This is a genomic window from Frigidibacter sp. (assembly GCF_030695035.1).
Classification (GTDB): Bacteria; Pseudomonadota; Alphaproteobacteria; order Rhodobacterales; family Rhodobacteraceae; genus Frigidibacter.
Genome location: NZ_JAUYTT010000025.1, coordinates 110,493 through 158,857, shown reverse-complemented (window position 1 = coordinate 158,857; position 48,365 = coordinate 110,493). Strand labels below are relative to the sequence as shown.

51 protein-coding genes (1 of these 51 only partly in view) are annotated in these 48,365 nt (G+C 67.6%); 23 read left to right on the top strand and 28 right to left on the bottom strand.

The window, feature by feature from the left end; all coding sequences use genetic code 11:
- Positions 1 to 182 precede the first annotated feature (182 nt).
- Both Q8S30_RS20730 and araD read right to left on the bottom strand, forming a co-directional pair.
- Positions 183 to 893 (bottom strand): ribonuclease activity regulator RraA, encoded by a 711-nt coding sequence (locus tag Q8S30_RS20730; protein WP_305667920.1) that lies wholly within the window; start codon positions 891 to 893, stop codon positions 183 to 185.
- A gap of 21 nt (positions 894 to 914) precedes the next feature.
- The gene (gene araD, locus Q8S30_RS20725; protein WP_305667919.1) at positions 915 to 2,651 is read right to left on the bottom strand and encodes an L-arabinonate dehydratase; all 1,737 of its coding nucleotides are present in this window, start codon (positions 2,649 to 2,651) and stop codon (positions 915 to 917) included.
- Positions 2,652 to 2,802: 151 nt separating this feature from the next.
- Here araD and Q8S30_RS20720 point away from each other — a divergent pair, with 151 nt between their 5' ends.
- The gene (locus Q8S30_RS20720) at positions 2,803 to 3,516 is read left to right on the top strand and encodes a GntR family transcriptional regulator (protein WP_305667918.1); all 714 of its coding nucleotides are present in this window, start codon (positions 2,803 to 2,805) and stop codon (positions 3,514 to 3,516) included.
- Positions 3,517 to 3,550: 34 nt separating this feature from the next.
- Here the strand turns inward: Q8S30_RS20720 and Q8S30_RS20715 are convergent, their stop codons facing one another.
- From Q8S30_RS20715 to Q8S30_RS20655, 13 genes are all read right to left on the bottom strand, one after another.
- Positions 3,551 to 4,492: a 2-hydroxyacid dehydrogenase gene (locus Q8S30_RS20715; protein WP_305667917.1), complete on the bottom strand. Its 942-nt coding sequence runs from the start codon at positions 4,490 to 4,492 to the stop codon at positions 3,551 to 3,553.
- Positions 4,489 to 6,120 carry an ABC transporter ATP-binding protein gene (locus Q8S30_RS20710; RefSeq protein ID WP_305667916.1) on the bottom strand — a complete coding sequence of 544 codons (1,632 nt, stop codon included), beginning with the start codon at positions 6,118 to 6,120 and terminating at the stop codon, positions 4,489 to 4,491. The genes Q8S30_RS20715 and Q8S30_RS20710 overlap by 4 nt, the downstream gene beginning before the upstream one ends.
- Positions 6,113 to 7,036, bottom strand: a complete 924-nt coding sequence (locus Q8S30_RS20705; protein ID WP_305667915.1) for an ABC transporter permease — start codon at positions 7,034 to 7,036, stop codon at positions 6,113 to 6,115. Before Q8S30_RS20705 ends, Q8S30_RS20710 begins: the two co-directional genes overlap by 8 nt.
- A gap of 9 nt (positions 7,037 to 7,045) precedes the next feature.
- Positions 7,046 to 7,960 carry an ABC transporter permease gene (locus Q8S30_RS20700; protein ID WP_305667914.1) on the bottom strand — a complete coding sequence of 305 codons (915 nt, stop codon included), beginning with the start codon at positions 7,958 to 7,960 and terminating at the stop codon, positions 7,046 to 7,048.
- 56 nt (positions 7,961 to 8,016) lie between these two features.
- The gene (locus Q8S30_RS20695; protein ID WP_305667913.1) at positions 8,017 to 9,525 is read right to left on the bottom strand and encodes an ABC transporter substrate-binding protein; all 1,509 of its coding nucleotides are present in this window, start codon (positions 9,523 to 9,525) and stop codon (positions 8,017 to 8,019) included.
- A gap of 163 nt (positions 9,526 to 9,688) precedes the next feature.
- Positions 9,689 to 10,591, bottom strand: a complete 903-nt coding sequence (locus Q8S30_RS20690; RefSeq protein WP_305667912.1) for a DMT family transporter — start codon at positions 10,589 to 10,591, stop codon at positions 9,689 to 9,691.
- 84 nt (positions 10,592 to 10,675) lie between these two features.
- Complete coding sequence (locus Q8S30_RS20685; protein ID WP_305667911.1) at positions 10,676 to 11,830, bottom strand: iron-containing alcohol dehydrogenase; 1,155 nt, start codon at positions 11,828 to 11,830, stop codon at positions 10,676 to 10,678.
- A 193-nt stretch (positions 11,831 to 12,023) separates the two neighbouring features.
- Positions 12,024 to 13,145, bottom strand: a complete 1,122-nt coding sequence (locus Q8S30_RS20680; protein WP_305667910.1) for a diguanylate cyclase — start codon at positions 13,143 to 13,145, stop codon at positions 12,024 to 12,026.
- On the bottom strand, positions 13,142 to 13,759 hold the full coding sequence (locus tag Q8S30_RS20675) for a heme NO-binding domain-containing protein (protein ID WP_305667909.1): 618 nt from the start codon (positions 13,757 to 13,759) through the stop codon (positions 13,142 to 13,144). The genes Q8S30_RS20680 and Q8S30_RS20675 overlap by 4 nt, the downstream gene beginning before the upstream one ends.
- 116 nt (positions 13,760 to 13,875) lie before the next feature.
- Positions 13,876 to 15,651 carry a DUF4153 domain-containing protein gene (locus Q8S30_RS20670; protein ID WP_305667908.1) on the bottom strand — a complete coding sequence of 592 codons (1,776 nt, stop codon included), beginning with the start codon at positions 15,649 to 15,651 and terminating at the stop codon, positions 13,876 to 13,878.
- A 422-nt stretch (positions 15,652 to 16,073) separates the two neighbouring features.
- On the bottom strand, positions 16,074 to 17,639 hold the full coding sequence (locus Q8S30_RS20665) for a trimethylamine methyltransferase family protein (RefSeq protein ID WP_305667907.1): 1,566 nt from the start codon (positions 17,637 to 17,639) through the stop codon (positions 16,074 to 16,076).
- Positions 17,640 to 17,748: 109 nt separating this feature from the next.
- Entirely contained in the window at positions 17,749 to 18,477 is a 729-nt protein-coding gene (locus Q8S30_RS20660) for an HAD family hydrolase (protein WP_305667906.1), read from the bottom strand.
- Between the two features lie 78 nt (positions 18,478 to 18,555).
- On the bottom strand, positions 18,556 to 18,849 hold the full coding sequence (locus Q8S30_RS20655; RefSeq protein WP_305667905.1) for a DUF3572 domain-containing protein: 294 nt from the start codon (positions 18,847 to 18,849) through the stop codon (positions 18,556 to 18,558).
- Between the two features lie 106 nt (positions 18,850 to 18,955).
- Between Q8S30_RS20655 and Q8S30_RS20650 the strand changes: the two genes are divergently transcribed.
- Positions 18,956 to 20,350 (top strand): diguanylate cyclase, encoded by a 1,395-nt coding sequence (locus Q8S30_RS20650; protein ID WP_305667904.1) that lies wholly within the window; start codon positions 18,956 to 18,958, stop codon positions 20,348 to 20,350.
- 670 nt (positions 20,351 to 21,020) lie between these two features.
- Here the strand turns inward: Q8S30_RS20650 and Q8S30_RS20645 are convergent.
- The 4 genes from Q8S30_RS20645 to Q8S30_RS20630 all read right to left on the bottom strand — a co-directional run bounded on the left by Q8S30_RS20645 (position 21,021) and on the right by Q8S30_RS20630 (position 23,339).
- Positions 21,021 to 21,551 carry a periplasmic heavy metal sensor gene (locus tag Q8S30_RS20645; protein WP_305667903.1) on the bottom strand — a complete coding sequence of 177 codons (531 nt, stop codon included), beginning with the start codon at positions 21,549 to 21,551 and terminating at the stop codon, positions 21,021 to 21,023.
- A 1-nt stretch (position 21,552) separates the two neighbouring features.
- Positions 21,553 to 21,954: a dihydroorotate dehydrogenase gene (locus tag Q8S30_RS20640; RefSeq protein WP_305667902.1), complete on the bottom strand. Its 402-nt coding sequence runs from the start codon at positions 21,952 to 21,954 to the stop codon at positions 21,553 to 21,555.
- Entirely contained in the window at positions 21,941 to 22,528 is a 588-nt protein-coding gene (locus Q8S30_RS20635; RefSeq protein WP_305667901.1) for an RNA polymerase sigma factor, read from the bottom strand. Before Q8S30_RS20635 ends, Q8S30_RS20640 begins: the two co-directional genes overlap by 14 nt.
- Positions 22,529 to 22,646: 118 nt before the next feature.
- Complete coding sequence (locus Q8S30_RS20630; RefSeq protein ID WP_305667900.1) at positions 22,647 to 23,339, bottom strand: EF-hand domain-containing protein; 693 nt, start codon at positions 23,337 to 23,339, stop codon at positions 22,647 to 22,649.
- 257 nt (positions 23,340 to 23,596) lie between these two features.
- Between Q8S30_RS20630 and Q8S30_RS20625 the strand changes: the two genes are divergently transcribed.
- Positions 23,597 to 24,052 (top strand): DUF983 domain-containing protein, encoded by a 456-nt coding sequence (locus tag Q8S30_RS20625; protein WP_305667899.1) that lies wholly within the window; start codon positions 23,597 to 23,599, stop codon positions 24,050 to 24,052.
- A gap of 3 nt (positions 24,053 to 24,055) precedes the next feature.
- Positions 24,056 to 24,754: an NUDIX hydrolase gene (locus Q8S30_RS20620; RefSeq protein WP_305667898.1), complete on the top strand. Its 699-nt coding sequence runs from the start codon at positions 24,056 to 24,058 to the stop codon at positions 24,752 to 24,754.
- On the opposite strand, the gene Q8S30_RS20615 is transcribed toward Q8S30_RS20620, so the two are convergent.
- The 5 genes from Q8S30_RS20615 to Q8S30_RS20595 form a co-directional block, all read right to left on the bottom strand.
- Entirely contained in the window at positions 24,751 to 25,647 is an 897-nt protein-coding gene (locus tag Q8S30_RS20615) for a DMT family transporter (RefSeq protein WP_305667897.1), read from the bottom strand. The genes Q8S30_RS20620 and Q8S30_RS20615 overlap by 4 nt on opposite strands.
- Positions 25,648 to 25,650: 3 nt before the next feature.
- The gene (locus tag Q8S30_RS20610) at positions 25,651 to 26,508 is read right to left on the bottom strand and encodes a fatty acid desaturase (RefSeq protein WP_305667931.1); all 858 of its coding nucleotides are present in this window, start codon (positions 26,506 to 26,508) and stop codon (positions 25,651 to 25,653) included.
- Positions 26,509 to 26,698: 190 nt separating this feature from the next.
- Positions 26,699 to 27,235: a lipocalin family protein gene (locus Q8S30_RS20605; protein ID WP_305667896.1), complete on the bottom strand. Its 537-nt coding sequence runs from the start codon at positions 27,233 to 27,235 to the stop codon at positions 26,699 to 26,701.
- Positions 27,223 to 27,753, bottom strand: coding sequence for a hypothetical protein (locus tag Q8S30_RS20600; RefSeq protein ID WP_305667895.1), 531 nt, complete (start codon positions 27,751 to 27,753; stop codon positions 27,223 to 27,225). The genes Q8S30_RS20605 and Q8S30_RS20600 overlap by 13 nt, the downstream gene beginning before the upstream one ends.
- A 69-nt stretch (positions 27,754 to 27,822) precedes the next feature.
- Positions 27,823 to 28,863, bottom strand: a complete 1,041-nt coding sequence (locus Q8S30_RS20595) for an aldo/keto reductase (RefSeq protein ID WP_305667894.1) — start codon at positions 28,861 to 28,863, stop codon at positions 27,823 to 27,825.
- 189 nt (positions 28,864 to 29,052) lie between these two features.
- On the opposite strand from Q8S30_RS20595, the gene Q8S30_RS20590 reads away from it, so the two are divergent.
- The 5 genes from Q8S30_RS20590 (at position 29,053) to Q8S30_RS20570 (ending at position 34,288) form a co-directional block, all read left to right on the top strand.
- Positions 29,053 to 30,279, top strand: a complete 1,227-nt coding sequence (locus Q8S30_RS20590) for an MFS transporter (protein ID WP_305667893.1) — start codon at positions 29,053 to 29,055, stop codon at positions 30,277 to 30,279.
- 88 nt (positions 30,280 to 30,367) lie between these two features.
- On the top strand, positions 30,368 to 31,120 hold the full coding sequence (locus Q8S30_RS20585; protein WP_305667892.1) for an SDR family NAD(P)-dependent oxidoreductase: 753 nt from the start codon (positions 30,368 to 30,370) through the stop codon (positions 31,118 to 31,120).
- Between the two features lie 124 nt (positions 31,121 to 31,244).
- The gene (secG, locus tag Q8S30_RS20580) at positions 31,245 to 31,613 is read left to right on the top strand and encodes a preprotein translocase subunit SecG (protein WP_305667891.1); all 369 of its coding nucleotides are present in this window, start codon (positions 31,245 to 31,247) and stop codon (positions 31,611 to 31,613) included.
- Between the two features lie 208 nt (positions 31,614 to 31,821).
- Positions 31,822 to 33,465, top strand: coding sequence for a CTP synthase (locus Q8S30_RS20575; RefSeq protein ID WP_305667890.1), 1,644 nt, complete (start codon positions 31,822 to 31,824; stop codon positions 33,463 to 33,465).
- 43 nt (positions 33,466 to 33,508) lie between these two features.
- A complete protein-coding gene (locus tag Q8S30_RS20570; RefSeq protein WP_305667889.1) occupies positions 33,509 to 34,288 on the top strand; it encodes a DUF429 domain-containing protein in 780 nt (259 codons plus the stop codon).
- Positions 34,289 to 34,303: 15 nt separating this feature from the next.
- On the opposite strand, the gene Q8S30_RS20565 is transcribed toward Q8S30_RS20570, so the two are convergent.
- Genes Q8S30_RS20565 through Q8S30_RS20555 form a run of 3 tightly spaced genes read right to left on the bottom strand, consistent with a single transcriptional unit; the run spans position 34,304 to position 35,242 of the window.
- Complete coding sequence (locus Q8S30_RS20565) at positions 34,304 to 34,600, bottom strand: BrnA antitoxin family protein (protein ID WP_305667888.1); 297 nt, start codon at positions 34,598 to 34,600, stop codon at positions 34,304 to 34,306.
- Positions 34,597 to 34,839, bottom strand: coding sequence for a BrnT family toxin (locus Q8S30_RS20560; protein WP_305667887.1), 243 nt, complete (start codon positions 34,837 to 34,839; stop codon positions 34,597 to 34,599). Before Q8S30_RS20560 ends, Q8S30_RS20565 begins: the two co-directional genes overlap by 4 nt.
- 55 nt (positions 34,840 to 34,894) lie before the next feature.
- The gene (locus Q8S30_RS20555; RefSeq protein WP_305667886.1) at positions 34,895 to 35,242 is read right to left on the bottom strand and encodes a DUF1428 domain-containing protein; all 348 of its coding nucleotides are present in this window, start codon (positions 35,240 to 35,242) and stop codon (positions 34,895 to 34,897) included.
- 112 nt (positions 35,243 to 35,354) lie between these two features.
- On the opposite strand from Q8S30_RS20555, the gene Q8S30_RS20550 reads away from it, so the two are divergent.
- From Q8S30_RS20550 to Q8S30_RS20485, 14 genes are all read left to right on the top strand, one after another.
- A complete protein-coding gene (locus tag Q8S30_RS20550) occupies positions 35,355 to 35,810 on the top strand; it encodes a MarR family winged helix-turn-helix transcriptional regulator (protein WP_305667930.1) in 456 nt (151 codons plus the stop codon).
- A 121-nt stretch (positions 35,811 to 35,931) separates the two neighbouring features.
- Positions 35,932 to 36,849, top strand: coding sequence for a polyphosphate kinase 2 (ppk2, locus tag Q8S30_RS20545; RefSeq protein ID WP_305667885.1), 918 nt, complete (start codon positions 35,932 to 35,934; stop codon positions 36,847 to 36,849).
- A gap of 83 nt (positions 36,850 to 36,932) precedes the next feature.
- Positions 36,933 to 37,226, top strand: a complete 294-nt coding sequence (locus tag Q8S30_RS20540; protein WP_305667929.1) for a DUF1330 domain-containing protein — start codon at positions 36,933 to 36,935, stop codon at positions 37,224 to 37,226.
- Positions 37,227 to 37,271: 45 nt separating this feature from the next.
- Complete coding sequence (locus Q8S30_RS20535) at positions 37,272 to 37,715, top strand: TerB family tellurite resistance protein (protein ID WP_305667884.1); 444 nt, start codon at positions 37,272 to 37,274, stop codon at positions 37,713 to 37,715.
- Positions 37,715 to 38,476, top strand: a complete 762-nt coding sequence (locus tag Q8S30_RS20530; RefSeq protein WP_305667883.1) for a phosphate/phosphite/phosphonate ABC transporter substrate-binding protein — start codon at positions 37,715 to 37,717, stop codon at positions 38,474 to 38,476. The genes Q8S30_RS20535 and Q8S30_RS20530 overlap by 1 nt, the downstream gene beginning before the upstream one ends.
- A gap of 170 nt (positions 38,477 to 38,646) precedes the next feature.
- A complete protein-coding gene (locus Q8S30_RS20525; protein WP_305667928.1) occupies positions 38,647 to 39,426 on the top strand; it encodes an ABC transporter ATP-binding protein in 780 nt (259 codons plus the stop codon).
- Positions 39,427 to 39,454: 28 nt separating this feature from the next.
- Positions 39,455 to 40,180 (top strand): transporter substrate-binding domain-containing protein, encoded by a 726-nt coding sequence (locus Q8S30_RS20520; protein WP_305667882.1) that lies wholly within the window; start codon positions 39,455 to 39,457, stop codon positions 40,178 to 40,180.
- 41 nt (positions 40,181 to 40,221) lie between these two features.
- The gene (locus Q8S30_RS20515) at positions 40,222 to 41,112 is read left to right on the top strand and encodes an ABC transporter permease (RefSeq protein WP_305667881.1); all 891 of its coding nucleotides are present in this window, start codon (positions 40,222 to 40,224) and stop codon (positions 41,110 to 41,112) included.
- Entirely contained in the window at positions 41,109 to 41,936 is an 828-nt protein-coding gene (locus Q8S30_RS20510; protein WP_305667880.1) for an ABC transporter permease, read from the top strand. Before Q8S30_RS20515 ends, Q8S30_RS20510 begins: the two co-directional genes overlap by 4 nt.
- A gap of 4 nt (positions 41,937 to 41,940) precedes the next feature.
- A complete protein-coding gene (locus tag Q8S30_RS20505; RefSeq protein ID WP_305667879.1) occupies positions 41,941 to 43,272 on the top strand; it encodes a glutamine synthetase family protein in 1,332 nt (443 codons plus the stop codon).
- 76 nt (positions 43,273 to 43,348) lie between these two features.
- Positions 43,349 to 44,029 carry a type 1 glutamine amidotransferase gene (locus Q8S30_RS20500; RefSeq protein ID WP_305667878.1) on the top strand — a complete coding sequence of 227 codons (681 nt, stop codon included), beginning with the start codon at positions 43,349 to 43,351 and terminating at the stop codon, positions 44,027 to 44,029.
- 11 nt (positions 44,030 to 44,040) lie between these two features.
- A complete protein-coding gene (locus Q8S30_RS20495; RefSeq protein ID WP_161347117.1) occupies positions 44,041 to 45,408 on the top strand; it encodes a glutamine synthetase family protein in 1,368 nt (455 codons plus the stop codon).
- Positions 45,409 to 45,411: 3 nt separating this feature from the next.
- Positions 45,412 to 46,713, top strand: coding sequence for an FAD-binding oxidoreductase (locus Q8S30_RS20490; protein WP_305667877.1), 1,302 nt, complete (start codon positions 45,412 to 45,414; stop codon positions 46,711 to 46,713).
- An 84-nt stretch (positions 46,714 to 46,797) separates the two neighbouring features.
- Complete coding sequence (locus Q8S30_RS20485) at positions 46,798 to 48,048, top strand: DegT/DnrJ/EryC1/StrS aminotransferase family protein (protein WP_305667876.1); 1,251 nt, start codon at positions 46,798 to 46,800, stop codon at positions 48,046 to 48,048.
- Between the two features lie 97 nt (positions 48,049 to 48,145).
- On the opposite strand, the gene Q8S30_RS20480 is transcribed toward Q8S30_RS20485, so the two are convergent.
- Positions 48,146 to 48,365 carry the end of a LysR family transcriptional regulator gene (locus Q8S30_RS20480; RefSeq protein WP_305667875.1) on the bottom strand. The gene runs 743 nt beyond the window's last position, so 220 of the gene's 963 nt are visible here — the last part of the coding sequence; its start codon lies beyond the right edge, outside the window; the stop codon is at positions 48,146 to 48,148.

Here is a 48,365-nt window from a genome sequence, read left to right as displayed (position 1 = left end):
TCGCAGGCCTGATCGACCAGATCCGGCGTGCCGATGGCAAACTCATGCGCCGGGCCAGAGGCCGGCTCCGACCGGAAGGTCGCCGCGCCGGCGACCCACTCGCCAGCGATCAGGTGCTTGCCATGGGGGGTGAAGTCCTGTGTCATTGCGCGTCCTTCCAAGTCATTGAGTTGCAGGGCGCCTCAGCGCCCGTTCGCCTTGCGCCATTCGTCAAACAGCGCGAGGTTGCGCTCATCCGTTGCCGGATAAAGCCCGATGATCGTGGCCCCGCCCTTGACCCGCTCCACCGCAAAATCCTCATAGGCGGTCATCTCCACCGCCTCATCGGCGATCTCGTCGGCAATCTCGGCCGGGATCACGATCACGCTGTCATCATCGCCCACCACGATATCGCCCGGGAACACCGGCACATCCCCGCAGCCGATGGGCACGTTCATGTCGATGGCCTCGTGCAGCGTCAGGTTCGTCGGGCTCGAGGGGCGGTGGTGATAGGCTGGAATGTCCAGCCCCGCGATCACCATCGAATCCCGAAAGCCACCATCAGTGACGATCCCTGCCCCGCCACGCACCATCAGCCGCGTCACCAGAATGTCGCCTGCGCTGGCGGCGCGGGCATCCTTGCGGCTGTCCATCACCAGCACCGCGCCTTCGGGGCAGGTCTCGATGGCCACGCGCTGCGGATGGTCGGCATTGCGGAACACCGACATCGGGTTGCGATCCTCGCGCGCCGGCATGTAGCGCAGGGTGAAGGCCGGGCCGACCATGTTGCGGCCCTTGGGCGCGACCGGGCGCACGTCCTGGATGGTCTGGTTGCGCAGCCCGCGCTTGTAGAGCGCCGAGCACAGGGTGGCGACGGAAACGCCCATCAGCTTGTCACGGGTGGCAGGGTTCATGATCGGATCCTTCGGGGCACTTCAGTTGATGACGGGGTCGGGGGTCGGGCCGCCGAACTCGCGGCGCAGGAAGTCGAAGTCGCAGCCCTTGTCGGCCTGCTCGATATGCTTGGCGAAGATATAGCCATAGCCGCGCTCAAAGCGGGGCAGCGGGGCGACCCAGGCCGCCTTGCGCTCTGCCAGATCGGAGGCGGGCACCAGCATGTTCAGGCTGCGGTTCGGGATATCCAGCTCTACCATATCCCCCGTGCGCAGCAGGGCCAGCGGGCCGCCGACCCAGGCCTCGGGCGAGACATGCAGCACGCAAGCGCCAAAGGAGGTGCCCGACATCCGCGCATCGGACAGGCGCACCATGTCGCGCAGGCCCAGCTTCAGCAGCGCCTTGGGCATCGGGATCATGCCCCATTCCGGCATCCCCGGCCCGCCCTGCGGCCCGGCATTGCGCAGCACGAGCACGGTATCGGGCGTCATCGGATAGTCGGGATCGTCGATGATCGCCTTCAGCTCGGGGTAGCTGTCCGCGACAAGTGCGGGACCTGTGTGGCGGTGAAACTTCGGATCGCAGGCCGCGGGTTTGATCACCGCGCCATCGGGCGCAAGATTGCCCTTCAGCACCGCCAGCGAGCCCTCATGATAGACCGGATTCGACAGTGGACGGATCACGTCGTCATTATAGACCTTCACCGCGTCCAGACCCTCGACCAGCGGGCGGCCAGTGACGGTGATGGCGGTGCGGTCCAGCTTGCTCTCCAGCTGCTTCATCAGCGCGCGGAGCCCGCCCGCATAGAAGAAATCCTCCATCAGGTAGGTGGTGCCGGAAGGGCGGATATTCGCCAGCACCGGCGTGGTGCGGCCGATGCGGTCGAGATCGTCCAGCTCCAGCGGCACCCCGGCGCGGCGGGCCATGGCGATCAGGTGGATGATGGCATTGGTCGAACAGCCCGTCGCCATCGCCACCGTCACCGCATTGGTGATCGCGGCGGGGGTCAGGATCTTCTCGGGCGTCAGGTCTTCCCAGACCATATCGACGATCCGGCGCCCACAGGTCGCGCTCATCCGCTGGTGGTTGGCGTCCGCCGCCGGGATCGACGAGGCGCCGGGCAGCGTCAGCCCCATCGCCTCGGCAATCGCGGTCATGGTGCTGGCGGTGCCCATGGTCATGCAATGGCCATAGCTGCGGGCGATGCCGCCCTCGATGCCGACCCATTCCTCCTTGGAGATGGTCCCGGCGCGGCGTTCATCCCAGAACTTGAACCCGTCGGTGCCTGACCCAAGCGCCTTGCCGGCATAGTTGCCGCGCAGCATCGGGCCGGCGGGCAGGAACAGGAACGGGATCCCCATGCTGACCGCACCCATCACCAGCCCCGGCGTGGTCTTGTCGCAGCCGCCCATCAGCACTGCGCCGTCGATCGGGTGGCTGCGCAGCAGCTCCTCCGTCTCCATCGCCAGCATGTTGCGGTAGAGCATGGTGGTCGGCTTCACGAAGTTCTCGGACAGCGACAGCGCCGGCAGCTCCATCGGGAAGCCGCCCGATTGCAGGATCCCGCGCTTCACCCATTCGGCCCGGTCGCGGAAATGCATGTGGCAGGGCTGCGCCTCGGACCAGGTATTGAGGATGGCGATGATCGGCTTGCCCTCCCAGTCTTCCGGGCCATAGCCCATCTGCATGGTGCGCGACCGATGCCCGAACGAGCGCAGGTCATCGGGGGCCATCCAACGGGCAGAGCGCAGCTCTGCATAGGTTTTCCTGGTGCTCATGGGGCCCTCCCGGCAAGTCTGGCGCGGATTCGGCGGGGCCGTTTCCACATCAATACTAATATTTCAGTTGGTCAGGTATATCAATAGCCATATTTGTCATATTGTGTAGAGGGTGCGGACGACTTACGTTCCGGGGAAAGAGGATGGTGCCATGAACAGTTCGCTCGCCGCCACGTTTGGACTGGCCGATACCGGCCATTCGCTGCAGGGCGGCGGCACGGTGCAACGGGTCTATGACAGCCTGCGCCAGCGGATCATCACGCTGGAGCTGCCCCCCGAAACCACGCTGTCGCGCACCGACCTGACCGGCACCTATGATGTCAGCCAGACCCCGATCCGCGAAGCGATGCAGCGGCTCAAGCAGGACGGGCTGGTGCGGATCTATCCGCAGTCCAAGACCGTCGTCACACGCATCGACGTGCCGCAGATCTACGAGGCGCATTTCCTGCGCGTGGCCCTGGAAACCGAGGTGGTGCGCCGCCTCGCAGAGGGCTGCGAGCCTGCCACCATCACCCGCGCCCGGTCGATCATCAAGATGCAAGAAGCGGTGGCCGACGATCCCGGGCAGCTCGCGATCTTCCAGGAGCTGGACGAGCTGTTCCACCAGACCCTCTTTGCCGGGCTCGGCCGTTCTGGGCTGCACCAGCTGGTACGCGAGCGCTCGGGGCATCTGGAGAGGGTGCGGCGGCTGCATCTGCCAGAGGCGGGCAAGATCCTGACCATCCTCGATGGCCACCGGGCCATCATCGACGCGATTGCAGCCAAGGACCCGGAGGCCGCAATCGCCGCGATCCGCGACCACCTGAGCCGCACCGTCGCGCGGGTCGAGGATCTGCGCCAGGAATATCCCGACTACTTCGCCTGATCGGAGCGCGACCCTCGAGCTACGCCCCGAAGGCTCAGTTGACCGGCGTCAGCAGCTCGCGCCCGGCGAAATGCGCCGCCAGATTGTCCACCACCAGTTGCGCCATCTTGTCCCGGGTCTCCTCGGTGCCGCTGGCGTGGTGGGGGTAGAGCACGACATTTTCCAGATCGCGGAACGCCGTATCCGGGAAGGGCTCGTTCTCGAACACGTCGAGCCCGGCAGTACCAAGCCGCCCCTCCGTCAGCGCCGCGATCAGCGCCGGTTCATCCACCACCGAGCCGCGGGCGATGTTGATGAAGCTGCCCTCGGGCCCCAAAGCCTCCAGCGCCGCGGCGGACACGATGGCCCGGGTCCCTGCCCCGCCCGAGGTCGCGGCGATCAGGATGTCGGACCATTCGGCCAGCGCCACCACGTCATCGAAATAGCGATACCCCGTGTCCGGCTTCTCGCTGCGCCCGAAATAGCCGACCACCAGCCCCAAGGCCTCGCAGCGCTTGGCAATCGCACTGCCGATCCGCCCCAGCCCGACAATGCCGACGGTCTTGCCCGCCGTGCTGCGCGTCAGCGGCATCGGCCCGCTGCGGCCCCACTCGCCGGTGCGCACATGCCGGTCGCCCTGCACCAGCTGCCGCCGCGCCGCCAGCAACAGCATCAGCGCGGTATCGGCGACGTCATCGGTCAGCACATCAGGCGTGTTGGTCAACCGCACCCCGGCGCGGGTCATCGCCGGCACATCCATCGTGTCATATCCGACCGAGGAGGAGGCGACGATCTTCAGCGCCGGCAGCTGCGCCAGAAACGCCTCGTCCACGGTCACATGACCATTGCAGACCATCGCCGTGCAGCGCGGGCCAACCTCGGCCAGCATCGCCGCCTTGTCGCTCGCCAGGTCGAGCCGGTGCAGGGTATAGGCCTCTTCCAGCAGCGCCATCTGGCGCGGGCGGGTCGGGTAGGCAACAAGCAGATCGGGTTTCATGCGGTCAGCAATCCTTCGGCAAGGCGGGCCTCGCGGCGACGGGCCTGCACCTCGGGATCGGGGTCCAGGCTCGCGGCCAGCAGCGCGCGGGTATAGGGCTCACGGGGCGCATCGAAGATCTGCCGGACAGTGCCCTCTTCGACGATCTCGCCCTCCTTCATCACGATAACACGGTCCGCGAAATCGCGCACCACCGGCAGGTCATGGGCAATGAACAGGTATGACAGGCCAAACTCGCGGCGGAGCCCCTCCAGCAGCTCGATCACCTGCGCCTGGATGGACACGTCCAGCGCCGACACCGCCTCGTCGCAGACGATCAGCCGCGGTTCCAGCGCCAGCGCGCGGGCGATGGCGATGCGCTGGCGCTGCCCGCCCGAAAACTGGTGCGGATAGCGCTGCGCCATGTCGGGCGACAGGCCGACCTTGGTCAGCAGCTCCGCCACCCGCGCGCGCCACTGGCCGCGCGGCAGGATCTCGGGGTGGATCGCCCAGGCTTCGGAGATCAGCTGATAGACCGACATCCGCGGGTTCAGCGATTGGGTCGGGTCCTGAAACACCATCTGGATCTCGCGCCGCAGCCCGAACAAGTCCCTCGGCGCCATCGTCACCAGATCGCGGCCCTTGTAGAAGGCCTGCCCGCCCGAGGGTTCCTCAAGCCGCAGCAGCGCGCGGGCCAGCGTCGACTTGCCAGAGCCGCTTTCGCCCACCACCGCCACGGTCTCGCCCGGCATGATGGTGAAGCTGACGCCCTTGAGCGCATGGAAGGCGCCGTAATGCTTGGAGAGGTTCTGGACCCGAAGCAGCGGCTCGCCGCCCCGGTCGCGTTCTTCGGGCATGGCACCCTTGCCGGGGGCGGCGCCGATCAGCTTTTTCGTGTAGGGATGTTGCGGGTTGCTGTAGACCTCGGCTGCATTGCCCGTCTCCACGATGCGGCCGCTGTTCATCACCACCACGCGGTCGGCAATCTCTGCCACCACGCCCAGGTCATGGGTGATCAGCAGCAGCCCCATCCCGGTTTCGGCCTGCAGCTCTTCCAGCAGGGCAAGAACCTGCGCCTGCACGGTCACGTCGAGCGCGGTGGTGGGCTCATCCGCGATCAGGATGTCAGGCTTGAAGGCCAGCGCCATGGCGATCATCAGCCGCTGCCGCTGCCCGCCCGAAAACTGGTGCGGGTATTTCACCATCGCCTCGGCGGGCTGCGGAATGCCGACCCGTTCCAGCAATGCCAGCGCCCGGTTCCGCGCCTCGGCGGCAGGGGTGCCGTGGGTCGTCATCATCTCGGCGATCTGCCAGCCGACGGTATAAACCGGGTTCAGGTGCGCCAGCGGGTCCTGAAAGATCATCGCGATCCGCGCGCCGTTGATGCGCCGCCGCTCCTCGGCACTCATCTTCAGCATGTCCGCGCCGTTCAGCAAGATCCGCCCGCTGGTGATCTTGCCCGGCGGCATGTCGATCAGGTTCATGATCGCCGAGGCGGAGACGGACTTGCCCGACCCGCTTTCGCCCAAAATCGCCAGCGTCTCGCCGCGGTCGAGGTGCCAGCTGACATCCTGCACCGCCTTCACGGTGCCGCCTGCGGTGTGAAACTCCACCGACAGATCGCACACTTCCAGCAGATGGTCAGTCATTCTTGCGCCCTCCCATTTCCAGCCGCCAGCGCTGCACCGGGTCCAGCGCGATGCGCATCCAGTTCGACAGCAGGTTCAGCGACAGCGTCGTCAGGATGATCGCCAGACCCGGCCAGAACGACAGCCACCACGCATTCGTCAGATACGGCCGCCCCTGGCTGACCATCAGGCCCCAGGTAATCTCCGGCGGCTGGATGCCGATGCCCAGGAAGGACAGCGAGCTTTCGGCCAGCATCACGAAGGCAAAATCCAGCGTAGCGATGGTCAGCAGCGTCGGCAGCACCACCGGCAGGATATGGCGGAACACGATGCGCAGGTCGGATGCGCCCATGACCTTGGCGGCCTGCACGAACATCCGCTCGCGCACCTCCAGCACCTCGGCGCGGGCGGTACGCAGGTAGACGGGGATGCGGGTGATCGCCAGCACGATGATGATGTTGAAGACCGACGGGTCGAGCATGTAGAGCACGATCACCGCCAGCAGCAGCGAGGGGAAGGACATGATCACATCCCCCAGCCGCAAGATCACCTGGCTTGCCCGGCCCTTCAGCCAGCCCGCGGCAAGACCGAGGGTGGACCCGATCAGGGCCGAAAAGAACACCGCCCCCGCCGCGATCATCATTGTGTTCTGGGCGGCCACGATGATCCGCACCAGCAGTGGCCGGCCAAGGGCGTCGGCGCCAAAGAAGAACTCCCAGTCGCGGGCCATGTCGAAAGGCGGGGCGTTGCGGCCGCGCAGGTTCTGCTTGGTCGCGGCATCCTCCAGCAGCGCGGGCCCGATCAGCGCGCAGACGATCACGACCAGCAGGAACAGCGCGGCGCAGAAGGCGAACTTGTCGCGCCACAGCAGGCCGATGACGGTGGCAAGGCCGCTCTTGCGCCGCGGCTGGCCGATAAGGGGGGCAGTCTGGGTCATGGTCATTGCTCAATACCGGATGCGCGGATCGAGCATCGCATAAGCAAGGTCGATCAGCAGGTTCATGAGGAAGATCGCCAGCGCCGAAACCATGATCGCGGCCAGCACCACGTTGAAGTCGCGCTGCAAGATGCTGTCGATCATCAGCTTGCCGATGCCGGGAAATCCGAAGATCGTCTCGACCACAACCGCCCCGTTCAGGATGCCGGCGGCCTGATCGCCGATCACGGTAATCACCGGCAGCATCCCGTTGCGCAACCCGTGCACGAAGATGATGGGGCGGTTGCGCACGCCCTTGGCGCGGGCGGTCTTCACATAGGCCGAGGACAGCACCCCGATCATCGATCCGCGCACAACCTGCAAGATCAGCCCGAAGGGCCGGATGAACAGCACCGACACCGGCAGCACCCAGTGCCAGATCGTCCCGGTGCCAGAGGTCGGCAGCCAGCGCAGGTTCACCGCGAAGACGACGATGGCGACGATGGCGATCCAGAAATCGGGGGCCGAGGCGCCGATCAGCGAGAAGAAGGTGGCGATGCGGTCGAACACCCCGCCCACCCGGAACGCGGCCAGCGAGCCGATGACGATGGCGGCGAAGGTCACCAGCAGCATGGTCACGCAGGCCAGCCACAGCGTCCAGGCGAACCCCTCCAGCACCACGTCGATCGCGGGGCGCGAACGGCGGATGGAATTGCCGAAATCCAGTACCGCCAGATCGGCGACATAGCGGCCGAACTGCACCATCAAGGGATCGTTCAGCCCGTTGATCTCGCGGAACTGCTCGCGCGCCTGAAGCGAGGCATCGACAGGCAGGTAAAGGTCGGTCGGATCGCCTGTCAGCCGCGACAGGAAGAAGACCAGGACCACCAGCCCGACCAGCGAAATCGCGCTGGCCACGGCCCGTTTTCCGATGAATTTTTTCATGCCCGTCCCTCCCTTGATGGCAACGGGGCGGCAAAGCTGCCGCCCCGTCCCGTGTCTTACTTGAAGCCGATCTGCGACAGCTGCAGCTCGGAGTTGGTGGCGATGGTGGGCTTGAAGTCCAGACGCGGGCTCACACGGCTGAAGCCGACCATGTGGAACAGCAGCACGTCGCCGATATGCTCCTCATGGATGCTGGTCATCACCTCGGACCACAGCGCCGCGCGCTCTTCACCTGTCGCCGCGGTGGCCTTGGCGATCATCTCGTCCAGTTCGGGATAGACAAGGCCCGATTGCTGCCCCTCGCTGCCGTACTTGAAGTACATCGAGAAGACCGGGTCGCCCTTGGCATTGTCATGCTGCGCGCTGACCATCTGCGGGCCGCGGCCCTCGGCGAAGGGGCGGTTGTAGTAGGAGTTGTATTCTCCCACTTCCAGCATCTCGAGCGTCACGTTGAAACCCACATCCTGGAACATCGCCATCAGCGCCTCCAGCACCTCGGCATCGTTCGGGAAAAGACCGATGCGGCCGATGATGCGGATTTCGGTCTCCACAGGCACGCCATCCGCCTTGGCCTCGGCCAAGAGCTCGCGGGCGCGGTCCGGATCGAAGGCATAGGGCTTGAGGTCCGCGTTGTAGCCCGCGGTCGAGGGCGGCACCACGGCCGTGGCAAGGATCGCCTCTTGCGCCATCAGCGTGCCGATGAAGGCCTCGCGGTCCACGGCAAGGTTCAGCGCCTCGCGCACCCGGCGGTCATCCGTCGGGGCAGTGGCATGGTCCAGCCGCATGTAGGTGGTTTCCGAGTTCGGATAGGCAAAGTCGGTATCGGGGTTGGTCGCGTCCAGCTCGCTGATCACCGGGGCAATATCGGCCTCGCCCACCTCGATCATCGCCGCACGAACCGCGCTGTCGCTGCGGAAGATGTAGGTCGCCTTGGCCACTGCCGGCATCTCGCCCCAATAATCCTCGCGCCGTTCCAGCACGATATCGGTGCCCATGTTGCGCTCTGTCATCGCGTAGGGGCCGGTGCCGACCGGGGTCTGCACATATTCCAGCGGCGTCTCTTCCGGCACGATGGTCAGCGAGGACATCAGCAGCGGCAGGATCGGCTGCGCCGGGTCCGAGGTGATATCAACCGTGGTGTCATCCACCGCGACGGCCTTGATCTCGAAGCCGCCGAAATACTTGCCGCCGATCTCGCAGCTGATCTGGTCGCTGATCGAGCGTTCCAGCGAATGCACCACATCGCTGGCACCGAAGGGCGTGCCGTCCGAGAAGCTGACACCGCTGCGCAGCTTGAAGCGCCAGGTGCCGGCCTCGGTCTCTTCCCAGCTTTCGGCCAGCTTGGGCAGCAGCTCGGCCGTGCTCGGCTCGAACACCGTCAGCGTTTCAGAGATGTTCTGCAGCAGCACGCGCCCGATATTGGACTGCGACGCCATGCAGGGGTCGATCAGCTCCAGCTCCTCGCTCAGCACGATGGTCACGGCATTGTCGTCCTGCGCGAAGGCCGCCGTTCCAAGCAGCGCCCCCAGCAGCAGGCCCGTGGTGCATGTCAGTCTATGTGTCATGGAATGTCTCCTCCCCAAACTTCCGGTGAATGCCGGCCCGCCCGCTCGCCCGGACGCGCCCGCGGACCGGAAAGACGAATCGTCTCCCTGGGTCCAATTGAAATATTAGTGTATCTGAGATTTTTGTGAACCGCTTATTTGCAAAACCGCCGCTGTTGGCGGTTCAAGGCCCGTCCGGTGGCATCCGCCAGCGGCCATACCGCGCCCCGCCGGCGGCAATCAGCGTGGCCCCGAAGATCACCGCCGCCCCGATCCAGGTAGAGGCGCCCGCGACCTCGCCGAAGAACACGAAGGCCATCCCCGCCACCACCGGCAGCCGCAGAAAATCCAGCGGCGCCAGGAACGAGGCCTCGGCCAGCGCAAAGGCCCGCGTCAGCAGCGTCATGTTCAGCGCCCCGAGCGCTCCCTGCAGCGCCAGCAGGCCGAACTGCGCTGGCGTGGGCGTTTCCCACACGAACAGCGCCGCCAGCAGGCCAAGCGGCGCCATCGTCAAAAGGTTCCACGCCACCAGCCGGTCGGTGGTGTCGCGCAGTGCCATGCGCCGCAGCATCAGCTGGATCACCGCCGTCAGCACCGCGCCGGCCAGCGCAAAGGCCAGCGCCGGGTTCACCCCGCCCTCCCCTGGCCGGATCACGATCAGCATCCCGGCAAAGCCTGCAACGACGGCCAGCAGCTTGGGCAGCGTCATCCGCTCTCCCAGCACCGCCCAGGCCCCCAGCGTCAGGAAGATCGGCATGGTGAAGTTGATCGCCACCACATCCGACAACGGCGCATGGGCAAAGGCCACGAAGAACGCCACCAGCGAGGCCAGCTTCAGCCCCGCCCGCAGCACGTGCAGCCAGCGATAGGGCGAGGCGGCAAGGTCCACCCGCGTCAGGATCCAGGGCAGCACGACCGCAAGGCCAAAGGCGGCGCGGGTGAAGCCGATGATCAGCGGATGCACCTCGCCCGCCAGCAGCCGCACGATCACCGCATCAGCGCCGTTCAGCACCGCCGCGATCCCCATCAGCGCCACCGCGATCAGCGCGGCGCGGCCGCCCGTTTGAAGCGGCGTCTGAACTGGCATCGGCATCCCCTCCCACGCCGCGCGGGGGCGGCACCAGATTGAGATGCTAGTATATCAATTATCCCGGCAGCGGAAGCCGCCCCGTCACCACGCCGCGCGGTAGATCGCCAGCGCATCGGCTTCAGTAACCGGGCGCGGGTTGTTCACCAGCAGCCGCTGCTGCTTCATGGCCTCAGTGGCCATTCGCGGCAGCGCCTCCTCGGGGATGCCGACATCACGCAGCCGAACCGGCATGTTTAACCGCAGCGCCAGCTGCTCCAGCGCCTCGATGAAGGCGGCGCAGCGTGCCTGCGCCCCGACCTCGGCCAGCGCGGGGAAGGCATCTGCGGCGATCTCGGCATAGACCCCGCCCGCCACCGGCGCGTTGAAGCGCAGCACATGCGGCAACACCAGCGCGTTCGACAGGCCATGCGGGACGTGGAAGATGCCCCCAATCGGATAGGCCAGCGCATGGACCGCCGCCACCGGGCTGTTGGCAAAGGCCTGCCCGGCCAGCATCGACCCCAGCAGCATCGCGCCCCGCGCCGCGCGGTTGCTGCCCTCCGCTACCGCCGTCTCGATATGCGCCCCCAGCAGCCGCAACGCCTCACGCGCCAGCATCTTGCTCAGCGGGTTGTTGTTGGGGCTGGCCGAGGCATAGGCCTCGATGGCATGGACCATTGCATCCACCCCGGTCGCAGCGGTGATCGCCGGCGGCAGTCCCAGCGTCAGATCGGCATCCAGCACCGCAATGTCGGGCAGGATCACGGGTGAGGAGACACCCCGCTTCTCCTCTGCCCCCACGGTGATGATCGACACCGGCGTCACCTCGGACCCGGTGCCGGCGGTCGTCGGCACCAGCACCAAAGGCAGGCGCGGGCCGCGTGCATTGCCCACGCCCCATGCCGCCTCCAGATCCTCGCCCGATCCCAGCAGCAACGCGGCGAGCTTCGCCACATCCAGCGACGACCCGCCGCCGAAGCCGACAACCCCGGTCGCCCCCACGGCCTGCCCCGCGGCCACCGCGGCCATCAGGGTCGCCTGCGAGGGGTCAGCCTCCACCGCGTCGAACACCGCGACCTCGGCCCTTGCCGACAGCGAGGCAATCGCCGGATCGCACAACCCCAACCGGCGCAGCCCCGGATCGGTGACCAGCAGCACCCGCGACCCCAGCAGCGCACCGGCGACCGAGGCCAAGTCGGCCGCTGCTCCCGGACGAAACACCAATGCCTTTGTGGTGGCAAAACCGAATGAGTCCATGATCCGCGCTCCTCCCGCAATCGCCGCAGCCCCCCGCCGCAACGCCTCCACCCCAGCTTGCCGCCTGTTCACCGGCAAAGCCAGAGCGCGCACCGCTGCCCCCGGAAAAGCGCGCAGGTGCAAGGATCCGCAGGGGCCGGAACCCACTTAAGACATTACATGAAGAACGACGCGCAATCCGTTGTAATAGCTTTTATTCCGGCCTCAGGATCGTGACCGCGGCCCGTCCGCGATGCTTGGAGGCATAAAGCGCCCGATCCGCATCCGCGAGCATCCGTTCGGGCGCGGGATCGGCGTAGTCCACCGACAGCACCACGCCCAGGCTGCCAGAGATCGTGGCGGCGCCGCTGCCCACCAGCACCGGCGCTTCCAGCCGGGCGATGATCCGCCGCCCCAGCGCCTCAAGCGCGGCGGGGTCGGTCATCATGCGCAGCACCAGCACGAATTCGTCGCCGCCAACGCGCGCCACCAGATCGTGCTTGCGGGTCTCGGCCTTAAGGATCCGCGCCACCTCGGTCAGCACCGCATCGCCCGCGGCATGACCAAGCGTGTCATTGACCTGCTTGAAGAAATCGAGGTCGAGATGCGCCAGCGCAAAGGGCGGCACCGCCTCGGACCGCCCGCCGGCCTGCATCGCAGCCTCCAGCGCCAGTTCCAGCGCGCGGCGGTTGGCAAGGCCGGTCAGCGGATCGGTCAGCGCCTCGGCCACCGCGTTACGATGCGCGCGTTCCAGCCGCAGGTTCATGCCCCGCAACTCTCCCATCACCGCGCTTTTCGCCTCGATCAGATAGAGCATTTCCACCGTCAGGTCGGTCGGCGCGAAGTCGCTGTCGGTCAGCGCATGGTCGCGCACCGCGTCGGCCACGGTCAGGCCAAAGGACAGGTTCAACAGCATCCCACCCTCCAGCCCCGGCCCCAGCGGAACCGCGATCCCGCGCAGCCCGGTGCGGGGCCGGGCGCGCAGCGCCAGATGCAACCTGCCAGAGCCGTGAGCGCGCAGATCGGCCATGCTGGTCAACCGCGGTGGACGGGTGATCACGAACATGTCGAACAGCGACACACCGGGCCGCAGCGCCCGCCCGCAGACCTTGCGCAGCGTCGGCCCCGCCGCCTGCACCCGGCCCAGGGCATCGAGCCACAGGAACATCGGCATCAGCACGCCCAGAAGATCGGGCGAGAGCTGCGACAGATCGGGCATTGCCATCGGCGGCATGGGAAGCGCGGCGGGTGCGGGGCCTGTCCCGGCCAGTGCCGCCAGCGTGGCGGTTTCCTGCGCCGCGGCGCGCCGTGCGGCGGGGGGCAAAGCCGCCCTCATGGTGCCACCTCCGCCACAGGCAGCCCAAGGTGGAACCGCCTGCCCTTGGCGTAGCGGGCCTGCAGCAGGTCGATGTGGATGGCGCCGGCGCGACCCGCCCCCTGCGGCCCTGACAGCTCGATCAGCACCAGCGCGCCGTAATCATCGGCCATCGCGCGCAGCATCCCGGCCAGAACCGGCGGCGCCAGCCGCGCCATCGTGCAGCCCGCGACATCGCCCCCGCCCAGATGCAGGGCGAACTGCCCGCCGGGCGCCGCCACCAGCCGCAGCGCCGGCAGGCCAAGGTCCGGCAGCGCCAGCTGCGCGCGGCCCTGCAGATCGTCCAGCGAGTGCAGGAAATCGGCATAGCCGACCCCGCCAAAGCGCAAGAGCCGCCGCAGCGGCTCCAGCGACACCAGATAGGCGCCCAGATCCTCCAGCAGCGCCTCGGGCGGCTTGGCCAGCCGCTGCGCCGCGACCCCCAGCACCGCCTCGGTCAGCGCATCGTCATAGATCTGCATCGCCTCGAACCCGTCCGGCCCGATGCCCGCCCGTCGTGCCACCGCGTCCCACAGGTCCCCCCCATAGGTATCGCGCAAGAAACACTGGAGCGAACGGTTGACTAGACCGTGCATTCCGAACCCCTTTTCCCACTGGACAGCAGGCTAGGCGCGGCAAGGTTTATAAAGCGCAAACCTGCGGCGGCGGGATCGGGACAGTTTGACGCGAAGGCCCTGCGGCCCGCCCCTGCTCAGGGCCAGGGCATCAGCAGGACCTCGGCCGCGCCGATATGCAAGGCGGAAACCGAAGCGGGGCCGATGCGGAAATCGCCCGAATGCAGCGCAGCGAAGAGCGCCGCTGCGCCCGGCTCTGCCGCGGGGGCAAGGAAGATAGCCGAGGCGCGGTATTCGGTACTGCGGGCAGCGATGAAGCCCTGCCGGATCACGCTGTCACCGCCACCATGCAGAAACAGCAGCGCTTCTTCGCCGGGTTCAGTGGTGATGAAATCCCCCAGCACCATGACGCAGCCGGGGCGGCCGGCATCATCGGTGCGCGCACAGGATTCGACCCAGCTGTCGGTCTCCCATTGGCGCAGGTCGGCCAACAGCCAGTCCGGCGCCTCACGACCATCGGGGAGGACCGTGAGGCTGGCGCGCAGCGCATCGACAGCCGGGGCACCCGCAGGTTCGGATGAGGAGGCATAGCGGTCGGCGGAGGAGGTCACATCGGCCAGCCGCGCTTCCAGGGCCGCCTGATCGGGGTGGCCGGTGATGGTGCCAAGCTCGGCCAACGCCGCGGCGCCGGGGCGACCCCAGTCCCACCGCATCTCATGCAGCGGCAGTTGCACCACGGCGATGCGGCCGTCCTGAAAGCGCGCCAGCTGATCGCTGGCCGACAGCGCCTCGGCGTTCAACAGCGGGGTCTGCCACAGGGCCGCGACCGCCATTACCGCCAGCGCCATGGCGATATTGGCCTGGCGGATGCGGTCCATCCAGGCCGCGCCAGAGAGAACCGATGCCGCGTAGAGCAGCGCATAACCCATCACCACCAGCGCCGCGACCCCGCCCGCCACCCGCTCGGGCGTCAGCCCATGCTGGCCGATGCGCAGCAGCACCGCCCAGACGGCGAGGCCCGCGAGGACCGGCAGCAGCAGGGCCATTGCCCGCGCCGCGCCGCGCATCAGCGGCGTGCGCGCGGCCTCGGCATGGTTCTGATCAACTACGATGGAGATCAAGGCGACGCCGCCCATGGCGATGGCCATGAGGGTGGCGGCGGCAGAGAAGGTGCCGAAGAGGCCACTGAGGCCCCGGAACGGCAGCGCCAGGGCGAAGATCACCATCACGGCCAGCAGCGGCGGCAACAGCAGGCGCAGAAGCCGCAGCACGAGGTAGGGCGAGACCAGCTCGGCCAGTTCGGACACGACGGCGAGGCCAAGGCCAAGCGCGGCGCCGGTGAGGACCCAGGGGACCAGCTCCACCTCTGAGATCAGCCAGTCGATGACCTCGATCCCGACGAGGGACAGCAGCGTGTCGGACAGGAACACCACCGCCCAGACCACGCCGGTGAACAGCCAGGCGGCGGCATAGCGCACGACGATGTTCCAAGCGGCGAGGAACAACGCCGGGTAGTCGCGCCAGCCCGCGCCGACGCCGCGGGCGATCAGGAAGGGCACCGGGAGGGCGGCGAGCAGCAGGCCGGCGACGACCTGGTGCGGGCTGCGCAGCATATCCTCGACGCTGGCAAAGCGCAGGCTGGCCCAGAGCGCGAGGCCGGCGACCGGAAGGGCCACCAGCGCGGCGCTGGCCACGGCTGCGCGGGCGCGCATCTGGCCAGCCATCGCCAGCGCATCGGCAAAGAACACTCCCGCCAGCACGGTCAGGACCAGATGCAGCCGGGTGCCACCCAGGTCCTCGGCCAGCACCTCGGTCAGCAGCCAGCCACAAAGGCCCGCCAGCGCGCCAAACCCCGCCAGCCGCAGCCGTTCGGGCGTGAAGCTGGTGCCCGGGTCCGTGATGCTGTCACTCATGCTGGTCACTCCTGCCTTGCGCGGCAGAGGCTATCCCCTTCGCCGGGCGGGGGCCAGTGGCGGAAAGCGGTGGCCTTTGCCATGACGGCACCCGACGCGGTGCCTTCGGGCGGGACGGATGCCCCCGGTGCCGCTGGCAACCCGAGACCGAGTGAGGACAGAGCCCGACCTGGCGGGCGAGAAGCGCCCGCCGGGGGGTGATGAGCGACAAGAAATCCTCCAGTGGAGGATTTCCGCGAAGAACGCCCGGCCCGTGGCCGGGCCGGGAGGCGAGCGCTGGCCGGGCCCTTTGGGGGCCCCGTCCGGTGCAAATTGCCAAGGCGCGACGTGGCGAAGGCGATGGCCTTCGCCAATGAGACCGCACGGCTATCGCGTGCTAGGATTGATCCAACGTGGGACGTCTCGGGCTGGCGTGGGCCCCCTCAGAAATCCGTAGGCGCGCCGCCTTCCGCCTTTCGCCGGGCCACGAACTCCTTCAGTTCCTCATGCACCCCCGCATCCATCGGCGGCGCTTCGAACTCGGCCAGGATCGCCTTGAAGATGCGGTGCGCCCGCTCGGGCGTCCACATCGCTCCGTCCTGTTGCCAGGCCTCGAAGTTGCGCCAGTCGCTGGCGATGGGGGCGTAGAAAGCGGTCGTGTAGCGCTCTTGCGTGTGCTGGCAGCCGAAGTAATGGCCCTCGGGGCCGACCTCGGCGATGGCCTCGATGGCGATATCCTCGGGCGTGGTGGCCCAGGTCGCGGGCTCCATATAGCGCTGGATCATCTGCAGCACTTCGCAATCCATCACGAATTTCTCGGGGCTGGCGATCAGCCCACCCTCCAGCCAGCCGGCGGCGTGATAGACCATGTGGGTGCCGGACTGGACCGAGGCCCAGAGGCTATTCGACGTCTCCCACATCGCCTGCCCGTCGGGCACGTTCGCCGCGCACACCCCGGACGAGCGCAGCGGCAGCTTGTAGAACCGCGCCATCTGCCCGGTCATCTGGGTCGCGCGCATGTATTCGGGGGTGCCGAAAGCGGGCGCGCCGGATTTCATGTCGACGTTGGAGGTGAAGGTGCCGATCACGCAAGGGGCGCCCGGGGCGGCATATTGGATCAGCGCGATGGCCGACAGCGCCTCGGCAATCGACAGCGTCACCGCGCCGGACAGCGTGACCGGCGCCATCGCGCCTGCCAGCGTGAAGGGCGTCACGATCACCGCCTGCCCGGCGCGGGCGCAGCGCAGGGCGCCGTCGATCATCGGGTGATCGTGCTTCAGCGGCGAGACGGAGTTGATGTTGGTATACATGTGCGGGCGGGCGCGGAACTCCTCCTCCGTCATCCCCCCCGCGATACGCACCATCTGCATCGCATCCTCGATCCGCTCCGCCCCCAGCGAATAGGCGTGGACGACCTTGTCGGTCAGCACCAGCTTTTCATAAAGGCAGTCCAGATGCCGGACCGAGGCGTGAACATCCACCGGCTCCACCGGATAGCCGCCCGCGAAATGGATGCAGTTGAAATACTGGGTCAGCTTCATGAAGCTGCGGAAGCCTTCCATGAAGCCCGGCACCTTGCCGGTTTCCAGATCCCAGTAGTTCGGCGGCGAGGAGACATTGCCGAACAGCAGCGCCTTGCCGCCGATGGGCAGGGCGCGCTCGGGGTTGCGGGGGGTGAGCGTGAACTCCTCGGGGCAGCGGCCCAGCATCTCCATCACGAAGTCTTCGTCCATGAAGACGGTGTTGCCATCGACCTTGCAGCCCGCCTGCCGGAAGATCGCCAGGGCCTCGTCGTTCAGGAAGCGGATGCCGATGTCGCGCAGGATGCGCATCGCGCCGTTGTGGATCGCCAGAACGCCCTCGGGCCCCATCGGCTCGGTCGGGCGGTCATGGTTCTGCGGGATGCGCCAGGACATCTGCTCGATGGCGTGGCTGCCCGCGCGGCGGGCATGGCCGGCGCGCCCGCCTGCCCGTTTCCGCCTGCCCTCGTCTTCCGCTGCGACTGCCATGGCCCGCCCTTCCCTGCTGCTGCGCCAGAATTGGGCGCGCGCGCGGGGCGGTTCGCGGCTTTCCGCGACATGGAGGTGTCGTTTTCGGGGTGCGGCCAGTGCGGCAGCGTCAGGCCGCCGTCTCGGCCGCCTGAGTTTCGCCGCGCCCGGCGCTGAGCCAGCCCGGCAGATGGCCGATATCGGGCAGCACCACATCGGCATAGGGCTGCAGTTCCGCAGAGCCCGCGATGCCCGACAGGACCGCGACGGCGGCCATTCCGGCGGCCCGCGCCGCGTGCAGATCATGGCGGCTGTCACCGACCATTGCCACCTCAGCGGGGCGCAGGCCCATCGCCTCGGCAAAGGCCAGCAGCTGCCCCGGCGCCGGTTTCGCGCCATGGCCGCTGTCAAAGCCGGCGATGAAATCGAACATCCCCAGCACGCCCGCGCTGTCCAGATGCGCCCGGGCCGGGCCTTCGGCATCATTGGTGGCGACGCCGAGCCGAAGCCCGCGCCCGCGCAACGCCCCCAGAAGCGGGGCCAGCGGCACCGCCTCGGCCTGCGGGGCGACGGCGGCGAGAGCATTCATCCGGGCGACCAACGTCAGCGGGCTGGCCCCGGGAACATGCGGCAGCAATGCCTCGGCGATTTCTCCCGGGGTTCCGGCAATGACGAGGCTGCTCTCCGCGAACCGGCTGCGGGCGAAGTCGAACCCGATCGCCTCGCCAAGCCGCTCGGCCCGGCCGCTATCGCCCGCCGCAAGATCCAGCAACAGGCTTCGCGCCCAGGCGCTCCACGTCGCCTCGAAGTCGAACAAGGTGCCATCCTTGTCGAAGATGATCGCTCGGATATCGGCCATGCGCTCTCCTACTCCCGGAGTCCAAGACTGGCCGATCCGGGGTTCGATTGCAACGCAAAGGCGACTCGTGGGCCCGCCTCACGTCCAATGCATCGCATCCCCGCCCGGCAGCGCCGCCCGGGCCTGCATCGGCGCGTCGTAGCGCAGCCCGGCGGCATCACAGAACCCGGTGATCCAGGCGTCATCCATCAGCAAGAAATCCAGCACCGAGCCCAGGAATTCCGGGTCCGCCGCCCGGCCGCGCACCTCGTCGACGCCCGCGCCGGTGCTGCCCAGAAAGCTGCCGAACAGCTCGTCATCCGCCGCGAGCCAGCCAAGCGCCTGCACCGCCAGAACCTCGGCCGCGCCGCGCGTCATCATGCCTTCTGCCATGCGCCCTCCCCCTGCCCTCACGGCCCCGTGTTAAGGCCGGAAAGGAAATCTTAACCTTTGGAAACGAAGTATGGACTTATCGGGGCGCAGGAAAGCGGAGACTGCGATGACAGGCAAGATCCTGATCGTGGATGACGTAGCGACGAATCGTATCGTGCTGAAGGTGAAGCTCGCCTCGGCCTGCTACGACACGCTGCAGGCAGCCACCGGAACCGAGGCACTGCGGCTGGCAAGGGCCGAGCGGCCCGACCTGATCCTTCTGGACGTGCAACTGCCCGACATGGACGGCATCGCCGTCTGCACCGCGCTGAAGGACGATCCCGCGACCCGCGCGATCCCGGTGGTGATGGTCAGCACCTTCCGCGATGCCGCCAGCAAGTTGCGCGCCCTGCGCGCCGGCGCCGATGAGTTCCTGTCCAAACCGCTGGATGAGGTGGTGCTGCTGGCCCGGATGCGCAGCCTGCTGCGCGCCCGCGAGACCGAGGAAGAGCTGCGCCTGCGCGACACCACCAGCCGCGAGCTTGGCTTTGCGGAGGTGGCCGATGGCTTCGACGCCCCCGGCACCATCGCGCTGGTCGCGGCAAGGCGCGAGACGGCGCTGGCCTGGAAGCATGATCTGGTCCCGCATCTGCAAGACCGCCTGCTGGTGCTGGGGCGCGAGGATGTGCTGGCCGAAACCCAGCCCGGCACCGGCCAGCCCGCGCCCGACCTGTTCCTGCTCGCCGCCGATCTCGCCCAGCCCGGCGAGGGGCTGCGGCTGATGTCGGAGCTGCGCTCGCGCAGCGCCACGCGGCACGCCGCGATCTGCATCGCGCTGCCGCCGCTGGCACCCGAAACCGCGGCGATGGCGCTGGACCTTGGCGCCTCGGATGTCATCGCCGCCACCGCCTGCCCTGCCGAAATCGCGCTGCGCCTGCGCAGCCAGATCCGCCGCAAGCGCCAGGCCGACCGGCTGCGCGCCCAGGTTGCCGACGGGCTGCGCATGGCGGTGATCGACCCGCTGACCGGCCTCTACAACCGCCGCTACGCGCTGCCGCATCTGGCCCGCATCGCCGAGCGCGCCCGCCAGACCAGCCGGCATTTTGCGCTGATGCTGCTGGATCTCGACCGCTTCAAGCTGGTCAATGACGGCTGGGGCCATGCCGCGGGCGACGCGGTGCTGGTCGAGGTGGCTGAACGGCTGCGATCAAACCTGCGCGCCGTCGATCTGGTGGCGCGGCTGGGAGGAGAGGAGTTTCTGGTGGCCATGCCCGACACCCAGCTCGAGGCCGGGCGCCACACCGCCGAACGCCTGCGCCGGGTGATCGAGGAGCGCCCGGTGACGCTGCCCTTCGGCCAGGGCGCGGTGCCGATCACCGTCTCGATCGGCCTTGCCATCGGCGGCGGCCCCCGCAACGCCACCGCCCCGGTCGATGAGCTGATGTGCCGCGCCGACCACGCGCTTCTGGGATCCAAGGCCGAGGGCCGCAACCTGGTGACCATCAGCCGCCCGGCGGCGTAGCGCCCACGGGCCGGGCTTGGCGGGCAGGGCATCCCTCGCTGCGGTGGAGCCCAGGCCCGCGCAGGTCTTTTGCCCGTCCGGATACACTCCACAGCACCGGGCTGGGGCGCCGACACCTGTTCGATGGCCGCGCATGCAGGGCGCCGCACCGCGCCCCCCCGCCCTTCAACCCACCGCCACGGCGGCGAATGCCATAGACGGGTCGCGGGTCACCTCGGACAAAGACCGGGCGCCACCGACTCCCCGGGGCGCCAGTGGCGGAACGGCCCTCCCCGGACAGCCCCGGGATTGCGCCCAACTGCACCCCGTGCCTTGGCTTTTTCCAAACATCCCGCAGGGCGTGGGGACGCACAGCCCCCGGCGGCGACTGCAGTCGGCGCAAAAGCCCGATCAGCTCAGCGGCGCAGAAGGGTCGGGCCGTCCGCATCCGGGGTCGGTGCCCGGGGCGCTGCGAAAAGCCGGCCCGCCGCCTAGCTGCATCGACGCCTGCCGCAACACCCGCTCCCGGGCGCAAGTCCCGCGAAGCTGCCGAGCCGACCTCGATGGCCGTTCGGGCGTGCCAAAGCCGGCGCCCCCTGCCCCTTTGCCTTGTCCAAATATCCTGCGGGGGGAGCCCGAAGGGTGTGGGGGGCGCAAAGCCCCCTTCAGCCCGGGCCCCAGGCGCCCCAAGTCAGTCCTCCGCGCCGTCCCTCTCCCCGTCCGGCCCCGTGCCCGGACGCCGTGGTGGGCCGGACAGCACCTTTTCCAGGCGGCCTGCAAAGGCCACGCGCTCTTCGGGGCCCATGGCGGCAAGCCGCTCCAGCAGCAGATCCTGCCCAAGCTCGAAACCCTGCCGCGCGCGCTCGCGCTGCGCCTGGATCACCTCGGTGGCGGCGGCGGCGTCATAGGGCTCGGTGCGCAGGACCGTCAGCAGCCGGTCGAAATCGGCGCGCATCAGCTTGCGCAGGTCGCCAAAATCCGGCGCCCGTTCGATAAAGGCGCGGCGCAGGGCGCGGCGATCCTCGCTGCTCAGCGCATCGGTATAAGGGCCAAAGCCAAGATCGTTGACAATCGGCGGGCGCGGCGGGCGCTTGGAATGCGCCAGCGCCGCCCCCGCGATCACGCCGATCCCGGCAAGGTTCAGCGCCAGCGACAGCACCAGCACGATCCGCATCCAGCGCGGGCTGCGGGTCGCAGCGGCGGGTTGGCCCGTTGTCGTCATCTCAGCCCTCCGTTTCCAGCGCCGCCAGCACGAAGCTGTCGAATTCCGGGATCAGTTCCAATGTCACGGCCGCCTCTTCGGGCGCGGCCAGAAACGCGGTCAGCGTGCCAGAGCCCTGCACCCCGGCAAAGCCCAGCCAGACCCCGGCCATTGTTGCGGTGGCCAGCCCGCCGGCGCCACCCCAGCCACCCAGGGCCGCGATGATGCCGGCCCAAAGCCCCTGCTGCGGCGCGGGGGGCTCTGCAATCGGGGCATCGCGTTCCGCCTGCACCGCCTCGGCCTCGGCCAGAACCCGCGCAAGGAAGGTCGCCGAAGGCTCTGCCGCGGCACTGCGGCCGGCGGCGAAGAACGCCTCCAGCGCGATCTCGGGATCGGTCGTGTTGTGCGGATCAGCCATTGTCATACCCCAATTCCTCGCGCCGCCCCGACAGGGCGGCGGTCAAGGCGCGTTTGCCCCGCGCCGTCAGGCTTTCGACCGCTTCGACGCCGATCTCCATGATCTCGGCGATCTCTGGGTTGGTCAGCCCCTCAAGGTGCCGCAGCACCACCGCCTGCCTCTGCCGGTCCGGCAGCGCGGCCAGTGCCGCCTCGAGCGCAATGGCCCGATCCGCCTCGATCAGCCCGGCCACCGCGCCCGGCCGCCCATCCTCGGGCTCGGCCACCGCATCGAGCGCGACTGACCGGCCGCGGCGGCGCAGACGGTCGGTGCACAGGTTCGACGTCACCCGGTAGAGCCAGGTAGAGACCTTCGCCTCGCCCTGCCGCCAGCCCGGTGCCACCCGCCACAGCCGCAGCATCGCCTCTTGCGCGACATCCTCGGCCTCGGTCCGGTCTCCCAGCATCCGCGCGGCGACGCGCAGCGCCAGCGGCGCCAGCCGCAGCGTCAGCGTCCGCGCGGCCTCGGGATCCCCGTTGGCGTAGAGCACCAACAGGGCCTCGTCGGGGACATCACTGCGCAGATCGAGGGCCATGTTCATTGGTCCGAGGTATAGTCAGATCGCGCCCAGTGCAATCGCCTGCCCCATCCCGCAAGGCGCCGCACGGCCTGGGCAGCGGACGGGGCGCCGGAGCGCCCCGTCTCATGTCAGGTGCAGATCAGTTGGCCGGGGCCGCGCCCGGAACGACGGGGGGGGCCGGAGGAACCGCGCCCGGCTGTACGCCGGGGCCACCTTGGCCGCCCATCATGCCCTGGCCGCCCATGCCTTGGCCGCCCATGCCTTGGCCTTTCCCGTGCTGCCCGCGCTCGCCCTTGCGCTCGTCGCGATTCTTGCCACGCTCGCCATCGCGGTCACCGCCGCGCATCATCTCGGCCATCTTGGCCTTGGCGGCCTCGAACTCCTCGGCACTCACCGCGCCATCATCATTGGCATCGGCCCGGTCGAACAGCTGCATCGGCATCGGTGGGGCCATCAGCTCCGCCGCCGACAGCGCGCCATCGCCGTCCAGATCCTGCGCCGCGATCTGCCGCGCCACCTTGGCCTCGGCCCGGACCTGTGCCTGCTTCATCTCCTGCGCGACCAGCTCTTCGGCGGTCAGCAGACCATTGCCATCGGCATCAAGGCCTGCGACCTTGCTCTGGCGCCAGGCCAGCACCTCGGCCTCGGTGACCGAGCCATCGCCATCGGCATCAAGCGTGGCAAAGTCGGGCATCATGCCATGCGGGCCCTCTTGCCCCATCATGCCGCTCATCATGCCGTGCATCATGCCGCGATCGGCAAAGGCCGGAACCGCAATCGCGGTGGTGCCAAGCGCCACAGCCAGTGCGGCCATCAATGTTCTGGATTTCATGTCGTGCTCTCCTCAGGTGGGGGGCGCGTTCGCCCTTCGATACCCGGTCAAACGGAGGAGGCCTGCAATTCCGTCGTCACGGCTGCGTGAGGGGCGCAGCCAGCCAGCCCGAAACCGCCCCAATGCCCCCCTCGCGGGCCAAAACCGGCGGGAAAAGGCACATTCTTGCGACATCTTCGCACAAGCTCTCTGTTCCGGCTTCCGCGTCCCCATGTTTCTTGGGATAAACGCGTGCGCCAACAGGAATGCCCCACCCCATGCCCCAGACTGCCATCCCGACTGCCACCCAGACTGCGACACAGACCGACCCGGACCTGATCCTCCCGCTTGCAGAGGACGAAGCCGAACGCCCGCTCGGCCCGGCGCTAAAGCGCGGCTGGAAACAGCGCTGCCCCAATTGCGGGTCCGGCCCGCTGATGTCGGGCTATCTGAAGGTGCGCGACACCTGCCCCGTCTGCAGCGAGCCGCTGCACCACCAGCGCGCCGATGACGGGCCCGCTTACCTGACCATTCTGATCGTCGGGCATATCATGGCGCCGGTGATCCTGTGGGCCTTCGTCGCCTTCCGGCCCGATCCGCTGGTGATGGCCTCGGTCTTCTCGGTCGGCACGGTGGCGCTGTCGCTGTTCTTGCTGCCACGGCTGAAGGGCGCGATGGTCGGCTTCCAATGGGCCAAGCGGATGCATGGCTTCGGCGCCCCGGTGCGCGGGTAAGCCATGACCGCCCCCCGCCCCGACATGCCGATCCGCGATGCCGCGACCGTGCTGCTGGTCCGGCAGGGCGCGGCGGGGCCTGCGGTGCTGATGGGCCAGCGCGGGGCGGCAGCGGCGTTCATGCCGTCGAAATTCGTGTTCCCGGGCGGGGCGGTCGATGCCGGTGACGGCGATCTGCCTTTTGCCGCGCCCTTGAATGACCTCTGCGCCGCGCGGCTGGCGGAAGGAACCTGCGCGCCCGCCGCCCTTGCCGGCGCCGCGATCCGCGAGCTGTGGGAGGAGACGGGCCTGCGCCTTGGCCGCCCCGGAACCTGGCCTGCCACCACCGGCGCCGACCCTGCCGACTGGGCGGGCTTTGCCGAAACCGGCGTCATCCCCGACGCCTCGCCCCTGCATTTCGTATTCCGCGCCATCACCCCGCCCGGCCGCCCGCGCCGCTTCGATGCGCGGTTCTTTCTGGCCAGCGCCGAGGCCGTCTGCGGCGATCCCGATGATTTCGGCCGCGCCACGGATGAGCTGTCCTTCCTGCACTGGGTGCCGCTGGCCGAGGCGCGCAAGCTCGACCTGCCCTTCATCACCGAGGTGGTTCTGGCAGAGGTCGCCGCGCTCTGCGCCGAGGGGCTGCATCAGCCCGAGACGGTGCCGTTTTTCGACAATTCCGGCCCCGTCTCCACCTTCCGCCGGATCGGCGCCGCGGCTTAACGCAGCAGCAGAACCAGCGCGATCACGCTGCCGATGACCAGCGCGATGCCCGCGCCCTCGCGCAGCGTCAGCTTCTCGCGGAATACCAGCACCGACACCAGCAGCGTGAACACGATCTCCACCTGCCCCACCGCCCGCACATAGGCGGCGTTCTGCAGCGAGAAGGCGGTGAACCAAGCCAAGGATCCCAGCATCCCCGTCACGCCCACCCAGATCGTGCGCCGCCACGCCGCAACCACCCGCGGCAACTCCCCCGGTTCGCGCCAGACCAGCCAGGCCGCCATGCCAAGGCTTTGCGCGAAGGTCACGCAGGCCAGCGTCACCACCGCGCGGGTAAAGAACTCGGCCGGGGCCAGTTCCAGCGTCGCCCCCCGGTAGCCGATGGCGGACAGGCCAAAGAGGCCCCCCGCCGCGACCCCGTAGATCGTGGCGCGCGAGAGCATCCCGCCCCGCGCCGCGCCCGTCTGCCAGCTCAGCAACAGCACCCCCGCCAGCCCGGCAAGGATCGCGCCCCAGCCCGGCAGGCTGACCGCCTCGCCTAGCAGCAGCGCCGAGAAGGCCGCGACCTGCACCGTCTCGGTCTTGGTGAACACCACCCCCACCGCGAAGTTGCGCAATCCGAACAGGGCCACGGTCATGTAGGTGGCCGCCACCTGCGCCGCACCGCCCGCCAGCGCGAAGGCCCAGAAGGCCGGCGTCAGCGGCGGGAATGCCGCCCCGGTCGCGACCAAAGTCACCGCCGCCGCCAGCGCCGCCAGGGGCGCGCCGAACAGGAAGCGCGAGAAGGTCGCCCCGCCCACCGACAGCCCCTCCCCCTTCAGCCGCTTTTGCAGCATGAAGCGCAGCGTCTGCACCGCCGCGGCGGCCAGCGTGATCGGGATCCAGAGGGTCATGGCTTACTTTCGCGGCAGCATCTGCGGATGCGGCACCGGGTCTTTCGCGCGCCAGAAATGCTTACGGAACACCTCGGCATAGGAGGCATAGCGGTAGCCGTCATTCTTGGTCAGGTAGAAATCCCGCCGCGCGGCATAGATGCCGGGCAGCCGATACCATGTCACCTTCGGGTGCGTGTGATGCACCACATGCAGGTTGTTGTTCAGGAACAGGAAGGCCAGCGGCCCCTTGTCCTCGACAATCACCGTGCGCCCCCGTGCCCGCTCATGCGCCCGGTGTTCCAGGAAAGTGCGGATCTTCAGGACCGACATCGCGGCATAGACGGCCAGCAGATAGGCCCAGACCGGCATGTCCGCCACCGCCAGCAGCCAGACCAGCACCAGCGCCACCCCGCCCAGATGCAGCAGCCAGTCCTTGCGGATCGTCGTATCTCCGGCCCGGATCGCGCGCCAGTCAGCCCGCAGGAAGACCACCGCGCCAATCGCCGGCCCCAGCAGCATCCGCCCCAGCAGCGCGTTGTTCAGCCGCAGCAGTTTTTGCGCGGGGCGCGGCAACCGCTCCCACACTGCAGGGTCGAGGTAGTTGGATTCGGGATCGTCATAGGGGTCGGTCAGCCGCTCATCCATGTGATGCGCAAGATGCGTGTCGCGGAAGCGGCGGTAGGGATAGACGAGCCCCAGCGCGGGAAACACCGTGGCATCACTGGCGGCGGCATTGGCGAAGGGGTGGCCATGCAGCACCTCATGCTGAAGCGAGGAATGCAGCACGATGGCCAGCACCGTCAGCGCAAAGCCCAGCGGCCCCCACAGATCCCAGGCGAAGGTGGTGCCCGCCGCCCATGTGACATAGCAGCCCGCCATCAGCGCCAGCGTCGGCCATTCGATCTCGGTCGTGTCGTCCCGCACCTTTGGTCCCCGTCCTAGGGGCGTTGCCGCGCCCCACGTCTTTGCCCGAGTAGAAGCACCCGTTTTGGCGATCTGGCAAGGCCAGTGAAGGGGCGTGGCCCCGCGAAACCCGCTTGGGGCGCCCAATTGCCCGTATTGGCGGCGCTCAGCGCGGGCGCAGCCGCTCCAGCGCATAGCCGTTGAAATCCAGCACCTCGCGGGCGGCGGTATAGAGGTCGCCCCGCGCGGCGGACTCGCGCGACAGGATCATCCCGAACCGGCCCGAGGGGGTGCCGATGGCCGCCACCCGGTAGTCGGCATCGATCCACAGCACCCAGAGCGGCTCGCCGCCCAGATCGGGCCGGGTGCTGCCGGCGGAAAGGTCGATCCGCCCCGGCCCGACCACGACAGCCATTGCGGAAAACCCCGTCCGCCCCCGCGGCCCGCAGGCGGCGCCCGACACCTCGAAGCGGCCGGGCACGGTCTGCCGCCAATCCTCGCGGGTGATACCGCAGCTGGATGCGCCCGGCCCGGGGAAATCCGCGACCACATGCCAGGGGCCGGCAAAGCGCGCCGGATCGAACAGCGCCGCAGAGGCGATCATGGCGGCGGGGTTGCGGTGCCCCTGCTGCGGCGCTTGGGCAGCGCATCCGGAGAGCAAAAGCGCCAGCGCAAAGCCTGTGCGGCGGATCAGTCGAGACATTGCGTCACCCTTTGCCCGCGGTCGGTCAGCACCTCATGGCAGCCGAACAGCGGCTGCAGCGGCGCGCAGCTGAGCGAGCGGGCAAGGCAGGCGGTGCTGCAATCGCCGGCCTTGTTGCAGGACTTTCCGGCATCGCGGGGCGTGGTGAAACAGGCGTAACTGCTGCTGCCAGTGCCGCGCGGCGCATAGCGCCCGCCGATCTTGGCGCAGGCGGCCGCAGCCGCGCTCAGCGCAGGCGGGATGACAGGCGCGGCTTCGGGTGCAGCGATGTCGGCGGCGGGTTCGGCTGCCGCAGCGGCAGGCGCGACCGTTGCCGGCTCGGCGACCTCTGTCGCTGCAGCGACACCCGCCTCCGCCAGCACAGAGGTCTCGATCACCTCCCCGGCAATCGCCCCCACCGCCGGCTCTGCAGCATCGCCCCCGCGCCCCGGCAGCGACAAGCCGCAGCCGGCCAGCGCCAGCGTCACCGCCAGCAGCGCTGGCCTTATCCATGCGGCAAGGCGGTTCGGCACAGGCATCCTCTCTGGCCAGATGGCCCGCAATCTTCCGCGCCGAGGCAAGCGCATCCCCCGCCCCGGCGCAAGGCCTCAAAACGGCATCGGATGCGCCTTGTGGATCCGGTCGATGGCCGTCAGCAGTTCCGGCGCCAGTTTCATATCGGCGGCGCCCAGCACGCGTTCCAGCTGCGCCTCGGTCGTGGCGCCAATGATCGGCACCACCGGAAAGGGCCGGCCCATCACCCAGGCCACCGCCATCTGCACCGGGTCCAGCCCCTGCACGGCCGCCAGATCGACATAGGCCGCCACCGCATCCCAGACCCGCGGCGTGATCCGCCCGCCCAGATCGCCGTTGCGTTCCCGGCGCGAACCCTCGGGCGTGACATCGGGGGCGTATTTCCCGCTCAGCAGCCCGGTCGCCAGCGGCGAATAGGCCAGCAGCGTCACCTGTTCGTTCACACCCAGCTCTGCCATGTCGCCATCATACATCCGGCACAGCAGCGAGTATTCGTTCTGCACCGCCAGCGCCCGCGGGCCGCCGCTGGCCTCTGCCAGCCGCAGCCATTCCGCCATCCCCCAGGCGCTTTCATTCGACAGGCCAAAGGCGCGGATCTTGCCCTCGGCCTTCAGCTCGCCCAGCGTGCCGAGGCAGTCCTGCATGTGCTGCCGCGTTGCCGCACGGTCCTGTTTGGAGGCATCGAACTTCCAGATCTGGCGGAAGTGATAGCTGCCGCGGTTCGGCCAGTGGAACTGGTAGAGGTCCACATAGTCGGTGCGCAGCCGGCCCAGCGAGGCCTCCAGCGCCCGGCGGATCGAGTCCGGGCTGATCGCCTCGCCCTCCCGCGCCTTGCCGCCCTTGCCCGATATCTTGGTGGCCAGCACCACGTCATCGCGGCGCCCGCGCTGGGCGAACCATGACCCGATGATCGCCTCGGTATCGCCGATGGTCTCCACCGAGACCGGGTTCACCGGATACATCTCGGCCGTGTCCCAGAAATCCACCCCGTGATCCAGCGCCATGTCCATCTGCGCATGCCCGCCGGCCTCATCCGTCTGGGTGCCGAAGGTCATCGTGCCAAGGCAGAGGGCCGAGACGGAAATGTCACTGTCGCCAAGGGTCATGCGGGTCATCGGGGGCTCCGGGGTCAGGATCAGGGATTCGGGGGCAGCCGGGGTCGCGCCGGCACCGGGGGATCGGTAAACCGCCCGGTGGGCGCAGGCAACCCGGGGGCAACCCAGGGGGCAACCCTCCCCCCACGACCCACCCATGCCGTTTTCGGGATACCCCCCGCCGCAGCGCCCCGCTACGTTGCCCCTACCATGCGTATGCTGATCACCTTCGCCGCCCTGTTCCTGTCGGTCGTCTTCGTCCAGCTCGGCTCGGGCGGGGTCGCGCCGCTGGACGCCATCTCCGGCCTCGACCTCGGCTTTTCCGCCGCCGCGGTCGGCACGCTCGGCTCTGCGCATTTCCTTGGCTTCTTCGCGGGGTGCTGGTGGGCGCCGCGGCTGATGGGCTCGGTCGGCCATGCCCGCGCCTTTTCGGCCTTCACCGCGATGGGCACCATCGGCATCGCCGCGCATATGATGATCGTCGATCCCTGGGCCTGGGCGGGCCTGCGGATGCTCACCGGCCTTTCGGTCGCGGGCTGCTACACGATTGTCGAGGCCTGGCTGCAAGCCTCTGTCACCAATGAGACGCGCGGCAGGGCGATGGGCGTCTACCGGATCGTCGATATGGGCGCCTCGCTGGTCAGCCAGCTGATGATCGGCTGGCTGACACCCTCGGCCTATGCCTCGTACAACCTGCTGGCGATCCTGTGCTGCGCGGCGCTGCTGCCGATGGCGCTGACCCGTGCGGCGCAGCCCGAAACCCCGGCCGCCCCGCGCCTGCGCCCGATGCTGGCCTGGAGGCTGTCGCCGCTGGCGGCGGTGGCGGTGGTGGTCAGCGGCATCACCGGCGCCGCCTTCCGCTTCGTCGGGCCGGTCTATGGCTCCAAGGTCGGCCTCGCGCTGGACGAGATCGCGTATTTCCTTGCCATCTACGTGGCCGGCGGCTGGCTGGCGCAACTGCCCATCGGCTGGCTCGCCGACCGCTATGACCGACGCTCGGTGCTGATCGCCCTCTCGGTCGCGGCAACGCTGGCCTGCGGGTTGACCATCGCCGCACCGATGGCCGGGCCGGGCGCGGTCTATGTCGCCGCCGCGGTATTCGGCTTTGCGACCCTGCCGATCTATTCCGTCGCTGCGGCCCATGCCAATGACTTCGCGCAAAGCGCGCAGCGGGTAGAGCTGTCGGCGGCGCTGATGTTCCTCTACGCGCTTGGCGCCATCGCCTCGCCGTTGGCCGCCTCGGCGCTGATTGGCGGCTATGGCCCGGCCTCGATGTTCGTGATGTTGGCCGCCGGCAATGTCGCGCTGGCGATTTTCGGTCTCGCACGCCGCCGCGCCCGCCCGGCGCCGGATGACCGCACCGCCTATGCCTGGGTGCCGCGCACCTCCTTCCTGATCGGGCGTTTGCTGGGGCGCCCGCCGCGGGATGACGGGTAGGCGGCCTGCGGCAAACCCGCCCGCCCCTTCCGCAAAGGCGCCGAACATCCCATCTGTTCAGGACAAGCAGACCTGACAGGAGCTTCCCATGGACATTCGTTTTGACGGCAAGACGGCGCTGGTCACCGGCGCCGGATCGGGGATCGGCGCGGCCATTGCCGAAACGCTGGCCCAGGCCGGCGCGGTGGTGGTGGTGGCAGACCTCAACCTAGCCCATGCGCAGGCAGTGGCAGATGGCATCACCGCAGCGGGCGGCAAGGCCCATGCCACCGGCGGCAATGTCGCCGACCCCGCAGCAGTGAAGGCGATGGTCGAGTTCGCGGTGGCGGAAACCGGCGGCCTGCATCTTCTGGTCAACAATGCCGGGATCGGCGGGCCGCAGACGCCGGTGGGCGAAACCCCGCTGGAGGGCTGGAAGCAGGTGATCGACGTCAACCTCAACGGCGTCTTCTACGGCCTGCTCTACGGCCTGCCGGCCATCGAGGCGTCGGGCGGCGGCGCGGTGGTCAACATGGCCTCGATCCTCGGTTCTGTGGGCTTTGCCCATGCCGGCGGCTATGTCGCGGCCAAGCATGGCGTGGTGGGGCTGACCAAGGTCGCGGCGATGGAATATGCGCCGCGCGGCATCCGCATCAATGCCGTCGGCCCCGCCTTCATCGACACGCCGCTGCTGGACAATCTGCCCGCCGAGGCCAAGGCCGGGCTCGTCGCCCTGCACCCGATCGGCCGGCTGGGCCGCAGCGAGGAGGTGGCGACGCTGACCGCCTTCCTGCTGTCGGATCAGGCCAGCTTCATCACCGGATCCTATCATCTGGCCGATGGCGGCTATACGGCGCAATGACGGGGCCGGGCGGGGCCGGGCGGGGCGCCGAACTGCCCCGCCCCAAACGTCCACCCGAAACGCCTTGCACGCGCGGCGCCTACCGCCTAGATAGGCGCGTCATCGAAAGAACGGCCCGGGGTCCATGGAAAACGTCATTCTTACCGTCCACCTTATCCTCGCGCTTCTGCTGATCGGCGTGGTGCTTCTGCAGCGATCCGAAGGCGGCGGCCTCGGCATGGGCGGCGGTGGCGGCGGCGGATCGGGCGTGATGTCCGGCCGGCAGGCTGCCAATGCGCTGTCCAAGCTGACCTGGATCTTCGCGGCGGCCTTCATCGCCACCTCGGTCACCCTCACCGTGCTGGCGGCGCGCGATGCGTCCTCGGGCTCGGTCGTGGACCAGTTCAATTCCAGCTCGCAAGGCTCGGATGCACCCGCCGTCCCGGCCCTGCCGGAGATCGAGTTGCCCCCGCCGTCCTCGGACGCGCCGGCGGCCCCGCCCGCTGCCGACTGACGGCGCGGGCCCACCCTTCCCGGATCGCGGCCCTTCCCGGCGGCGATCCCGAAACCATCGCAAATCTTGGGACGTTCCGCCGCTGCCTTACAGCATCTAGCGGTGCGGTTGCGGTTTTCCGCGAATCTGTTATATGTGGATTCCCGTGATGCCTGTTCTGCGGAACCGGCTTTCGACTAGAATTTGAGCTTCACGGGAGCATCCCACCATGGCGCGATATATCTTCATCACCGGCGGCGTCGTGTCGTCGCTGGGCAAGGGCCTGGCCTCGGCAGCCCTCGGCGCGCTGTTGCAGGCCCGCGGCTTTTCGGTCCGCCTGCGCAAGCTCGATCCCTACCTGAACGTCGATCCTGGCACGATGTCACCCTTCGAACATGGCGAGGTCTTCGTCACCGATGACGGCGCCGAAACCGACCTCGACCTTGGCCATTACGAGCGCTTCACCGGCGTCTCGGCCCGCAAGACCGATAGCGTCTCTTCGGGCCGCATCTACTCCAACGTGCTGGAAAAGGAACGCCGCGGCGAGTACCTCGGCAAGACCATCCAGGTGATCCCGCACGTCACCAATGAGATCAAGGACTTCCTCTCGGTCGGCGAGGATGAGGTCGATTTCATGCTCTGCGAGATCGGCGGCACCGTCGGCGATATCGAGGGCCTGCCCTTCTTCGAGGCGATCCGCCAGTTCTCGCAGGACAAGCCCCGCGGCCAGTGCATCTTCGTGCACCTGACGCTGCTGCCCTATGTCACCGCCAGCGGCGAGCTGAAGACCAAGCCCACCCAGCACTCGGTCAAGGAGCTGCGCGCCATCGGCATCGCCCCCGATGTGCTGCTGCTCCGCTCGGAACACCCGATCCCGGCCAAGGAGCGCGAGAAGATCTCGCTCTTCTGCAACGTCCGGAAGGAAGCCGTGATCGCCGCCCCCGACCTTGCCACGATCTATGAGGCGCCGCTGGCCTATCACCGCGAAGGCTTCGACCAGGCGGTGCTGGACGCCTTCGGCATCTCCCCCGCTCCGCGCCCCAATCTCGACCGCTGGGAAGACGTGATGGACCGGCTGGTCAATGCCGAGGGCGAGGTCCGCGTCGCCATCGTCGGCAAATACACCCAGCTCGGGGACGCCTACAAATCCATCGCCGAGGCGCTGACCCATGGCGGCATGGCCAACCGCGTGCGCGTGCGCGCCGAATGGATCGACGCCGAGATCTTCGAGCGCGAGGATCCGGGCCCCTGGCTGGAAGGCTATCACGCCATCCTCGTCCCCGGCGGCTTTGGCGAGCGCGGCACCGAAGGCAAGATCCGCGCCGCCGAGTTTGCCCGCACCCGCAAGATCCCCTACCTTGGCATCTGCCTCGGCATGCAGATGGCGGTGATCGAGGCTGCCCGCAACCTCGCCGGCGTCGCCAATGCCGGCTCGGAGGAGTTCGACCATGAGGCCGGCATCAAGCGCTTCACCCCCGTCGTCTATCACCTCAAGGAATGGGTGCAGGGCAACCACCGGGTCGAGCGCAAGCTGACCGACGACAAGGGCGGCACCATGCGCCTTGGCGCCTATACCGCGATGCTGGCCGAGGGATCGAACGTCGCCCGCATCTATGGCGGCACCACGATCGAGGAACGCCACCGCCACCGCTATGAGGTGGACATCGAATACCGCGACAAGCTGGAGGAATGCGGCCTCTGGTTCTCGGGCATGAGCCCCGACAACCGCCTGCCCGAGATTGTCGAGGTCAGGGACCACCCCTGGTTCATCGGCGTGCAGTTCCACCCCGAGCTGAAGTCGAAACCGTTCGCCCCGCATCCGCTGTTTGCGGATTTCGTGCGGGCGGCGGTGGAGGTGAGCCGGTTGGTGTGAGGTGCTTCGAGACACTTTGATCTGCGGGTTCGACAGTGCGTGGATGAACAATCCCCGCAAGCCCGGCGCGCTTGCGCTGGCTGGATTCGGCGCGTCTGGCGGGCAAGTCTTCTCGCCCCCGCAACTCGTGACGTTCTGCCAAGCCCTCGCCCTGATCAAAGGCGCTGCCTCCCCATACGCCCGCTGCGTCGTCGCGCTCGACCAACCGACTATCGTGCCGAACGCGGCTGGGTGTCGCCCAGTCGAGCGGATCGCCAAGAGCGTCGTCGAACACTGCGGTGGCGGCGTTCAGCCATCCAGTCGGGCACGGATTGGGATGTTCTGCGACAACGCCCCAATTTGGTGCTTCAAGGACAAGCTCGGGGCCGAAGACGATCCCCATCAGACACGAGCAGCAAACCAAGGGGCCTTCCTGATCGAGGTGTTCCCTGCCCTGGCGCTCTCCGGGCTGAGCGATCAGTTCTTCGGGCCGAAGCGAGCCCCCAAATACAACCCCGGCAACAGAACGAAGTACAAGCAGGCAGACTGGGAGGCAGTTTGCACTTCTATCGCCGACCATGCCTCGAAGCGCGGGCTTGTCGAGATGGCTGATTGGGCGACGGCCAGTGCTCAGCTAGAGCACCCGCGCAAAGCCGATCAAGACCGCCTTGATGCCGTCATCTGTACCTTGATCGGGGTCATGTGGCTCGCTGATCCGCCCGATGCCACAATGATGATCGGAGATTTGGAAACCGGCTACATCGTCACACCGGTGTCCAAGGCCTCCCGGGAGCGGCTCGACAAAAAGGCTCGCCTGCTCGCATCCCAACCCCTCACGCCGTAAACTACCGCCGTCCACCTAAACCTTCGCCGCCCTCAGCGCCTCGTTCATCCGCGTCTGCCAGCCGGCGCCGGTTGCCTTGAACCGCTCCACCACATCCCGGTCGAGGCGGATCGACACCGCCACCTTCGGGTTTTCGGCCTTGGGCCGCCCGCCCATATTCTTGCGCATAGCCTCGGCCAGCGCCGGGAACGCCTCGGGAAAAGGCCGGGCCTGGGATAGCTGGTCGTCGCTGGCTTCGGGTGCATCGGGGTCGCTGGCGATGCTCCGCTGAACCCTGACTTCCTCGGCATCGCTGATCGGCTTTGCGGTCATAGCACGCTCCTTTCCTTCCGGCTGGCGGGCCGCATCGAGATCACGGCCAGCCCTTCGCGTCCAAGCAGGGCGAACACCACGGCAATCGTGCCATCAGCCAGCCGCCCGATCGCCATATGCCGCCCGTCCTTCGCCGGGACGACCACGGCCTGCAGGAAGAACGCTTCATCCAGATCGGCGAAATCCATGCCATGCTTGGCAAGGTTGCTGAGCCGCTTCGGTTCATCCCAGACGATCATGTGTTATTGTATATACGAAAATCGGGCGAGAATTCAAGGGCCTCTCCTCCGCCGCTCACCCCACAAACACCTCCTCGAACCCGCCCCACATCATCCGCTTGCCATCGAACGGCATCGTCATCTCCTTCCAGCGCGGATCACTCTCCATCGTCCCCATGCAGGCGTCGCAGGTGGCCTTGTCCGGCCATTCGATCCAGGAAAAAACCACCACCTCGCCCGGCTCCAGCTTCACCGCCATGGGGAAGGAGGTGACCTTGCCGTCCGGCACATCGACGCCCCAGCATTCGCGCGTCGACAGCGCGCCATAGTCCTTGAACAGCCGCCAGGCGATGCGGGCCGACTCGATGTATTCCTCCTTCCGCGCCTCGGAAACCGGGGTCAGAAATCCGCTGATGAATGCCATGATGCACCTCCCTGCAAGTTGGCTGCCGGGCCGCCGGGGGGCGGCACCCGAATCTGTCTTGATGTCAGCATCGTGCCAGCCTATTAGGTTGATATCAACCTGAATGAGGACCATGCGCCCGGACCTGCCGATCGAGACCACGCTGGAGGTGCGGGACCGCTGCCTGTGCCTGAAGGTGCAGCGCGCCGCCCGCGCCCTTGCCCGCCGCTTCGACGATGCGCTGCGCCCCTTCGGCCTGACCAATGGCCAGTTCTCGATCCTGATGTCGCTGAACCGCCCCGCACCGCCCCGGATCTCGGACCTTGCCGAGTTCCTGGCGATGGACCGCACCACCCTGACCGCCGCGCTGAAGCCCCTGCAACGCCGCGGGCTGATCCTTGTGACGGCCGACCCCGAAGACCTGCGCGGCCGCCTGCCCGTGCTGACCGATGCCGGCCGCGACCTGCTGGTCGCCGCGCTGCCGGTCTGGCGCGGCACGCATGACCGGGTGGATGCGCTGCTGGAGGGGCGGGGACAGGGGGATCTGCGCGGTGATCTGGAGGCGCTTAGCGGCCAATCACCCTCATAAAATCATATGTATAACATGCGCATGGTTTCTGCATGGGTTCTGCATCGCCCATTCCGCTCCGTTACATCTCCGTCACATCCGCCTGCTACCCCGGCCCCACCCGCGCGAAGGAGCCTCTGCGATGACTGAACCGACCCAACTTCCCGGCCGCGACTGGCTGGCGGCGGAACTGGCCGACACGATCGATGAGGAATATGAGCTGGAGCTGGAAGACAGCACGCTCAGCCTCGAGATCTCGAAGATCTACAAGCGCACCCACCCCGATACCATTGATCGCGCGACATATTTTCACGCGCTGATGCATCTGCAGTCGGAACTGATCAAGCTGCAGGACTGGGTCCAGCATACCGGCGAGAAGGTCGTGGTGCTGTTCGAGGGCCGCGATTCCGCCGGCAAGGGCGGCGTCATCAAGCGCATCACCCAGCGCCTGAACCCCCGCGTCGTGCGCACCGTCGCCCTGCCCGCCCCGTCCGACCGCGAAAAATCGCAATGGTACTTCCAGCGCTATGTCCCCCACCTGCCCGCAGGCGGTGAAATCGTCCTCTTCGACCGCAGCTGGTACAACCGCGCCGGCGTGGAACGAGTCATGGGCTTCGCCTCGGACGATCAGGTCGAGGAGTTCTTCAACGACGTTCCGGAATTCGAGCGGATGCTGGTAAGATCCGGGATTCGCGTGGTAAAATACTGGTTCTCGATCACCGACGAAGAGCAGCAGATGCGCTTCCTGATGCGGATCCACGATCCGATGAAGCAGTGGAAACTGTCGCCGATGGACCTGCAAAGCCGCGTGCGGTGGGAGCAGTATACCAAGGCCAAGGAAGAGATGATGGCCCGCACCAACATCCCCGAGGCGCCGTGGTATATCGTCGAGGGCAATGACAAGAAGCGCGCCCGCCTGAACTGCATCGACCACCTGCTGAGCCTGATCCCCTACGGTCCGGTCGAGCATGAAGAGGTCACCCTGCCCGACCGGGTGTTCAACCCCGATTACGAACGCGCCGTGCTGCCGCCGGAACTCTACGTGCCGTCGAAGTACTGAGGCCGCCCAAATACCGAATAGAAGCGGGGGCTTGACGGCCCCCGCCGCCACAGGCACCGATGGCTCAAACCCCGGAGGACATCATGCCCAAGGCCTATTGGGTCGCCCATGCGACCGTGACCGACCCCGCCGCTTATGAGGCCTACCGCACCGCCAATGCCGAGGCCTTCGCCAAATTTGGCGCGCGCTTCCTCGTGCGCGGCGGCCCGCAGGATGTGGTGGAAGGCAGCCTCGCCCCGCGCTGCGTGGTGATCGAATTCGTCGATCTCGCCACCGCCCGCGCCTGCTATGACAGCCCGGAATACCAGGCGGCCAAGGCGCTGCGCCTGCCGGTCAGCCTCGTCGATCTGTGCATTGTCGAGGGGTGGGAGGGTTAGGGCGGGCTTTCCCTGCCAGCGCCCGCATCCTATATCCCCCGCATCATGTTCGCAGATCTCCTGAATCGCCTGCTGGCGCCCGCCCCCGCCGCCCTGCCCGCCCCCGAGGCGGATCTGTCGCTTGCCGCCCTGCTGGTGCGGCTGGCGCGGGCCGATGACCATTATGATGACGATGAGCGGGTGCGCATCGACCGGGTGCTGTCGACCCGCAAGGGCCTGACCATGCCCGAGGCCGCCGCCCTGCGCGCCGAAGCCGAGGTGCTGGAATCCGAGGCGCCCGACACGGTGCGCTTCACCCGCTCGCTCAAGGACGCGGTGCCATACGAGGATCGCACCGAGCTGCTCGAGGCACTTTGGGACGTGGCGCTGGCAGATGGCAGCCGCGACGCCGTGGAAGATGCGCTGATCCGGATGGTGGCGAACCTTCTGGGCGTCAGCGACCGCGATTCCGCCCTCGCCCGGCAGCGGATCGAAGCGAAGCGGCTGTGATGCAGCACGTTGCCAGCTTGCCGATGTATGACCGGCCGGAAACCGCAGCGGCGCATGACGCGCTGTGGTCGGCCATCCGTGCGGCGCTGGCAGACGAGGGCATCGACTCCCCCGAAACCCTTGACCGACAGATCGGACTCTGGGACGGGTGGGAGCATCCGGGGCTGGTGCTTGGCCAGACCTGCAGCCTGCCCTACCGCACCCGGCTGCATGGGCACGTCACGCTGATCGGCACCTTCGACTATGGCCTGCCGGGGCTGGAGCCGGGGCAGTACTGCAGCGTGATCCTCGCGCGCCGCGATGATGCGTCGCAGGATGCGGAGGCGCTGACCAAAGGCCGCTTTGCCATCAACCAGCCGCACAGCCAGTCGGGTTGGGCAGCGCCCTACTTCTGGGCGCAGGCGCAGGGGATTACCCTGCAACCGGCTCTGGAGACCGGCGGCCACCGCGCCTCGGCACTGGCCGTGGCCGAGGGCCGCGCTGACCGTGCCGCGCTGGATGCGGTCACGTGGCGCGGGATTGTGCAATGGGAACCGGAGCTTGCGGCCCGGCTGCGCGTCACCGCCGAGACGCCGGCCACCCCCGCGCTGCCCCTGATCGCCGCGGCGGGCACCGATCCGGTCCGCCACGGCCGGGCCATTGCGGCGGCCCTCGCCGCGCTACCCGCGGACATACGGGCCGCGCTCGGCATCTCCGGCTTCGTGCCGATCCCGGCATCCGCCTATCTTGCGCTGCCCAACCCGCCCGCAGCCACCCCGTAACTGCCCGTTATCCGGGCATATCCCGAGGTCACCCTGCACGAACCCGTTGCATTCGCCCCGGAATCGCCCCCTACTTGCCCGAACAAATAGCAGCGATAGCAAAATTGACCCCAGATACCTCCGTATCAGACGCCCCGGTTTCAGGTGCCCCGGACCCCGAGGCCTCGGGTCTGCGAACTGGGCCAGCCCCGGTCATCGAGATCCGCGATCTTTACAAAAGCTATGGCCAGCTTGAGGTGCTCAAGGGCGTGTCCATCGCCGCCAAGCGCGGTCAGGTGGTGTCGCTGATCGGCTCTTCGGGGTCAGGAAAATCCACCCTGCTGCGCTGCTGCAACCTTCTGGAAGACAGCCAGAAGGGCGAGGTCCTGTTCGAAGGTGAGGCGGTCACCTGGCGCGGCGAGGGCCTTGCCCGCCGCCCCGCCGACCGCGCGCAGGTGACGCGGATCCGCACCAACCTTGCGATGGTGTTCCAGCAGTTCAACCTGTGGTCGCACATGACGGTTCTGCAAAACGTGATGGAGGCGCCGGTGACGGTGCTTGGCCGCCCCCGCGCCGATGTCGAGGCCGCGGCGCGCCGCTATCTCGACAAGGTCGGCATCGGCGACAAGGCCGAGGCCTGGCCCGCACAGCTTTCGGGCGGCCAGCAGCAACGCGCCGCCATTGCCCGCGCCCTGTGCATGGAGCCGCGGGCCCTGCTGTTCGACGAGCCGACCTCGGCGCTCGACCCCGAATTGCAGCAAGAGGTGGTCAAGGTTATCAAGGACCTCGCGGGCGAGCATCGCACCATGATGCTGGTCACCCATGACATGAAGCTGGCCGCCGACCTCTCCGACCATGTGGTGTTCCTGCACCTTGGCCGGATCGAGGAGCAGGGGCCACCCGACCAGGTGTTCGGCAATCCACAGACCGACCGACTGCGGCAGTTCCTACGGGCAGGCGCCGCAGCATGACCAATCAAGCTCAACAGGGAGATACCCAATGAAAAAACTGCTTCTTGCGACCGCCGTCATGGCGCTGACCTCTGGCGCTGCACTCGCGCAGCAAACCGTCCGCATGGGCACCGAGGGCGCCTACCCTCCCTTCAACTTCATCAACGACAAGGGCGAGGTCGACGGGTTCGAGCGCGAGATGGGCGACGAGCTGTGCAAGCGCGCCGAGCTGACCTGCGAATGGGTCGTTACCGACTGGGACAGCATCATCCCCAACCTGCAATCGGGCAACTATGACACAATCATCGCCGGGATGAGCATCACAGACGAGCGGGACGAGGTGATCGACTTCACCCAGAACTACATCCCGCCGGCCACCTCGGCTTATGCGGCGCTCAGCGCAGATGCGGATGTCGTGGGCGGCGTCGTCGCGGCGCAGGTCGGCACCATCCAGGCCGGCTATGTCGCCGAGTCGGGCGCCACGCTGCTGGAGTTCGCCACCCCCGATGAAACCGTCGCGGCCGTGCGCAACGGCGAGGCCGACGCCGTGTTCGCCGACAAGGACTATCTGGTCCCGACGGTAACCGAGTCGAACGGGGAGTTCAGCTGGGCCGGCGAGGAAGTGCAGCTTGGCGGCGGCGTCGGCATGGGCCTGCGCGAGAGCGACACCGAGCTGAAGGAAAAGTTCAACGTGGCCATCCAGTCGATGAAGGATGACGGCACGCTGAACGCGATGATCACCAAGTGGTTCGGCGCCGAAGCCCTCGTCTTCTGATCGACATGGCGGGCGGGAGTGATCCCGCCTGCTGACCCCCGATGTTCGCGTCCTGCGCTGATCCCTCCTCGCTAGAAGGCCTTGGCTGGCTGCTGTGCTACCTGACATCGGGGACGCACATCGCCTTCTATTGGTCCTTTGTCACCGTGCTGGTGCTGCTGGCCATCACCGCGCCTGTGGCGCTCGCCTTCGGCTTTGGCGGCGCCGTGGCCGCGCGGTCCTCGGTCTGGCCGATCAGCCTGCTGGGCCGCGGCTACATGGCGATGGTTCGGGGCGTGCCCGACATCGTGTTCTTCTTGTTCTTCGTGATCGCGCTGGATCAGGGCATCGAATGGATGTTCCACCAGATCCGCTGCCCCGACTGGACCGAGCCGGTGCGTCAGGGCCTTGAATTCCGCGTCTGCCCGGCTGCGAAAGTGCCGCCCGGCAACGCCCCGCAGGTCTGGCACCAGATCTATGGCTTTGCACTGGCCGTCATCACATTCGCGCTTGTCTTCGGCGCCTTTGCCGCCAACGTTCTGCTTGGCGGGATGCAGGCCGTGCCGCGCGCGCAGCTGGAGACCGCCGAGGCCTACGGCATGACCCAGCAGCAGGTGTTCCGCCGGGTGCTGGTGCCGCAGATGTGGATCTATGCCCTGCCCGGCCTGTCGAACCTGTGGCTGATCCTGATCAAGGCGACGCCGCTGCTGTTCTTGCTTGGCGTGCGCGACATCGTCTATTGGGCGCGTGAGCTCGGCAGCACCAAGACCTCGGTCTATGCCTATCCGCACCCGGACTGGCGGCTGTACTACTTCCTGGCCCTGCTGGTCTTCTACCTGTGCATGACCCGCGCCTCCGAGATCCTCCTTGGCCGGTTGACGCGCAACCTCAGCCGCGGTCAGGCCACCGCGGCGGGCGAGGCGCAGCGCAAGGCCGCAGGAGGCGTGGCATGAGCTGTTGGGAAACGATCGGCGATTACGCCTTCCGCTCGCTGGGGTTTGGCGAACGGCTGCTGCCGCGCAGCGATTTCACCCTTTGCCAGCAGGTCACCCTGATCGGTTCTGGCATGATCTGGAACGTCTACTTCGGGATCGTGGCGCTGGTGACGGGCTTCTTTCTGGCCACCGGGCTTGCCATGGCCAAGGCGGCGCGCAGCCGCTGGCTGCGCAAGCCCGCGGAATGGTTCATCTTCGTCTTCCGCGGCTCGCCGCTGTTCATCCAGTTCTTCATCGCCTACCAGATCTTCGTCATGCTGCCCCGGAATGGGATCGACGTCTTCGGAATGACCGTCGCCACCAGCTGGACGACCAAGGCCTGGGCCGGGGCGCTGTTCGTGCTGTTCCTGAACACCGCCGCCTATTCGGCCGAGATCTTCTATGGCGCGCTGCAATCGGTGCCCAAAGGCGATACCGAGGCTGCCGATGCCTATGGCATGACCGGCTGGGTCAAGTTCCGCAAGGTTCTGTGGCCGACGATGCTGCGCCTTGCTTGGCCCGCCTATACCAATGAGGCGATTTTCCTGTTCCACGCCACGACATTGGTATACTTCTCTGGCTTCCCGGCCTTTCAGCAGAAGGGCGACGCGCTTTACTATGCGCAATATTTCGCGGACAAGACCTTCAACCCCTTCATCCCGTATCCGATCGTGGCAGGGTATTTCATCCTGCTAACCTTGGCTCTGATCCTGCTCTTCGGGGCGATGAACCGGCGGCTGAACCGGCATCTTGCCCCAAACCAACGGCCCAAGCTGAAGCTGAGGCCGCAACTCGTCAGGTGAGGACATGGACTGGCTACGAGACCACCCGCAGGTGCGCACGATCCGCGTGGCAGCAGCGGATCTGAACGGAATTGCCCGCGGCAAGCGGGTTCCGGCGCGGTTTGCGCATAAGCTGATTTCCGAAGGCACCCGCTTTCCGTTCTCGGTGATGAACCTCGACATCTGGGGCGAGGATATCGAAGACAGCCCGCTGGTCTTCGAAAGCGGCGATGTCGATGGCATGTTGCTGCCCACCGACCGCGGCTTCATGCCGATGCCCTGGCTCGAGGCGCCGACGGCACTGCTGCCGATCTGGATGTTCCACACCGATGGCCGCCCCTATGACGGCGATCCGCGGCAGGCCCTTGCCGCCGTGGTGGCGCGCTACAAGGCCGCCGGGCTGACGCCGGTGGTGGCGACCGAGCTTGAATTCTACCTGATCGACGACAGCGGCCGCACCCTGCGCGTGCCGCCAAGCCCGCGATCCGGCAAGCGCCGCACCGGGGGCGAGATTCTGTCCCTGCGCGCACTGGACGCCTTCGACCGCTTCTTCTCGGCGCTCTATGACGCCTGCGAGGAGATGGACATCCCCGCCGATACCGCCATTTCCGAGGCCGGGCCGGGGCAATTCGAGATCAACCTGATGCACCAGGGCGATGCGCTGAAGGCTGCCGATGACACGTGGCTGTTCAAGATGCTGGTCAAGGGTCTGGCGCGCAACCACGGTTTCGCCGCCAGCTTCATGGCCAAGCCCTATGACCAGTGGTCCGGCAACGGGATGCATACCCATTTCTCGGTTCTGGATACCGAGGGGCGCAACATCTTCGACAATGGCGGCCCCGACGGGTCCGACCGGCTGCGCCATGCGGTGGGTGGCTGCCTTGCCGCGCTGACCGGCTCGACGCTGATCTTCGCCCCGCATGAAAACAGCTTCGACCGGCTGGTGCCCGATGCCCATGCCCCGACCGGTATCGGCTGGGCCTATGAGAACCGCACCGCGGCACTGCGCATCCCCGCCTCGGGCCCCGTTGCCCGGCGGATCGAGCACCGGGTGGCGGGGGGCGACGTGAACCCCTATCTGATGATCGCCGCGATCCTGGGGGCCGCGCTGATCGGCATCGAGGACAAGATCGAACCGCCGCCGCCCATCGTCGGCAACGCCTATGCCCAAGGGCTGGAGCAGCTGCCGCTGACCTGGGACGAGGCGCTGGATGCCTTCGCCAGCTGCCCGATGACCAAGCGCATCTTCCCGGCCGAGCTGATCGAGAACTTCGTGATGACCAAACGGCAAGAGCTGCGCTACATGGCCGAGTTGTCGCCCGAGGAGCAGACCGAGATCTACCTCGACACCGTCTGATCCCCAGCCCCGGCCTCCCCCTTGCGCAGCAACCCTGCGCGGGGTTAGGTTGGGGCCGACCAACAAAGAGCATTCCATGCTGATCGGTATCTTGCAGACCGGCCAGTCCCCCGATGTCCTGCGGGATGAGCTGGGTGACTATCCGGACATGTTCCACGCACTTCTGGCTGACCATGACCTGAGCTTCCGCACCTTCCATGTGGAGGCGATGGAGTTCCCGCAGGGTGTGCATGAGTGCGACGGCTGGCTCATCACCGGTTCGCGCCACGGCGCCTATGAGGATCACCCCTTCATCGCGCCGCTGGAGGCCTTCATCCGCGAAGCCTTTGCCGCGCAGGTGCCTCTGGTCGGCATCTGCTTTGGCCACCAGATCATCGCGCAGGCGCTTGGCGGCAAGGTCGAACGCCACGCCGCAGGCTGGGCCGTCGGCCCGCAGGATTACGACTTCGGCGGCGAAAAGCTGACGCTGAACGCCTGGCACCGCGATCAGGTGACGGAACGCCCCGACTGCGCCGAAGTCGCCGGCACCAATGAATTTTGCGAGAACGCCGCGCTGGTCTATGGCGACCGCGCCTATACCGTGCAGGCCCACCCGGAGTTCACCGGCGGCTTTGTCCGCGGCCTGATGCAAACGCGCGGCAAGGGCCTGGTGCCAGAGCCGCTGATGGAGGCGGCCGAGGCCCGGCTGGCCGAGGCCAATTCGGCAAGCGTGATCGCCCGGCAGATCGCGGAATTCTTCAAGCAACCGAGAGTGTGATCCCCATGGCGATGCAGCCTTCGACCACCGACTGGATGGACAAGATCCCCGAAGCCGCCCGCAGCTACATTGCCGGCCGCCGGCTGGATGAGGTGGAGTGCATCGTCTCGGACATTGCCGGCGTCGCCCGCGGCAAGGCGATGCCCGCGTCGAAATTCGCCAAGCAGGCCAGCTTCTTCCTGCCCAACTCGATCTTCCTGCAGACCATCACCGGCGACTGGGCCGACAATCCCTCGGGCGCGTTTACAGAGCCCGACATGATCCTGACGCCCGATTACAGCACCGCCAGCGCCGCGCCCTGGACGGCGGATGTGACGCTGCAGGTGATCCATGACGTGAAGGACCAGCAGGGCAAGCCGGTGGAAGCCGCCCCCCGCAATGTGCTGAAGCGCATCGTGGAGCTGTATAACGCCCAAGGCTGGTCGCCGATCGTCGCGCCAGAGATGGAATTCTTCCTCGTCGCGCGCAATATCGACCCCAACCAGCCGATCATCCCGCCGATGGGCCGATCCGGCCGCCGCGCGGCCGCCAAGCAGGCCTATTCGATGAGCGCGGTCGATGAATACGGCAAGGTCATCGACGACATCTACGACTTCGCCGAGGCGCAGGGCTTCGAGATCGACGGGATCTTGCAAGAGGGCGGCGCCGGGCAGGTCGAGATCAACCTGCACCACGGCGACCCCATCGAACTCGCCGACGAGATCTTCTACTTCAAGCGGCTGATCCGGGAAGCCGCCCTGCGCCACGATTGCTTCGCCACCTTCATGGCCAAACCCATCGAGGGCGAGCCGGGCAGCGCCATGCATATCCACCACTCGGTTGTCAGCACCAAGACCGGCGAGAACATCTTCTCGGCCCCGAATGGCAACGAGACGGAAACCTTCCTGCATTTCATCGCCGGGATGCAGACCTACCTGCCCGCGGTGATCGCGCTGCTGGCGCCCTACGTGAACAGCTATCGCCGCTACGTCCCCGACTTCGCTGCGCCCATCAACCTCGAATGGGGCCGCGACAACCGCACCACCGGCCTCCGGGTGCCGATCTCGGACCCTGCGGGGCGGCGGCTGGAGAACCGGCTGGCGGGGATGGATTGCAACCCCTATCTCGGCTTCGCGGCCTCGCTCGCCTGCGGCTATCTGGGGCTGATGGAGAAGAAGCTGCCACGCTCGGAATGCCTCGGTGACGCCTATATGTCCGAGGATGACCTGCCAACCAACCTTGGCGACGCGCTGGACATCCTGGCGGAATGCGTGCCGGTGCGCGAGGTGCTGGGGGTGGAGTTCTGCAACATCTACGAGTCGGTGAAGCGCAACGAATACAAGGAGTTCCTGCAGGTCATCAGCCCCTGGGAGCGTGAGCATCTGCTGCTGAACGTCTGAGCCATGAACCTGCTCTTCGCCAACGACCACCGGGGCGAGTATCCCCCCAGCTGGTATGCCGCCACCGCCGCGCCGCTGGAGCGCTTCGCCCCGCTGCAAGGCAGCGCCCGCGCCGATGTCTGCATCGTCGGCGGCGGCTATACCGGCCTGTCCGCCGCGCTGCATCTGACGCAAAGGGGCCTCAGCGTGGTGCTGCTCGAGGCGCACCGCATCGGCTTTGGCGCCTCGGGCCGCAATGGCGGGCAGGTCGGCAGCGGCCAACGGCTGGAGCAGGACGATCTGGAACAGATCGCCGGGCCCGAGGCAGCGCGTCGCCTGTGGGACCTCGGCGAAGAGGCCAAGGCGCTGGTGCAGGCGCTGATCGCCGATCACGCCATGCCCTGCCAGTTCGTCCCCGGCATCGTCCACGCCTGCCGCAAGCCCTCGGAAGTCGCCCATGCCCGCGCCTATGCCGAAAAGCTGCAGCGCGACTATGGCTATGACAAGGTCCAGCCATTGGACCGGGACGCGCTGCAGGCCATCCTGCCCTCGGACGCCTATTGCGGCGGCGACATCGACCGCGGCGCCGGGCACCTGCACCCGCTGAACTTCGCCATCGGCCTCGCGCAGGCCGCCGCCGCCGCGGGCGCGCGCCTGCACGAGGGCAGCACCGTCACGGCCATCGAGCAGGGCCCCCGCCCCCGCATCATCACCGAAGGCGGCCATGTCGAGGCGGGTCATGTCATCCTCGCCGCCAATGGCTATCTCGGCGGGCTGATGCCGCAGGTGGCCGCGCGGGTGATGCCGATCAACAACTTCATCGTGGCGACCGAACCGCTTGGCGCCCGCGTGGCAACCGTCCTGCGCGAGAATGTTGCCGTCGCCGATACCCGCTTCGTGGTGAATTACTGGCGGCTCAGCGAGGATGACCGGCTGCTCTTCGGCGGCGGCGAGAGCTATGGCTACCGCTTCCCCGACATAGTGAAAACCGTGCGCGGCCCGATGCTGGAGGTCTATCCGCAACTGGCGGACGCGAAGATCGACTACGCCTGGGGCGGCACGCTGGCGATCACCATGAACCGCCTGCCCTGCTTCTTGCGCGTCACGCCCAACATCCTCTCGGCCTCCGGCTATTCCGGCCACGGCGTCGCGTTGGCGACGCTGGCCGGAAAGGTCATGGCCGAGGCGGTGGCGGGTCAGGCCGAGCGGTTCGACCTGCTGGCCAGCCTGCCCACCCCACGCTTCCCGGGCGGCGCGGCGCTGCGCTGGCCGATGCTGGTGCTGGCGATGACATGGTTCGGGATGCGGGATCGTTTGGGCGTGTAACCGCCGCTGCGACAAGTTTTCAGTAGCAAAAATCGCCCCGCCCGCTTACAGCTTTCCTGAATAAACTTTTCAGGAAAGCCGAACATGGCCCATGACGGACAGGCACTTGCCGTGCTTGAGACCCCCGCCCGCCCCTCCGCAGCTATCCTTGCCTCCGCAGCCCATGCGCCAAATGTCTATGATGCCGAGCCAATCCCCGAGGCGGCCCGGGTCGAGATCGACCGGCTGCTGCAATCGGGTGACCTCTTCCGCTACACCGCCCCCGAAGGCGCCCCCGTCGCGCTGCTGGAGGCAGAGTTCGCCGCGATGCTCGGCAGCCGCTATGCGCTCGCCGTCGCCTCCTGCTCCGCCGCGCTGTTCCTGACGCTGAAGGCGCTGGACCTGCCCCGCGGCGCAAGGGTGCTGATCCCGGCCTTCACCTTCGCCGCCGTGCCATCCGCCGTGGTCCATGCCGATTGCGTGCCGGTGCTGGTCGAGGTCGGTCAGAACTACCGCATCGACATGGCCGATTTCGAGGCCAAGCTTGATGACACCATCGCCGCGGTGCTGATCAGCCATATGCGCGGCCACACCTCCGACATGGACGGTATCATGGCGCTCTGCGATGCCCGCGGCATTCCGGTGATCGAGGATGCGGCGCATTCGCTTGGCACCCTGTGGAACGGCCGCCCGATCGGCACCATCGGCAAGGTCGGCTGCTTCAGCTTCCAGTCCTACAAGATGATCAATGCCGGCGAAGGCGGGATCATGGTCACGGATGACCCCGAGATTGCCGCCCGCGCGGTGATCATGTCCGGCGCCTACGAGGCGAACTGGAAGAAGCATCCCGGCCTGCAGAACAGCTATCACCTCTGGCAGAACCGTCTTCCGCTTTACAACACCCGGATGCAGAACCTTTCGGCCGCCGTCATCCGCCCGCAACTCGGCGAGTTGGACCGGCGGGTGCGGAACGGCCGCGCGGGGCATGACCATGTGGCAGAGCGGCTGAACACTTCGCCCTGGCTGTCGGTGCCTCCGGCGCTGCCGCAGGAAACCCGCGCCCCGGATTCCATCCAGTTCAACCTCGTCGGGTTCGACACCGACGCCAAGGCGCTGGCCTTTCAGGACGCCGCCAAGGCCCGCGGCATCTCGGTCCAGGTCTTCGGGCTCAGCGAGAACAACGCCCGCGCCTTCTGGAACTGGCAGTTCCTGGACGACCTGCCCGAACTGCCGCAGACCCGCGCCATGCTGATGCGCGCCTGCGACGTGCGCCTGCCGGCGCGGCTGACGCGGCCGGAGCTGGACTTCATCGCGGACGCCCTGATCGACGCCGCCGCCGCGGTGCACGCGGACTGACAAGCAAGGCCAACCCCGCCCCCTTTGCCTTTTCCAAATATCCTCGGGGGGCGCGGGGGGCAGAAGGCCCCCCGCACGCCTGCCAAGAGCGCAGACCTTACCCCGGCAGCACCCGCAAGTCGGCGGCGAGCCAGGGGTAGCGCTCCACCGCCGGCGCCACGATCATCTCGGCCAGCAGGGGCCGCAGCCGGCCCGCAACCCGGGCCGGCATGTCCTGCAGCACGCCCCGGCGGGCGGAGAGTGAAATGGTTCGGGTCAGCGGCTCGAAGGGCAGCGGCAGCATCTCGGCCTCGGTGCGGAAGCGCTTGGCATGCAGG

What these genes read in the sequence shown, in the direction of transcription:
- Q8S30_RS20510 (WP_305667880.1), top strand. Translation starts at nt 41,109, where the DNA reads ATGAGCTGTTGGGAAACGATCGGCGATTACGCCTTCCGCTCGCTGGGG.
- Q8S30_RS20590 (WP_305667893.1), top strand. Translation starts at nt 29,053, where the DNA reads ATGCGTATGCTGATCACCTTCGCCGCCCTGTTCCTGTCGGTCGTCTTC.
- Q8S30_RS20565 (WP_305667888.1), bottom strand. Translation starts at nt 34,600, where the DNA reads ATGACCGCAAAGCCGATCAGCGATGCCGAGGAAGTCAGGGTTCAGCGG.
- Q8S30_RS20730 (WP_305667920.1), bottom strand. Translation starts at nt 893, where the DNA reads ATGAACCCTGCCACCCGTGACAAGCTGATGGGCGTTTCCGTCGCCACC.
- Q8S30_RS20700 (WP_305667914.1), bottom strand. Translation starts at nt 7,960, where the DNA reads ATGAAAAAATTCATCGGAAAACGGGCCGTGGCCAGCGCGATTTCGCTG.
- Q8S30_RS20530 (WP_305667883.1), top strand. Translation starts at nt 37,715, where the DNA reads ATGCAGCACGTTGCCAGCTTGCCGATGTATGACCGGCCGGAAACCGCA.
- Q8S30_RS20675 (WP_305667909.1), bottom strand. Translation starts at nt 13,759, where the DNA reads ATGCACGGTCTAGTCAACCGTTCGCTCCAGTGTTTCTTGCGCGATACC.
- Q8S30_RS20535 (WP_305667884.1), top strand. Translation starts at nt 37,272, where the DNA reads ATGTTCGCAGATCTCCTGAATCGCCTGCTGGCGCCCGCCCCCGCCGCC.
- Q8S30_RS20570 (WP_305667889.1), top strand. Translation starts at nt 33,509, where the DNA reads ATGAACAATCCCCGCAAGCCCGGCGCGCTTGCGCTGGCTGGATTCGGC.
- Q8S30_RS20630 (WP_305667900.1), bottom strand. Translation starts at nt 23,339, where the DNA reads ATGAAATCCAGAACATTGATGGCCGCACTGGCTGTGGCGCTTGGCACC.
- Q8S30_RS20600 (WP_305667895.1), bottom strand. Translation starts at nt 27,753, where the DNA reads ATGCCTGTGCCGAACCGCCTTGCCGCATGGATAAGGCCAGCGCTGCTG.
- Q8S30_RS20670 (WP_305667908.1), bottom strand. Translation starts at nt 15,651, where the DNA reads ATGAGTGACAGCATCACGGACCCGGGCACCAGCTTCACGCCCGAACGG.
- araD (WP_305667919.1), bottom strand. Translation starts at nt 2,651, where the DNA reads ATGAGCACCAGGAAAACCTATGCAGAGCTGCGCTCTGCCCGTTGGATG.
- Q8S30_RS20550 (WP_305667930.1), top strand. Translation starts at nt 35,355, where the DNA reads ATGCGCCCGGACCTGCCGATCGAGACCACGCTGGAGGTGCGGGACCGC.
- Q8S30_RS20555 (WP_305667886.1), bottom strand. Translation starts at nt 35,242, where the DNA reads ATGGCATTCATCAGCGGATTTCTGACCCCGGTTTCCGAGGCGCGGAAG.
- Q8S30_RS20625 (WP_305667899.1), top strand. Translation starts at nt 23,597, where the DNA reads ATGCCCCAGACTGCCATCCCGACTGCCACCCAGACTGCGACACAGACC.
- Q8S30_RS20640 (WP_305667902.1), bottom strand. Translation starts at nt 21,954, where the DNA reads ATGACAATGGCTGATCCGCACAACACGACCGATCCCGAGATCGCGCTG.
- Q8S30_RS20610 (WP_305667931.1), bottom strand. Translation starts at nt 26,508, where the DNA reads ATGGCGGGCTGCTATGTCACATGGGCGGCGGGCACCACCTTCGCCTGG.
- Q8S30_RS20690 (WP_305667912.1), bottom strand. Translation starts at nt 10,591, where the DNA reads ATGCCAGTTCAGACGCCGCTTCAAACGGGCGGCCGCGCCGCGCTGATC.
- Q8S30_RS20490 (WP_305667877.1), top strand. Translation starts at nt 45,412, where the DNA reads ATGAACCTGCTCTTCGCCAACGACCACCGGGGCGAGTATCCCCCCAGC.
- Q8S30_RS20680 (WP_305667910.1), bottom strand. Translation starts at nt 13,145, where the DNA reads ATGAGGGCGGCTTTGCCCCCCGCCGCACGGCGCGCCGCGGCGCAGGAA.
- Q8S30_RS20620 (WP_305667898.1), top strand. Translation starts at nt 24,056, where the DNA reads ATGACCGCCCCCCGCCCCGACATGCCGATCCGCGATGCCGCGACCGTG.
- Q8S30_RS20695 (WP_305667913.1), bottom strand. Translation starts at nt 9,525, where the DNA reads ATGACACATAGACTGACATGCACCACGGGCCTGCTGCTGGGGGCGCTG.
- Q8S30_RS20505 (WP_305667879.1), top strand. Translation starts at nt 41,941, where the DNA reads ATGGACTGGCTACGAGACCACCCGCAGGTGCGCACGATCCGCGTGGCA.
- Q8S30_RS20645 (WP_305667903.1), bottom strand. Translation starts at nt 21,551, where the DNA reads ATGACGACAACGGGCCAACCCGCCGCTGCGACCCGCAGCCCGCGCTGG.
- Q8S30_RS20520 (WP_305667882.1), top strand. Translation starts at nt 39,455, where the DNA reads ATGAAAAAACTGCTTCTTGCGACCGCCGTCATGGCGCTGACCTCTGGC.
- Q8S30_RS20560 (WP_305667887.1), bottom strand. Translation starts at nt 34,839, where the DNA reads ATGATCGTCTGGGATGAACCGAAGCGGCTCAGCAACCTTGCCAAGCAT.
- Q8S30_RS20595 (WP_305667894.1), bottom strand. Translation starts at nt 28,863, where the DNA reads ATGACCCGCATGACCCTTGGCGACAGTGACATTTCCGTCTCGGCCCTC.
- Q8S30_RS20540 (WP_305667929.1), top strand. Translation starts at nt 36,933, where the DNA reads ATGCCCAAGGCCTATTGGGTCGCCCATGCGACCGTGACCGACCCCGCC.
- Q8S30_RS20720 (WP_305667918.1), top strand. Translation starts at nt 2,803, where the DNA reads ATGAACAGTTCGCTCGCCGCCACGTTTGGACTGGCCGATACCGGCCAT.
- Q8S30_RS20635 (WP_305667901.1), bottom strand. Translation starts at nt 22,528, where the DNA reads ATGAACATGGCCCTCGATCTGCGCAGTGATGTCCCCGACGAGGCCCTG.
- Q8S30_RS20485 (WP_305667876.1), top strand. Translation starts at nt 46,798, where the DNA reads ATGGCCCATGACGGACAGGCACTTGCCGTGCTTGAGACCCCCGCCCGC.
- Q8S30_RS20715 (WP_305667917.1), bottom strand. Translation starts at nt 4,492, where the DNA reads ATGAAACCCGATCTGCTTGTTGCCTACCCGACCCGCCCGCGCCAGATG.
- Q8S30_RS20615 (WP_305667897.1), bottom strand. Translation starts at nt 25,647, where the DNA reads ATGACCCTCTGGATCCCGATCACGCTGGCCGCCGCGGCGGTGCAGACG.
- Q8S30_RS20575 (WP_305667890.1), top strand. Translation starts at nt 31,822, where the DNA reads ATGGCGCGATATATCTTCATCACCGGCGGCGTCGTGTCGTCGCTGGGC.
- Q8S30_RS20500 (WP_305667878.1), top strand. Translation starts at nt 43,349, where the DNA reads ATGCTGATCGGTATCTTGCAGACCGGCCAGTCCCCCGATGTCCTGCGG.
- Q8S30_RS20515 (WP_305667881.1), top strand. Translation starts at nt 40,222, where the DNA reads ATGTTCGCGTCCTGCGCTGATCCCTCCTCGCTAGAAGGCCTTGGCTGG.
- Q8S30_RS20495 (WP_161347117.1), top strand. Translation starts at nt 44,041, where the DNA reads ATGCAGCCTTCGACCACCGACTGGATGGACAAGATCCCCGAAGCCGCC.
- Q8S30_RS20685 (WP_305667911.1), bottom strand. Translation starts at nt 11,830, where the DNA reads ATGGACTCATTCGGTTTTGCCACCACAAAGGCATTGGTGTTTCGTCCG.
- Q8S30_RS20665 (WP_305667907.1), bottom strand. Translation starts at nt 17,639, where the DNA reads ATGGCAGTCGCAGCGGAAGACGAGGGCAGGCGGAAACGGGCAGGCGGG.
- Q8S30_RS20710 (WP_305667916.1), bottom strand. Translation starts at nt 6,120, where the DNA reads ATGACTGACCATCTGCTGGAAGTGTGCGATCTGTCGGTGGAGTTTCAC.
- Q8S30_RS20605 (WP_305667896.1), bottom strand. Translation starts at nt 27,235, where the DNA reads ATGTCTCGACTGATCCGCCGCACAGGCTTTGCGCTGGCGCTTTTGCTC.
- Q8S30_RS20650 (WP_305667904.1), top strand. Translation starts at nt 18,956, where the DNA reads ATGACAGGCAAGATCCTGATCGTGGATGACGTAGCGACGAATCGTATC.
- Q8S30_RS20585 (WP_305667892.1), top strand. Translation starts at nt 30,368, where the DNA reads ATGGACATTCGTTTTGACGGCAAGACGGCGCTGGTCACCGGCGCCGGA.
- Q8S30_RS20660 (WP_305667906.1), bottom strand. Translation starts at nt 18,477, where the DNA reads ATGGCCGATATCCGAGCGATCATCTTCGACAAGGATGGCACCTTGTTC.
- Q8S30_RS20705 (WP_305667915.1), bottom strand. Translation starts at nt 7,036, where the DNA reads ATGACCCAGACTGCCCCCCTTATCGGCCAGCCGCGGCGCAAGAGCGGC.
- secG (WP_305667891.1), top strand. Translation starts at nt 31,245, where the DNA reads ATGGAAAACGTCATTCTTACCGTCCACCTTATCCTCGCGCTTCTGCTG.
- ppk2 (WP_305667885.1), top strand. Translation starts at nt 35,932, where the DNA reads ATGACTGAACCGACCCAACTTCCCGGCCGCGACTGGCTGGCGGCGGAA.
- Q8S30_RS20655 (WP_305667905.1), bottom strand. Translation starts at nt 18,849, where the DNA reads ATGGCAGAAGGCATGATGACGCGCGGCGCGGCCGAGGTTCTGGCGGTG.